General features: G+C 50.4%; 47 protein-coding genes and 1 pseudogene (1 of these 48 running past the window's edge). 15 read left to right on the forward strand and 33 right to left on the reverse strand.

Annotation, left to right across the window (positions count from 1 at the left end):
* Nucleotides 1-341 (forward strand): annotated as a pseudogene (locus G462_RS21765) (IS4 family transposase); the annotation flags it as partial.
* Between the two features lie 72 nt (nt 342-413).
* Here G462_RS21765 and G462_RS0104805 read toward each other — a convergent pair.
* On the reverse strand, nt 414-1,940 hold the full coding sequence (locus G462_RS0104805) for a fumarate hydratase (protein WP_026957980.1): 1,527 nt from the start codon (nt 1,938-1,940) through the stop codon (nt 414-416).
* 203 nt (nt 1,941-2,143) lie between these two features.
* Between G462_RS0104805 and pabB the strand changes: the two genes are divergently transcribed.
* The 3 genes from pabB (at nt 2,144) to G462_RS0104820 (ending at nt 5,586) form a co-directional block, all read left to right on the forward strand.
* The gene (pabB, locus tag G462_RS0104810; protein ID WP_026957981.1) at nt 2,144-3,511 is read left to right on the forward strand and encodes an aminodeoxychorismate synthase component I; all 1,368 of its coding nucleotides are present in this window, start codon (nt 2,144-2,146) and stop codon (nt 3,509-3,511) included.
* A gap of 29 nt (nt 3,512-3,540) precedes the next feature.
* Nucleotides 3,541-4,122 carry a CoA pyrophosphatase gene (locus tag G462_RS0104815; RefSeq protein WP_026957982.1) on the forward strand — a complete coding sequence of 194 codons (582 nt, stop codon included), beginning with the start codon at nt 3,541-3,543 and terminating at the stop codon, nt 4,120-4,122.
* A gap of 105 nt (nt 4,123-4,227) precedes the next feature.
* Entirely contained in the window at nt 4,228-5,586 is a 1,359-nt protein-coding gene (locus G462_RS0104820) for an L-serine ammonia-lyase (protein ID WP_026957983.1), read from the forward strand.
* A gap of 8 nt (nt 5,587-5,594) precedes the next feature.
* Here the strand turns inward: G462_RS0104820 and cysB are convergent, their stop codons facing one another.
* The 3 genes from cysB to G462_RS0104835 all read right to left on the reverse strand — a co-directional run bounded on the left by cysB (nt 5,595) and on the right by G462_RS0104835 (nt 9,876).
* Nucleotides 5,595-6,581, reverse strand: a complete 987-nt coding sequence (gene cysB / locus G462_RS0104825) for an HTH-type transcriptional regulator CysB (protein ID WP_026957984.1) — start codon at nt 6,579-6,581, stop codon at nt 5,595-5,597.
* A 101-nt stretch (nt 6,582-6,682) separates the two neighbouring features.
* Nucleotides 6,683-9,181: an ABC transporter permease gene (locus G462_RS0104830; protein ID WP_026957985.1), complete on the reverse strand. Its 2,499-nt coding sequence runs from the start codon at nt 9,179-9,181 to the stop codon at nt 6,683-6,685.
* Complete coding sequence (locus G462_RS0104835; protein WP_425393724.1) at nt 9,178-9,876, reverse strand: ABC transporter ATP-binding protein; 699 nt, start codon at nt 9,874-9,876, stop codon at nt 9,178-9,180. Before G462_RS0104835 ends, G462_RS0104830 begins: the two co-directional genes overlap by 4 nt.
* A gap of 177 nt (nt 9,877-10,053) precedes the next feature.
* On the opposite strand from G462_RS0104835, the gene G462_RS0104840 reads away from it, so the two are divergent.
* Nucleotides 10,054-10,596, forward strand: coding sequence for an arylesterase (locus G462_RS0104840; RefSeq protein WP_051326534.1), 543 nt, complete (start codon nt 10,054-10,056; stop codon nt 10,594-10,596).
* Nucleotides 10,597-10,624: 28 nt separating this feature from the next.
* Here G462_RS0104840 and G462_RS0104845 read toward each other — a convergent pair whose 3' ends face one another.
* The 8 genes from G462_RS0104845 to G462_RS0104880 form a co-directional block, all read right to left on the reverse strand.
* Nucleotides 10,625-11,170: a cell division protein ZapC domain-containing protein gene (locus tag G462_RS0104845; protein ID WP_026972578.1), complete on the reverse strand. Its 546-nt coding sequence runs from the start codon at nt 11,168-11,170 to the stop codon at nt 10,625-10,627.
* Nucleotides 11,171-11,252: 82 nt separating this feature from the next.
* Nucleotides 11,253-12,263 carry a quinone-dependent dihydroorotate dehydrogenase gene (gene pyrD, locus G462_RS0104850; protein WP_026957989.1) on the reverse strand — a complete coding sequence of 337 codons (1,011 nt, stop codon included), beginning with the start codon at nt 12,261-12,263 and terminating at the stop codon, nt 11,253-11,255.
* Nucleotides 12,264-12,318: 55 nt separating this feature from the next.
* Complete coding sequence (locus tag G462_RS0104855) at nt 12,319-17,151, reverse strand: NAD-glutamate dehydrogenase (RefSeq protein WP_026957990.1); 4,833 nt, start codon at nt 17,149-17,151, stop codon at nt 12,319-12,321.
* A 153-nt stretch (nt 17,152-17,304) separates the two neighbouring features.
* Nucleotides 17,305-17,523: a DUF2835 domain-containing protein gene (locus G462_RS0104860; RefSeq protein ID WP_026957991.1), complete on the reverse strand. Its 219-nt coding sequence runs from the start codon at nt 17,521-17,523 to the stop codon at nt 17,305-17,307.
* A gap of 69 nt (nt 17,524-17,592) precedes the next feature.
* A complete protein-coding gene (pepN, locus tag G462_RS0104865) occupies nt 17,593-20,202 on the reverse strand; it encodes an aminopeptidase N (protein ID WP_026957992.1) in 2,610 nt (869 codons plus the stop codon).
* Between the two features lie 81 nt (nt 20,203-20,283).
* Nucleotides 20,284-21,651: a sodium-dependent transporter gene (locus G462_RS0104870; protein WP_026957993.1), complete on the reverse strand. Its 1,368-nt coding sequence runs from the start codon at nt 21,649-21,651 to the stop codon at nt 20,284-20,286.
* Between the two features lie 156 nt (nt 21,652-21,807).
* On the reverse strand, nt 21,808-23,217 hold the full coding sequence (gene dacB, locus G462_RS0104875; protein WP_026957994.1) for a D-alanyl-D-alanine carboxypeptidase/D-alanyl-D-alanine endopeptidase: 1,410 nt from the start codon (nt 23,215-23,217) through the stop codon (nt 21,808-21,810).
* Between the two features lie 86 nt (nt 23,218-23,303).
* On the reverse strand, nt 23,304-25,025 hold the full coding sequence (locus G462_RS0104880; protein WP_026957995.1) for a DEAD/DEAH box helicase: 1,722 nt from the start codon (nt 25,023-25,025) through the stop codon (nt 23,304-23,306).
* 184 nt (nt 25,026-25,209) lie between these two features.
* Between G462_RS0104880 and G462_RS0104885 the strand changes: the two genes are divergently transcribed.
* The 3 genes from G462_RS0104885 (at nt 25,210) to rrtA (ending at nt 27,041) form a co-directional block, all read left to right on the forward strand.
* Nucleotides 25,210-25,818 (forward strand): CDP-alcohol phosphatidyltransferase family protein, encoded by a 609-nt coding sequence (locus G462_RS0104885; RefSeq protein WP_026957996.1) that lies wholly within the window; start codon nt 25,210-25,212, stop codon nt 25,816-25,818.
* Between the two features lie 120 nt (nt 25,819-25,938).
* Entirely contained in the window at nt 25,939-26,343 is a 405-nt protein-coding gene (locus tag G462_RS0104890) for an H-NS family histone-like protein (RefSeq protein WP_026957997.1), read from the forward strand.
* A 125-nt stretch (nt 26,344-26,468) separates the two neighbouring features.
* Nucleotides 26,469-27,041, forward strand: coding sequence for a rhombosortase (gene rrtA / locus G462_RS0104895; protein WP_026957998.1), 573 nt, complete (start codon nt 26,469-26,471; stop codon nt 27,039-27,041).
* Here the strand turns inward: rrtA and pyrF are convergent.
* The 9 genes from pyrF to G462_RS0104940 form a co-directional block, all read right to left on the reverse strand.
* Nucleotides 27,019-27,714: an orotidine-5'-phosphate decarboxylase gene (pyrF, locus tag G462_RS0104900; RefSeq protein WP_026957999.1), complete on the reverse strand. Its 696-nt coding sequence runs from the start codon at nt 27,712-27,714 to the stop codon at nt 27,019-27,021. The genes rrtA and pyrF overlap by 23 nt on opposite strands.
* A gap of 2 nt (nt 27,715-27,716) precedes the next feature.
* Nucleotides 27,717-28,889, reverse strand: coding sequence for a lipopolysaccharide assembly protein LapB (lapB, locus tag G462_RS0104905; protein WP_026958000.1), 1,173 nt, complete (start codon nt 28,887-28,889; stop codon nt 27,717-27,719).
* A complete protein-coding gene (locus G462_RS21770; RefSeq protein ID WP_169720142.1) occupies nt 28,889-29,179 on the reverse strand; it encodes a LapA family protein in 291 nt (96 codons plus the stop codon). The genes lapB and G462_RS21770 overlap by 1 nt, the downstream gene beginning before the upstream one ends.
* A gap of 85 nt (nt 29,180-29,264) precedes the next feature.
* Nucleotides 29,265-29,546 carry an integration host factor subunit beta gene (locus G462_RS0104915; RefSeq protein WP_026958001.1) on the reverse strand — a complete coding sequence of 94 codons (282 nt, stop codon included), beginning with the start codon at nt 29,544-29,546 and terminating at the stop codon, nt 29,265-29,267.
* Between the two features lie 109 nt (nt 29,547-29,655).
* Complete coding sequence (gene rpsA, locus G462_RS0104920) at nt 29,656-31,329, reverse strand: 30S ribosomal protein S1 (RefSeq protein ID WP_026958002.1); 1,674 nt, start codon at nt 31,327-31,329, stop codon at nt 29,656-29,658.
* Between the two features lie 102 nt (nt 31,330-31,431).
* Nucleotides 31,432-32,112: a (d)CMP kinase gene (gene cmk / locus G462_RS0104925; protein ID WP_026958003.1), complete on the reverse strand. Its 681-nt coding sequence runs from the start codon at nt 32,110-32,112 to the stop codon at nt 31,432-31,434.
* A 126-nt stretch (nt 32,113-32,238) separates the two neighbouring features.
* Entirely contained in the window at nt 32,239-33,597 is a 1,359-nt protein-coding gene (locus tag G462_RS0104930) for a sigma-54-dependent transcriptional regulator (RefSeq protein ID WP_026958004.1), read from the reverse strand.
* On the reverse strand, nt 33,597-34,640 hold the full coding sequence (locus G462_RS0104935) for a sensor histidine kinase (RefSeq protein WP_026958005.1): 1,044 nt from the start codon (nt 34,638-34,640) through the stop codon (nt 33,597-33,599). The genes G462_RS0104930 and G462_RS0104935 overlap by 1 nt, the downstream gene beginning before the upstream one ends.
* Before the next feature lie 249 nt (nt 34,641-34,889).
* Nucleotides 34,890-36,347, reverse strand: a complete 1,458-nt coding sequence (locus G462_RS0104940; RefSeq protein ID WP_026958006.1) for a sigma-54 dependent transcriptional regulator — start codon at nt 36,345-36,347, stop codon at nt 34,890-34,892.
* A 346-nt stretch (nt 36,348-36,693) separates the two neighbouring features.
* Between G462_RS0104940 and pseB the strand changes: the two genes are divergently transcribed.
* From pseB to rfbA, 7 genes are all read left to right on the forward strand, one after another.
* The gene (gene pseB, locus G462_RS0104945) at nt 36,694-37,695 is read left to right on the forward strand and encodes a UDP-N-acetylglucosamine 4,6-dehydratase (inverting) (RefSeq protein WP_026958007.1); all 1,002 of its coding nucleotides are present in this window, start codon (nt 36,694-36,696) and stop codon (nt 37,693-37,695) included.
* Nucleotides 37,692-38,840 carry a UDP-4-amino-4,6-dideoxy-N-acetyl-beta-L-altrosamine transaminase gene (gene pseC / locus G462_RS0104950; protein WP_026958008.1) on the forward strand — a complete coding sequence of 383 codons (1,149 nt, stop codon included), beginning with the start codon at nt 37,692-37,694 and terminating at the stop codon, nt 38,838-38,840. The genes pseB and pseC overlap by 4 nt, the downstream gene beginning before the upstream one ends.
* Nucleotides 38,833-39,534 (forward strand): pseudaminic acid cytidylyltransferase, encoded by a 702-nt coding sequence (pseF, locus tag G462_RS0104955; RefSeq protein ID WP_026958009.1) that lies wholly within the window; start codon nt 38,833-38,835, stop codon nt 39,532-39,534. Before pseC ends, pseF begins: the two co-directional genes overlap by 8 nt.
* Nucleotides 39,531-41,057, forward strand: coding sequence for a UDP-2,4-diacetamido-2,4,6-trideoxy-beta-L-altropyranose hydrolase (gene pseG, locus G462_RS0104960; RefSeq protein ID WP_026958010.1), 1,527 nt, complete (start codon nt 39,531-39,533; stop codon nt 41,055-41,057). The genes pseF and pseG overlap by 4 nt, the downstream gene beginning before the upstream one ends.
* Complete coding sequence (gene pseI, locus G462_RS0104965; RefSeq protein WP_026958011.1) at nt 41,054-42,115, forward strand: pseudaminic acid synthase; 1,062 nt, start codon at nt 41,054-41,056, stop codon at nt 42,113-42,115. Before pseG ends, pseI begins: the two co-directional genes overlap by 4 nt.
* Before the next feature lie 70 nt (nt 42,116-42,185).
* Nucleotides 42,186-42,596, forward strand: a complete 411-nt coding sequence (locus G462_RS23795; protein ID WP_157378558.1) for a hypothetical protein — start codon at nt 42,186-42,188, stop codon at nt 42,594-42,596.
* Between the two features lie 44 nt (nt 42,597-42,640).
* Nucleotides 42,641-43,513, forward strand: coding sequence for a glucose-1-phosphate thymidylyltransferase RfbA (gene rfbA, locus G462_RS0104975; protein WP_035476805.1), 873 nt, complete (start codon nt 42,641-42,643; stop codon nt 43,511-43,513).
* Between the two features lie 77 nt (nt 43,514-43,590).
* On the opposite strand, the gene G462_RS0104980 is transcribed toward rfbA, so the two are convergent.
* From G462_RS0104980 to flgK, 12 genes are all read right to left on the reverse strand, one after another.
* Nucleotides 43,591-44,304, reverse strand: a complete 714-nt coding sequence (locus G462_RS0104980; protein ID WP_026958013.1) for a GNAT family N-acetyltransferase — start codon at nt 44,302-44,304, stop codon at nt 43,591-43,593.
* A 74-nt stretch (nt 44,305-44,378) separates the two neighbouring features.
* Nucleotides 44,379-45,518, reverse strand: a complete 1,140-nt coding sequence (gene rffA / locus G462_RS0104985; protein ID WP_026958014.1) for a dTDP-4-amino-4,6-dideoxygalactose transaminase — start codon at nt 45,516-45,518, stop codon at nt 44,379-44,381.
* A gap of 28 nt (nt 45,519-45,546) precedes the next feature.
* Nucleotides 45,547-47,190, reverse strand: coding sequence for a glycosyltransferase family protein (locus G462_RS0104990; protein ID WP_026958015.1), 1,644 nt, complete (start codon nt 47,188-47,190; stop codon nt 45,547-45,549).
* Between the two features lie 59 nt (nt 47,191-47,249).
* Nucleotides 47,250-50,111: a motility associated factor glycosyltransferase family protein gene (locus G462_RS0104995; RefSeq protein WP_026958016.1), complete on the reverse strand. Its 2,862-nt coding sequence runs from the start codon at nt 50,109-50,111 to the stop codon at nt 47,250-47,252.
* A gap of 1 nt (nt 50,112) precedes the next feature.
* Nucleotides 50,113-50,442: a hypothetical protein gene (locus tag G462_RS0105000; RefSeq protein ID WP_026958017.1), complete on the reverse strand. Its 330-nt coding sequence runs from the start codon at nt 50,440-50,442 to the stop codon at nt 50,113-50,115.
* Between the two features lie 2 nt (nt 50,443-50,444).
* Nucleotides 50,445-50,855: a flagellar export chaperone FliS gene (gene fliS / locus G462_RS0105005; RefSeq protein ID WP_026958018.1), complete on the reverse strand. Its 411-nt coding sequence runs from the start codon at nt 50,853-50,855 to the stop codon at nt 50,445-50,447.
* A 57-nt stretch (nt 50,856-50,912) separates the two neighbouring features.
* Nucleotides 50,913-52,433, reverse strand: a complete 1,521-nt coding sequence (fliD, locus tag G462_RS0105010) for a flagellar filament capping protein FliD (RefSeq protein WP_026958019.1) — start codon at nt 52,431-52,433, stop codon at nt 50,913-50,915.
* 16 nt (nt 52,434-52,449) lie between these two features.
* Complete coding sequence (locus tag G462_RS21780; protein ID WP_084404936.1) at nt 52,450-52,920, reverse strand: flagellar protein FlaG; 471 nt, start codon at nt 52,918-52,920, stop codon at nt 52,450-52,452.
* Between the two features lie 80 nt (nt 52,921-53,000).
* Nucleotides 53,001-53,816, reverse strand: a complete 816-nt coding sequence (locus G462_RS0105020) for a flagellin N-terminal helical domain-containing protein (protein WP_026958020.1) — start codon at nt 53,814-53,816, stop codon at nt 53,001-53,003.
* Nucleotides 53,817-54,392: 576 nt separating this feature from the next.
* Nucleotides 54,393-55,211 (reverse strand): flagellin N-terminal helical domain-containing protein, encoded by an 819-nt coding sequence (locus G462_RS0105025; protein ID WP_026958021.1) that lies wholly within the window; start codon nt 55,209-55,211, stop codon nt 54,393-54,395.
* Between the two features lie 201 nt (nt 55,212-55,412).
* Complete coding sequence (gene flgL / locus G462_RS0105030; RefSeq protein ID WP_169720143.1) at nt 55,413-56,618, reverse strand: flagellar hook-associated protein FlgL; 1,206 nt, start codon at nt 56,616-56,618, stop codon at nt 55,413-55,415.
* Nucleotides 56,619-56,623: 5 nt separating this feature from the next.
* Nucleotides 56,624-57,671, reverse strand: partial view of a flagellar hook-associated protein FlgK gene (gene flgK / locus G462_RS0105035; RefSeq protein WP_084404937.1) — the 3' portion only. The gene runs 926 nt beyond the window's last position; only the last 1,048 of its 1,974 coding nucleotides appear in the window; its start codon lies beyond the right edge, outside the window — the gene reads right to left on this strand; its stop codon occupies nt 56,624-56,626.

Consider the following 57,671-nt stretch of genomic DNA (forward strand, 5'->3'; position numbering starts at 1 on the left):
TGGAGCGCATGAGCGTCATACTCGCCTTTATTGCCACCCGTTTACTGCAGTTACGTTTTATCAAAGAGGTCGAGCCGAACGGCACAACCATGAACTGCGAACACGTGATGAGCACGAAGGCTTGGAAACTGTTGTGGATGAAAACGGTAGGAAAGCCACTACCCACGGGCATTCCGGATATGCACTGGGCTTACGAGAGCCTCGCCAGACTAGGTGGATGGAAAGATACAAAACGAACAGGCCGAGCGTCTGTGAAGGTGTTGTGGGAAGGATGGTTTAAGTTGCAAACCATCCTTGAAGGCTATGAGCTTGCGATGTCTCTTGAGCACGGGGACTTGTGATCAAGAGACAGGCTCACGGGCCGCCTTTTGCTATTCGCCTAGCCTGCTCAACGAGCAAGGCTTAACGGGCTGTTAGCTAGATAGCTTGGCATCAAGCTCTTCAAGCTTAGCCTGCCAAATAGCCGGACCCTCAGCGTGTGCAGAGTTACCGTTGGAATCAACTGCAACCGTCACTGGCATATCTTCAACTTCAAACTCGTAGATCGCTTCCATACCCAGCTCTTCGAAGGCAACCACGCGCGCTTTCTTGATCGCTTTCGATACCAGGTAAGCGGCGCCGCCTACGGCCATCAGGTAAACGCTTTGGTTACGCTTGATAGAGTCAACGGTTGCAGGGCCACGCTCGGCTTTACCGATCATCCCTAGCAGGTTGCACTCTTCCAGCATCATGTCAGAGAACTTGTCCATACGGGTAGAGGTCGTTGGGCCAGCTGGGCCTACCACTTCGTCGCGTACTGCATCTACCGGTCCTACGTAGTAGATAAAGCGGCCATCGAAATCCACGCCTTCTGGCAGGCCTTCACCGGATTCCAGCAGCTCTTTGATGCGCTTGTGAGCCGCATCACGACCGGTCAGGATCTTACCGTTCAGCAGAACAGTCTCACCCATCTTCCACTCGGCGATGTTCTCTTTGGTCAACTCGTCCACGTTAACGCGACGTACGTTGTCACCGACTTCCCAGCTAATCTCCGGCCAGTCTTCCAACTTAGGTTCTTTCAGCTCAGCTGGGCCACTGCCATCAAGGTAGAAGTGCGCGTGACGGGTTGCCGCACAGTTGGGGATCATCACAACTGGCTTAGAGGCTGCGTGAGTCGGGCAAGACTTCACTTTTACATCTAGAACGGTCGTCAGACCGCCCAGACCTTGGGCACCAATACCCAGCTTGTTGACGCGCTCCATCAGCTCCAGACGCAGCTCTTCGTCAGCATTGCTGGCACCACGCGCTTGCAGCTCTTGGATATCGATAGGATCCATCAACGACTCTTTGGCCATCACTGCCGCTTTCTCAGCAGTACCGCCGATACCGATGCCGATCATACCCGGTGGACACCAGCCAGCACCCATGCTTGGCAAGGTCTTAACCACCCAATCAGCTACGCTGTCAGACGGGTTCAGCATCACCATCTTTGATTTGTTTTCGCTACCGCCGCCCTTGGCCGCAACCATGATCTCTACCTTGTCGCCAGCCACCAGCTCGGTGTGCACAACGGCAGGTGAATTGTCGCGGGTGTTTTTGCGCGCGCCGTTAGGGTCGGCAACCACTGAAGCGCGAAGGGTGTTATCGGGGTTGGTGTAAGCACGGCGAACGCCTTCATCCACCATCTCTTGAACAGTCAGGTCTGACTCCCAACGCACATCCATACCCACTTTCACGAAAGCGGTGATAATGCCGGTGTCCTGACAGATTGGACGCTTACCTTGAGCACACATCCGTGAGTTAATAAGGATCTGCGCGATAGCATCTTTGGCTGCTACGCTCTGCTCTTTTTCATAGGCATCGGCCATGGCTTCTACGAAGTCAAGCGGATGGTAGTACGAAATAAATTGCAGCGCATCAGCTACGCTATCGATAAAGTCCTGCTTGCGAATGACAGTCATAGTCTCTCCGTCGTTTTAATTATGAATTCATTTCAACTCTGCCGAGGGGATGCTACTTCTCTGTGTGCGGGCAGAGGTCGTGTTCCATGGTCGCCTATGATAACCTTGCGCCCCGCACTGGGCTAGCGACGCCCATCCGGTTTTGGGCAATTTTGTCGGACGTGCTTGATAAGCAAGCTTTAACTGAACAATCTTTATAAAGAATGGTACGAATTCAACCTCTTTCTCTTACGCTTGACCACATTCTTCCAGCACTTTCGCAACAAGTGTGGAGTTGTTTTTTACAATCGGCCAGCCAAGACCACCCCGATAGCCAGTTCGATATTGTCGTCGCCGACCCCATCGCGACCCTCTGCTACCAAGATGGCCATGGCACGCAGGTTGAAAACGGCGTCGTCACCTCCGTCGATGGCAACCCCTTTACTCAAGCCCAACAGCTACGCCAACGCCTGTTTAGCGAGGCGGAGCATCACGCCCTGCCCTTTATCGGCGGCTGCCTTGGCCTGTGGGGCTACGATTTAGGTCGCAGCCTGGAGCGCTTGCCTGAGATTGCCGAGCAAGATATTGCCACTCCCGATATGGCACTGGGCTACTACGACTGGGCCATCATTCATGATAAAGCCGCCCAGCAGCTGTTGCTCGTAAGCTACTCGCAGGGCCTTACTGAGCAAGCCGCTGATGCCAAGCTAGCCAAACGTCTGGAATGGCTACAGCTACTACAAGCACAAGCGCAGCCGGCGTTTGCGCTAAGCGAGGACTGGCAAAGTAACCTCAGTGAAGCGCAGTACCGCCAGCGCTTTGATCAGGTGCAGGAGTACCTGAAAAGCGGTGATTGCTACGAGATTAACCTGACCCAACGCTTTAGCAGCCGCTACCAAGGTGATGAGTTCGATGCCTACCAACGCTTGTTGGCGGGTAACCAAGCGCCGTTCAGCGCGTTTATGCGTCTGCCACAGAGTTGCATTCTGAGTGTCTCGCCAGAGCGTTTTATCGCTAAACGTGGCAGCACCGTACAAACCAAGCCAATCAAAGGCACCCGTAAACGCGGCGCCACCGCCGAGCATGACCACCAGCAAAAGCAGCAGCTACAGCAATCCGAGAAAGACCAAGCGGAAAACCTGATGATTGTCGACCTACTGCGCAACGACATCGGCCGGGTAGCGACCCCCGGCACGGTGCGAGTACCTAAACTGTTTGAGGTGGAAAGCTTCCCAGCGGTGCACCACTTGGTGAGCACGGTGACTGCAGAGCTGCCTGATAGTGTCAGTGCGGAGCAACTGCTGGCCGCGTGCTTTCCCGGCGGCTCAATCACTGGCGCGCCGAAGATCCGCGCCATGGAGATTATCGAAGAGCTGGAGCCGCATCGACGCAACGCCTACTGTGGTGCTATCGGCTATATCAACCACAATGGTGATATGGACACCAATATCACCATCCGCACCTTGGTGTGCGAGCAGGGGAAAATCCATTGCTGGGCAGGTGGCGCGGTAGTGGTAGACTCTGAAGTAGAACAGGAGTATCAGGAGTGTTTCGACAAACTCAGTCGGATCCTCCCCGCATTGAGCACCTAGCTCGAAGCGATTAATACATAAAAGGCGACATGGACGAGCAACATTACAAACAGCGCTTTGTATTGCAAAGCGCCCTTCCCCATCCCACGGATCCGGCTCGGCAGCCCGCTGCCGTATTACTGGCCATCGATGTTGCCCGCCAACAGTTGCTGCTAACGCGCCGCGCCCGCCATCTGCGCCATCACCCCGGACAGATCAGCCTACCCGGAGGCCGCCACGACCCAGAAGATGCCGACCTGCAAGCCACCGCGCTGCGCGAGGCTTACGAGGAGATTGGCCTTGCCCCACGCTTTGTAAAGGTGTTGGGCGAACTGCCTAAGCGCTCCACCGTTAGTAACTTTACCGTGACCCCCTTTGTCGCCGAGGTGAGTGGCGACTACCAACTTCGACACAACCCAGAAGAAGTAGAGCAGATCTTACAGCTTCCTCTGCAGCCTTTCCTGTACGAGCGCGCCTATCACACCCATGAGATCCAGCGTAACGGCGAGTTGCACAAGGTGCTATTTATCGTGGTAGGTGGCGAGCTGGTGTGGGGCGCAACCGCGCGCATCCTGCATGATTTCGCCCTTCACTGCCAAGCGGGAAGCAAAAATGGCAACAGTGTTTTTTAACGCACATCGTAATCTAGAGCGCATTTTGTAAGAAGGGCCGATTCTATTTCTAGCGGTAGATGCTATGTTTAATGGAATTTGCCACAGATAAGGAAATCGCGTTTTATGGTCAGTGTGTTCGACCTCTTCACCATCGGTATCGGCCCCTCCAGTTCTCACACCGTCGGCCCTATGCGCGCCGCCAAGCGCTTTGTGGACGAGCTTGCTACAACTCACGGCTTGGAGTCCGTCGAGCAGATTAGTGTGGAGCTGTTTGGCTCATTGGGCGCCACCGGTAAAGGCCATGGCACTGGCAAGGCGGTGATTCTAGGCTTAATGGGCGAGCTTCCAGAGAGTATCGACGTCGCCGCGATCCCTGAGCATCTGGCTGCACTTGATCAAAGCGAGCAATTGATGCTGGCAGGCACTCACACCGTGCCTTTCCCTCGCGAAGGGGCCATCCTATTCCACCGTAATAAATCCCTGCCGCAGCACAGCAATGCCCTGACCTTTCACGCACAGTTAAACAGTGGCAGCGCCATCAGCGCCAGTTATTACTCGATTGGTGGCGGCTATATCCTGGAAGAAGGTGAAAGCCCAGCCCGCAAAACTCAGACCTTGCCCCATCCTTTTAGCACCGCCGATGAGCTGCTGGCACTAGCTTCGCGCGAAGGTAAGAGCATCGCCAACTTAATGTTGGATAACGAGCTGACCATGCATAGCGCGCAAGAGATAGACCACTATCTAGAGCAGCTTTGGGCCACCATGCAGGCCTGTGTCAGCGGCGGCATGAACCACGAAGGCATGCTGCCCGGCGGCCTAAAACTGGTACGGCGCGCCCCAGCTATCCACCGTCAACTCAATGCCCAGCGTAGCACTAGCAGCGATCCGTTGAATGTGATGGACTGGGTCAACCTCTATGCCCTAGCGGTAAGCGAAGAGAACGCCGCTGGCGGCCGGGTGGTCACAGCCCCCACCAACGGTGCGGCGGGCATTATTCCCGCGGTACTGCATTACTACGATCACTTCGTCTGCAAACTCGACCCATCGGCTATCCGCCAGTTCTTCTTAACCACCACCGCAATTGGCGCGCTTTACAAACTCAACGCGTCGATTTCCGGTGCAGAAGTCGGCTGTCAGGGCGAAGTGGGCGTGGCCTGCTCCATGGCGGCAGCAGGGCTTACCGCCTTGTTTGGCGGCTCGGCGGCACAGATTGAGAATGCCGCAGAGATTGGCATCGAGCACAATCTGGGGCTGACCTGTGATCCCATTGGCGGCTTGGTACAGGTGCCCTGTATCGAGCGCAACGCAATGGGGGCAATGAAGGCAATCAACGCGGCACGTCTGGCGCTGCGCGGTAGCGGTCAACACAAGGTGTCGCTGGATAAGGCCATCAAGACCATGTGGGAAACCGGCTGCGATATGCAGACCAAATACAAAGAGACCGCCCGTGGCGGCCTCGCAGTGAACATTATCGAGTGTTAAAGGGCGAGCTATTTAATCGGTAGCTCGATATCGGCGAACAAGCGCTCCAGCTCACGTGGGTTCTTCGCCTGCACCGCCAAGTCCACCAAATTGCGGTTCAGGTGCGGAGCGAAGCCTTCGATAAAGTCGTACATATAGGTGCGCAGGAAAGTGCCCTTACGGAAGCAAATCTGTGTGGTGCTTGCCTTGAACAGGTGGCTGCCGTCGATGGCCACCAAGTCGCTGTCCTGCTCTTCGTTAATCGCCATACTGGCCAATACGCCCACACCGATCCCCATGCGCACATAGGTTTTGATAACATCGGCATCGGTGGCAGTGAACACGATCTTCGGCTCTTTACCCGCCTGGTTAAAGGCTTCGTCCAGCTCTGAGCGACCGGTAAATCCGAAGATGTAGGTGACCAACGGGAACTGCGCCAGATGCTCCACGGTAATCTGCTCACCAGAGAGATAACGCTTAGCCAGCTCGTGCTCCTTGGTCACCAGAATACTGCGGTTCCAGTAGTAACATGGCAGCATCACCATATCCGAGAAATAGTGCATCGCCTCGGTGGCAATCGCAAAATCGGCAGTGCCTTTCGAGACCGCTTCATTGATTTGCGCTGGGGTGCCTTGATGCATATTCAGCGACACATTGGGGTAGCGCTTGATAAAGTCTTGGATCACCGAGGGCAGCGCATAGCGCGCTTGGGTGTGGGTGGTAGAGATGTTCAGCGAGCCACGATCGGGATGGGTATGCTGGCTGGCAACCGCCTTAATGCTTTCAACCTTGCCCATGATCTCGTTACTGATGCGGATAATCTCCTTACCCGCGGGCGTCACCTGGCTGAGGTGCTTACCGCTGCGCTTAAATATCTGTACCCCCAACTCGTCCTCAAGCAAGCGGATCTGCTTACTGATCCCCGGTTGTGAGGTGTAGAGACTTTCTGCTGTAGCTGAAACATTTAGGTTGTTGTTAGCTACTTCCACGATATAGCGCAGCTGCTGTAGTTTCATTCCGGCTCCGTCGCCTTTTTTGCCCATGTTAAGGGCTTATTGTTAGTCGTATGGGTATAGATCCATTTGTTATAAGATTAACACGGAACTGGGAAATCGCACTAGCTAATGCGCCTAACTAATTGTGCAGAATTCAGTTTTAGTAATGCAGAGGTGCGCAAGGCGCCAACCAATGCCACCACCAACGCACCACTAATCGGCCCGGCCAACCACAGCGACCAGGCAAGGGTGAGCGGGCTTTCAAACACCCAATACTGAAGGGCATTAAGCAGTAGCTGCGAGCAACACGCCGCCACCACGCCAGCCACCGCACCGAGTAGTACAAACTCCCACACAATACTGGCACGCAGCGTCGCCCTGCCCGCGCCCAAGGTACGCAGCACCACCAACTGGCGCTTACGCTCATCCAATGAGCCTTGGGTTTGTGCCAGCAGCACCAGCGAGCTTGCCACAAGCACAATCGCGAACACCAGCTTGAGCGCCAAGCCGACTTGCTCGACCACGCCCTGCAAGCGGGCGATCAAGGCGGCAACATCAATCACTACTAAAGTTGGAAACTCGCGTAGCAAACCACTTAGCCAGCGGCTGTTGCCCTCCGGCAGATGAAAGGAGCCCATATAGCTATGGCCGAAGTTATCCAGTACGTCGGTGCTCATCAGCACGTAAAAGTTAGGTTGCATGCTATTCCAGTCGACACTGCGCAAGCTGGTCACCGTAACTAAGGCTTCCAGTCCGCCCACCCGGAACAACAGCCGATCGCCCAACTGCAGGCCAAGGCGTTCGGCAAACTCTTGCTCAACCGAGGCTTGCGCCCCTACCTCACTGCCATGCCAACTGCCCGCGACGATCTTATTGTTGTCATCAAGGGTGTCAGCAAAGCTCAGATTCAACTCGCGGCCGGGCCCGGGGCGTCGCTCACTTTGCTTTTCGTCGAACTCATCGCTGCGCTCACGCTGAGACACCGCCTCATCGTTGACGCTGATCAGGCGCCCACGCACCATGGGATAGAGCTGACTCACGCTAAGCTCTGCATCAGCAAACTGCTGTTGGATCTCGGGTAGTTGGTTGGGGGCTATGTTCAACACGAAATGGTTGGGCGCACCTTCGGGTACTTGCTGCTCCCACTGCGCAATCAAATCGCGTTGCACCACCCAAATCAGCAGCGCCAGCATGATGGCAATACTAAAGCCCAGCAGTTGTAACTGGTTACTACTGGCGCGCTGGTAGAGCGAAGAGATCGCAAGGCGCATGCCCAGCGAGCGCGAATGCTCGCGCCAACGGGTCAAGCCTCGCAGCACCAAAGTTTGCAAGCCGACAATCAGCAGTACCGCCAGCATACCGCCGCCCATCAGCAGCAAACTGAGCTGCAACGATGCGCTGTACCAGTACAGCAGCACAAACACCGCAAGCACTATCCATAACGCCACCTGCCAAGGCGCCACCACCGAGGCATCGTGGTCACGCCGAATCACCCTAAGCGGCGCAACACCAAACAGTTGTGCCAGTGTGGGCAAAGTAAACGCCAAGGCGCACAACCAGCCGGTGCCACCGGCAACCAGCAGCGGCCGCCACCACACCATTGGCAGCTCCAAATCCAGGGCCTGACTCGCGACACGACTTAACGGCAGCTGCAATACCGCCCCCAAGGCCAACCCCAACAATACGGCGGTGAGTACAATCAAACACCAATGGGTGAGATAAACCCGCTGGACTTGGCGACGTTGTGCTCCCAACACCTTAAAGATGGCGACCACATCATAGTGGCGGCGGCAGTATAGCCGACTAGCTACAGCAATCGCCGAGGATGCCAGCAGCACACCAATCAAGCCGGCCAGCAACAAGAAGCGTTGCGCGCGTTCCAAGGCCTCACTCAACGGATTCCCAGCAGATTGCACATCCAACAGTCGCTGGTTGTCAGCCAGACGCGGTCGCAGCCACTCATCCAACTGCGTGAGCGACGCCTCGCCACCCGCAAACTGGTAGCGATAGCTTAGGCGGCTGCCCGGTTGGATAACGCCGGTGGCCTCGGCATCTTGGAGGTTGATCAACACCCTTGGCGAGGTCATAAACACACTAAACGGTGCGTCGGGTTCGCGCTCAATCACGCCGCTGACCCGCAGCAGCTTGTCGCCCACTTCGATATCAGCACCGATATCAATGCCTAACTGATAGAACAGCCGCTCTGCCAGCCAGGCCTCGCCCGGCAGCGGCGCTTCGCTGACCTCGCCTTGCGCTAGCAGCGCAGGTCTGATTAACAGCTCGCCACGCAGCGGGTAATTAGCGCTCACCGCCTTTACATTGGCCAACGCCATCTCATCGCCAGCGAACACCATGGTGGGAAACAGCAGCTGCTCTGCATAGTTAAGTTGGCGCTGCGAGGCTTGCTGCTCAAGCGGCAAATCAACTGGATGGGCGCTGCGCACCACCCGATCAGCCGCCAAGAAGTCGCTACTGCGAGATACCAGCGCAGCTTCTACCTGGTAAGTGACCGAGGAGAACAGCCAAACCGAACTCACCGCCAAGATGATGGCCAAACAGACAATAATCAGCTCGCCGCGGCGCAGCTCAGCGATAAACAGGCGCCAGCTTAAACCGTTCATGGCCGCGCCTCAGACAAAGCGCCGCCCGCCATCTGCTGCACCCGGTCACAACGTGCGGCCAAACTTGGGTCGTGAGTCACCAGCACCAAAGTGGTACCCAGTTGTTGGTTTAAGCTGAACAGTAACTCTTCGATGCGATGACCATTATCTGCATCAAGGTTGGCTGAAGGCTCATCAGCAAACAGCACCTCTGGCTGACAAATAAATGCGCGGGCGATGGCCACCCGTTGCTGTTCTCCACCAGAGAGTTGGTTGGGAAAATGACTGGCTCGCTCGCGCAAGCCGACTCGCTCAAGCCACTCGGCAGCTAACGCTTTGGCATCATCCAGACCGCGCAGCTGAGCGGCCAGCATTACATTGTCCAAGGCCGAGAGACTGGGAATTAGCAGAAACTGCTGGAAGATAAAGCCAAGTTTTTCTCGGCGCAGCGTGGCGCGCTGCTCCTCATCCAACTGTTTGAGATTAGCGCCGCATACTGCAATCTCGCCCTCACTGGGCGAGTCCAAGCCGGCCAGCATGCTCAGCAAGGTGGTTTTCCCCGAGCCAGACGCCCCCACAATGGCCACGCTTTCGCCCTGACTAACTTGCAGGTTGATGTCTTTTAACAAGGTGAGTTGTTCGCTGCCAGAGTCGACCCGATGATTGAGTCCTTCGGCATTTATGATTATGTTAGGTGTCTGGTACTGCCCTGTCACAGTGAGATCCTCGGTATGCTTAAGCGGTTGCAGCTGTCTGTCTGCGCAATAAGATTGTCACTAGTTACGCTCGCCGTAGCCCAAAAGACTGCTTTTAAAAATCAGCTAGTTAGAAGTGGGCTTGCTCTTGCCCTCTGTTTTATTTGTATCAGTGTATCGGTTGCTGCGCCAACAAAAATGCTGATTGTAGGCGACAGCCTCAGTGCAGCCTATCGCCTCGATACCCGCCAAGGCTGGGTGGCACTGGCCGAGCAGCAACTGCGGGTTGAGCATCCGGGTTTTGAACTAATTAACGGTAGCGTTAGTGGGGAAACCAGCGCTGGCGGCTTGGCGCGCTTGCCCGCCCTGCTCGATAAGCATGGACCCGATTGGGTATTGATTGAACTCGGTGGCAACGATGGCCTACGCGGCTTTCCCTTGGCGCGTCTGGAGGCCAACCTCAGCGAGATGATCGAATTGGCGCAAGATGCCGGGGCTGACGTGGCGCTGATGCAGATCCGTATTCCTCCCAACTATGGTCGTCGCTACACCGAAGGCTTTGAAAAGCTCTACCCGAGCATCAGCGATAGCTATGACGTGCCACTGCTGCCGTTCTTTATCGAGGAGATAGCCCTGGATAGCGAGCTGATGATGGACGATGGCATCCACCCAAACGCCGAGGCTCAGCCGCTTTTGGCCGACGATATGAAGGATCACATCCTAGAGCTGCTAAAACACTAGCGAGAGAGAAGTTAGCGAGAACAGAAAATTAGGCGCTGCGGGCAAAGCCGAGAGATTGGGCAGTACGCAGCGGCAGCACGCGATCGTGCATCACTTTGATGGTATCAAACTGTTGCAGGTGTTTAATGCCATCTAAGCTCAGTTGCTTGTCGATGTACATCAAGGTGTAGCTCTTTTCGTTGCTCTCCAGCAACACAAACCGACCATTCCCCTCTTGCCCCTGACAGACCACCACTTCGCCCACGGTGAGCTTGGTGAAGTACTGATGAGCAATCGGTTTAAAAAACCAACTCTGCGGCATCATCGGCTTGTGGAACAACACCATCGCAACGGCATTGAGCACCACATGCACTTTAACCGGTGCTGGCCACTCGAATGAATCCAGACCTTCCAAGAAGGCATAATAGAGTTCGGCGTGCTCAGTAGAGAAAGGTTGGTCGCCTTGCGCATAAGGAACGCAACGCTGAGTAGTCAAGGCAGAAACAAACAATAGCTCATCTCCCAACTCCAGTGTCATTGCACTTTTGTCAGGATCAAATAGCCAGTGCCATTGATTGTTTGGGTGAATAAGCATAATGCTCAATAATTGTCCTTGCCTAGTTGCTGTATAAAACTACTACGCAATTTAGGCAAAGACAACGATTATTTGAATAAAATTAGAGCAGTTCAGCAATCTCTTTAATTAACTTTGGCCCTTTATAAATAAAGCCACTATATAGCTGAACTAGCTGAGCACCGGCTTGGATCTTTTCTTTGGCAGCCATGGCCGAATCAATTCCACCCACCCCAACGATTGGGATCTTTTTATTTAAATAATGATCCAATTTGCGGATCACTTCGGTGGACTTCAACTGCACTGGACGACCACTCAGGCCACCCGCCTCTGCCGCATGGGCCATACCGTCGACCATGCTGCGGTCCAGCGTAGTGTTGGTGGCGATAACCCCATCAAGCTGATAGCGAATCAATGAGTCACTAATTTGCTCAATTTCTGACTCATCCAAATCTGGGGCAATTTTAATTAGCAAGGGCACATGCTTATTGAACTTAGCGCTAAGTTGTTGCTTACGCTCAGTTAATGAAGCCAGCAAATCATCCAACGCCTCACCATATTGCAAAGTACGTAGGCCAGGAGTATTTGGGCTAGAGATATTTACGGTAATGTAGTCAGCATGCTCAAACGCCTTATCCATACAGATAAGGTAATCGTCTTTACCATTTTCAACCGAGGTGGTTAAGTTTTTACCAATATTGATCCCTAGCACGCCCTTGTAATTGGATCCTTTTACCTGCTCAACCAAATAATCGATCCCTTTATTGTTAAAGCCCATGCGGTTAATTAAACCTTCGGCTTCAACCAAACGGAAAATACGTGGCTTGGGATTACCATCCTGGGCGCGTGGCGTTACGGTTCCAACCTCAATAAAACCGAAGCCTAAGGCACCAAATGCATCGATACACTCACCGTTTTTATCCAAACCTGCAGCCAGACCAACTGGGTTAGGAAAGGTCAATCCCATGACTTCAACCGGATTATCCTTGATCCGCTGGCGATACATTAGATCCAGTGGGGTACCACCGGTGCGCTTGAACATGTCGATGATCATGTCATGGGCGCGTTCTGGGTTAAGTTGGAAGATGAGTTTACGTGCTAAAGGGTAATACATGCCGGCTCCTAGAATCTCCCCCGAAGGTGCGGGGCTTCGGGGGCGTGATTCTATACTATTTCGCGGCACAATTTAAATTAAGAAGGTTTAATTCTCTCAATAAAACTGGGAATTTAGCGAATTCATGGGTGTTACTGGTTTTAAAATCAGCAAGCATATGATGCCAACGCTCGGTCAAAGCACTATGGCTGGCCAACCAATCCTCCAACGGCGCCTGACTTTGCTGCTGTTTTGCCCAGCGATAAGCACTTTGGCTAAGCTGACGTTGCTGCCAGTCGAGATCCTCACGGAACGAGGCACGCGCCAAGGCTTGCCAGTGATTGTCCACTGCCAGCAAGTTGATCTGCTCTAAGAACCAATGCAGGCCCAATTGGGATCCCAGATTGAAGTACACCGGTGCTAGCTCGCTCACATCGGCCTCGAGCTCTTCGGCGATCTCGGCAAGATCGAGCACCGAATAGGCAGAACTCATTTGCGCTAACTCAGTGGCAATCGCCTCGGGGACTTGCTGCTTCACCAACTGCGCGATGTGCTTGTTGATCTGCTTAACCTCATCATCGGCCAGCACCTTGGAAAGCTGCTGCTGTATCGCCAAGTAACCGGGGCGATAACGCTGCACCTGCTGCGCGATGCTCAAGCTGCGATCACGTAGCGTAAGGAAGCGGCGTGTTGCCCGGCGCAACATGCGGCGGATGCTGTCCATCATCTCCAGCTGCAGCTCTGCACTCACCTGGTTATCCAGCGCCTCGATGGCGGCGAGCAAGTCGCCAAGGCCGAACACCTGCTTGGCAGTGGCGTAGCTGGCGCAGATCTCGGCGGGCATCGCGCCGGTCTCCTCCATCAAGCGGCTAACAAAGTTAAAGCCCACATCATCAACAATTTGGTTGGCTAGACGGGTCGCGACTATCTCATTGCGCAGCGGGTGCTCGTGCATTTGCGCGCTGTAGCGCTTCTGTAGCTGCTCGGGGAAGGAGGCGACCAGTTGTTTGCTTAAGAACGGATCCGCTGTCACCTGCGGATCCAACAACATCTCTTTGAGCGCCATCTTGCCATAGGCCACCAATACCGCCAGCTCTGGACGGGTTAGCCCAACACCAGCCGCTTGGCGTTCAAACAACTCCTCATCACTGGGCAGATACTCCAGGCCACGGTCGAGACGGCCGCTGCGCTCCAGCCAATGCAGGAAGCGCACGATCTCTTTGACCATCGCTGCGCCGGAGCGCTGGCTAATACTGATACTCTGGCTCTGCCGATAGGCATTGGTGAGCACAATACCTGCCACGGTATCGGTCATCTCTTCTAGGGTACGGTTGCGCTGCTTCTCGGTCAGATCGCCATTGCTCACCAGTGCGTTCAACAGGATCTTGATGTTTACTTCGTTGTCTGAGCAGTCCACCCCGCCAACGTTATCGGTGAAATCGGTGTTAATACGGCCACCGTTTAACGCAATCTCGATACGCCCTAGCTGGGTAATACCAAGGTTACCGCCCTCACCGACGATCTTAGCCCCCAACTGACTGCCGTTGATCCGCACCGCGTCATTGGCGCGATCGCCCACATCGATGTTGCTCTCAGTCGAGCCCTTCACATAGGTGCCAATGCCGCCATTCCAGAACAGATCGACCTTAGCTTTTAGCAGCAGTTTGATCAGCTCATTGGGTGTGACGCTCTCTGCGCGGGTGCCCACGAGTTTTTGGATCTCTTTACTCAGGGTGATCGACTTGGCACTGCGCTCAAAGATGCCACCACCCGCGGATATCAGTGATTCGTCATAATCTTTCCAGCTCGAGCGCGGCAGCGCGAACAGCCGTTTGCGCTCGGTATAGCTGGCCTTGGCATTCGGGCTTGGGTCAATGAAGATATGCATATGGTTGAATGCAGCAACCAAGCAGGTGTGCTCTGAGAGCAGCATACCGTTACCGAACACATCGCCAGCCATATCGCCCACCGCGATACAGCTAAAATCGCTGCTCTGACAATCGATGCCCATCTCACGGAAGTGGCGTTTGACCGACTCCCAGGCACCGCGTGCGGTAATGCCCATGCCTTTGTGGTCGTAGCCATTGCTACCGCCCGAGGCAAAGGCGTCGCCCATCCAGAAGTTGTACTCAGCGCTGATTTGGTTGGCGATATCCGAGAAGGTGGCGGTGCCTTTGTCAGCGGCAACCACCAAGTAAGGGTCATCTTCATCGCGCCGAACCACCTGCTCGGGCGCTACAATCTCACCCTGTACGATGTTGTCGCTAATATCGAGTAATCCGCGAATAAAGGTGCGGTAGCAGGCCTTGCCCTCCTCGAGCCATGCCTCTCTATCGCTAGGTGACGGCAGTTGCTTACAGACAAAGCCGCCCTTGGCGCCCACTGGCACGATCACAGTGTTCTTCACCTGCTGGGCTTTCACCAGGCCCAGTACCTCGGTGCGAAAGTCCTCACGGCGGTCTGACCAACGCAGACCGCCCCGGGCAACCTTGCCACCGCGCAGGTGCACACCTTCAACCCGTGGGGAATAAACAAAGATCTCAAACGCCGGCAGTGGCTTGGGCATATCGCTAATCGCCTCTGGCTGGATCTTCATCGAGATATACTCTTTGATCTCTCCTTGGCCATTGCGCTGGTAGAAGTTGGTTCTGAGGGTCGCTTTGATCATTTCCATAAAGCGGCGGATAATCCGGTCGTCATCGAGGTTGCTCACCCCGTCTAGCTGCTCGTTAAGCGAGGCCTCCAGTTTCTTTTCAATCGCTGGTGAGCGCTTGAGCCCAGGGTCAAAACGGCGGCGGAACAGATCGAGCAGCGAAGCCGAAATGCTTGGATACTTAATAAACGCCTGCTCAATATAACGCTGGCTAAAGGTGCTGCCTATTTGGCGCATATACTTGGCGTAGGTTCTCAGCAGAGCCACATCGCGCCCGCTGGCATCGGCGGCCAACACCAGATGGTTAAAGCCATCGTCTTCCAACGAACCGGCCCAGATCTCTGCCAAGGCCTGCTGAAAGCGTTCGCGGCTTTGCTCGATATCCAGCCGCCCTTCCCCGGTGTAAAGCATGGAGAAATCCAACACCCAGTAGTTGCTGCCATCGGCGGTTTTAATCGGATACGGCGCTTCACCAATCACCCGCAGGCCCATGTTCTCGAGCATTGGCAATATGTCACTGAGATGCAGCGGCTCGTTTAAGTGGAACAGTTTAAGGCGCACATGGTTGCTGTCTTCCGGCTCCTCTTGCGGGCGGTAGAACAGCATCCCCAGTTCGGTTTCACTGCCAAGCGCTTCTAGCTGGCAGATATCGGCCACCGCAGAGCCAGGCAGGATATTCTCTTTGTACGAGCGCGGGAAGGCATACTGAAAACGGCTACCCAGCGCATTGGCACGCTCCTCCCCAAAACTGGCAACCAAGGAGTTCAGCAGCCGGTCTTCCCAGGTGCGAGCGGCCTCCATCAGGTTTTGATTGAGCTCGTTCAAGTCATACTCCTGGTGTTGGTTATCGACACGGACAAGATAGTGGGTACGCGCCAGCATGCTCTCGGTAAAATAGGTGGCGAACTCCACTTCGTCGTTGGAGAGAAAATGTTCTTTTAACACGGCCTGACACTGTTGCCGCAAGGCGGTGTTGTAGCGATCCCGGCTCATATAAATCAGGCAAGAATAAAAGCGCCCGTAGATGTCGCGTCGCACAAACAGCTTGATCAAATCACGCTCTTGGATCTGTTCCACGCCGATGCCGGTGGCCAGCAGCTCTTCCTCAGAGGCTTGAATAAGCTCATCGCGCGGGAAGGTCTCCATGATGTTGAGCAGGCTTTTGTAGGCATGGGAGCCGCGTGGCAGCTCCGAGTTAACCATCAAGCGCTCAACCTTTTGGTTGATTAAGGGCACTTCCATCACGCTGCGGTTGTATAGCGACGAGGCATACAGGCCAATGAAGCGGTGCTCGCCCACCACCTTGCCTTTACCATCGAATATCTTGATACCCACATGGTCGATGTAGGCTGGACGATGCACCCGCGACTTATGATTGCTCTTGTTGAGCAGCAGCGGCGTAGTGTTGGTAGCAAGATCGCGCGCCGCCGAGGTATAACTCGACAGAGACACGCTATGGCTTTTGTAGATACTGCGGTAAAGCCCAAGGCTGCTCTCGTCGTTAGGCACTAAGTTCAAGTCGCCCTTGCTTTGCTTAAGCTCGTAGCGACGATAGCCCATCAAGGTAAAGTTGTTGTCAGCCAGCCAATCGAGAAAGGCCACCGCCTGCGCCAGTTGATGGGTATCAGCTTTGCCCTTGGTTTTGGCCAGCTCATCGGAAACCTGCTTGAGCAGGCTGAGCATCCCCTGCCAATCGTTCACCACCACCGCGACTTCATCGAGCACCTTGGACAGCTCCATACTCAACGCTCGTAGCTGGGCGACATCGCTTTGCCGGTCGATCTCAATCATAAACACCGTCTGGTTGCCAAGCTCTTGATGCTCAACATCGTGCACCGCGCTGATATGTTGCTTGTCGTCCCGGTCGAGGCGCATTGGTTGGTGTAGCAGTACGTGGGTTGAGATACCGCTGCGACTGAGCGCCATGCGGATCGAATCCACCAAGAACGGCGAATCCGGCACAATGATTTCGATGATGGTATGGGTCGATTGCCAGCCATGCTTCGCCAGCTCCGGGTTATACACCTTGATATGCCGCTCACAGGTTGAGGTGCGATTGAGCGCCTTCCATAAGCCCACTCCCATACCGTATAGATCGCTATGGTTGCGTTGGGTGAGATCTTCAAGGCTCAAACCAGAGAACAGGCGGCTGAGAAAATTCTCCACCAACGGGGCCGAAGCCGCTGGCATTTTGTCAGCAATAGTTTGATAGACGTTTTGCAATAGAACAGAGCGGGAATGCTGTGAGCGGGTCATTCAACCCTCCTTGTCAAAACGAAAGACAGTGTGGTCTAACGTTAGTTAAGTCACTGCTTAGATTGTAGAAACAATTGCTTAGCTTGGAAGTGATGAGAGCGAGGTTTTTCCCGGCCCTGATACTAAAGTGTGAAGTATATTTGAATCAGGGGCTTAGCGGCGTTTAAGGGAGACAAACTTATTGTTGTCATCAACCGTTAAGGTGAACGAACCGACAATGCCAGTGGGGGCCAAAAATGGCAAAAAACGCAGCGCCGGGATCTGAATACGTTTACCGTAAATATCGGTGACCAATACATTACTGGCAGCACCGGTATAGACCGCTTCAAAATCCTGATACGAGATGCGTATAGAGAAATGAAATTGCTTCATGGAATAATCCAGGGGAGCAACGCTCCCCCTTATTTGCTACTTACTATTCGCTAAGCGTAAACGCCGCGCCTACTCCTGCAACTGAGCTAGTGCCTTATCGACTTTCTCGAACAGGTCTTTACTCAGGTCGGGCAGCGCTAGCAGTTTCTTCAACTGCTTGATAATCAGCGCCTTACGGGCTGCATCGAGCTTCTTGGTTTGAATTAGCGGAGTAATCAAACGCGCTGCTACCTGCGGGTTACTGCTGTTCAAACGGGTCAGGATCTCGCCGAGAAATGCATAGCCCGAACCATCCTTCGCGTGGAAGTACCGCGGGTTGGCCGCGCAGAATGCGCCTACTAGCGAGCGCAAGCGATTGGGGTTATCGAAGCTAAAGCTCGGGTGGCTCATCAGCTCGCGCACCCGCAGCAACACATCGTCGCGATGCTGACAGGCTTGCAGGCTAAACCACTTATCCATCACCAGCCCATCGTGCTGCCACTGCTGCTCGTAATCGCCAAACATGGCATCACGCTCGGCAATCTTCGCCCGGTTCGCCGCGCCCAGCGCCGCCAGTTTATCGGTCATGAGATGGCTATTTTGGTAGACATCGACAATCAGACCCGGTTTGCTAAAGCCCAGATAAGCTAGGCAAACGCCTCGCAGTGCGCGCCAGCCCATATCGGCATGACTCAGGCTTTGCTGATCGTGTTTTTGGCACTCTAGCTCTAGCTGTTCAAACTGGGCATCCAGCGACTCAGACAGGCTCTCAAACAAGAAGTCGCGCGCGGTGGCAATCGCATCAATATCTACCTCATCGAAGCTGTCTGCCAGCTCCGATTCACTCGGTAGCGTGAGGAGCTCCGCTTTAAAGGCAGCGTCCATCGATTGCTGCAGGATACTCTCAACCAAGCTGATAAGCTCAGCGGGAATACGTAGCTGCTCACCGGCTTGCAATACGCCTACCGCCTCTTGCATCCACATCACCACAATGCTCTGCATGGCATCCCAACGCGCGAAGCTGTTGTGGGCGTGTTCCACGATATGCATCAACTCGGCAAAGCTGTAGTTGCTCTCCAAGCGCACTGGCGCGGAGAAATCCTGCAGCGCGACGACCACCGGCTTGCTGCCAACGTTGTCGAACTCCCAGCTTTGACGCTCTTCGGTGAGATGCAGCACCGGCGATACCTCGGCGCCATCCACCGATAGCGTAATGCTCTCGCCATCGGCGCTGAGCAGCTCGATGGATACCGGAATATGCAGCGGCAGTTTATCTTGTTGATCGGCAGTGACTGGCGTGCGCTGACTAAGCTCAAGGGTGTAGCGCTTATTGGCCAGATCGTAGTGACCCGATAGACTCACCACCGGGGTACCGCTTTGGCTGTACCAGCGTTTAAACAATGTGAGGTCCACACCGCTGGCATCTTGCATCGCCGCGACAAAATCATCACAGGTCACCGCCTGCCCATCGTGACGCTTCACATATAGCTGCATGCCCTTTTGGAAGGCCTGCTCGCCGAGCAAGGTGTGCAGCATGCGGATCACTTCCGAGCCCTTCTCATATACGGTCAGGGTGTAAAAGTTATTCATTTCGATAACTTTGTCGGGGCGGATCGGGTGCGCCATTGGCCCCGCGTCTTCGGCAAATTGGTGGCCACGCAAGATCCGAACGTTCTTGATGCGGTTAACCGCGCGTGAGCCCAGATCAGAGCTGAACTCTTGATCGCGAAATACCGTTAAGCCCTCTTTGAGTGACAGCTGGAACCAATCACGGCAAGTAATTCGGTTGCCGGTCCAGTTATGGAAGTACTCGTGGCCGATTACAGCCTCAATACCCAAGAAGTCGCTGTCAGTCGCAGTGGCTTTGTTGGCCAGCACATACTTGGAGTTAAAGACGTTAAGCCCTTTGTTCTCCATGGCGCCCATGTTGAAGAAGTCCACCGCAACGATCATGTAGATGTCGAGGTCGTACTCCAGACCAAAGCGCTGTTCGTCCCAGGCCATGGCATTTTTAAGCGACAACATAGCGTGATCGGCGCGATCCAGGTTGCCGCGATCAACGAACAGTTGCAGCGCTACCTCTCGGCCAGAGCGGGTGGTAAAGCGGTCTTCCAGCAGGTCGAAATCGCCTGCGACCAGCGCAAACAAGTAGCTTGGTTTCGGGAACGGGTCTTCCCAGCGTACCCAGTGATAGCCGTTCTCCCCTTCACCGCTATCTACCTTGTTGCCGTTGGACAGCAATAACGGAAAGCCCGCTTTGGGTGCGTGCACGGTGGTGGTGTACTTGGCCAGCACATCAGGGCGGTCCAGGAAGTAGGTAATCCGGCGAAAGCCCTCGGCTTCACATTGGGTGCAGTAGGCATCGCCAGAGAGATACAGCCCTTCCAGCGCTTTGTTCTCGGCCGGGGCTATCTCGGTGACAATCTCAAGTTCAAACTGCTCGGGCACCGATTTAAGCTCTAGCTGCCCTTGGGCGTTGTGTTCAAACTCGCTGTAATCTTGGCCATCAATTTTCAGGCTTAGCAATTGAAGCTGTTCGCCATCGAGGCACAGCGGACCGTCAGCGATACGACGAACCAAGGAACGTGCTGTAACCCGGGTCGAAGCGGGGTCGAGATAGAAGTCCAGCGCCACGCTATCGATGGTAAACGCGGGGCCCTGATAATCAGCACGATATTTGGCTTTTGGCTGCATGATCATTCCTTTAGAAACACTTAGGCGCTCACTATAACAAAAAAAGCCTGCGCAAAAACGCAGGCTTTTATCGAAATACGGCTTGGTTTAGCGGAAGGCGTTAACAAACACAACGCTAATCGCAACTGGCGCCACGTACTTCAGACAACCGAAGAAGTAATTCCAGTTGTTCTTGCTCATCGCCATGCTCTTCTCTAAGCGATCTTCACACATTACCCAGCCAACAAATACCGCTACAAGCAAGCCGCCCAATGGCAACATCACCGCTTCGGTCAGCTTGTCGATAACACCAAAGAAGTTAGTCTCCCAACCCATTAGGGTAATGCTCACCCACTCTTGCTCGGTGAACGAGGCAACGGTTAGCAGACTCATTACCCAGATTACGGTACCGGCAGTCCAGCTCGCTTTAGCACGCTCAAAGCCACGACGCTCTACCAGATAAGCCGCCGCAGATTCCATCAGCGCCATCGCTGAGGTAAATGCAGCCACTACAATCATGGCGAAGAACAGAGTTGATACCAGGCTACCCAGCGGCATGGTGCCGAAGGCGATTGGCAGTGATACGAACAGCAGACCCGGACCGGCGCCAGGCTCAATGCCATTGGCGAATACGATTGGGTAGATGGCCAGGCCCGCCATCAGCGCCACCAAGGTGTCCATTGCGGCAATTGCGAACGAGGTCTTGGTGATAGAGGTACCTTCTGGCAGGTAGGCGCCGTACATGATCATGATCCCTGAAGACAGGCTCAGCGTGAAGAACGCGTGACCCAAGGCAATCAGCACGCCTTGTACCGTGAGCTTGGAGAAATCAGGGTAGAACATAAAGCGCGCAGCTTCACCGAAAGCACCGGTGGCCGCCGCGTAAACCATCACGATAGCCAACAGGATGAACAGTGCAGGCATTAGCATGGAGATGCTCTTCTCCAGACCTTTGTTTACGCCCTTAGCCAGAATGCCGGCAGTACCGAAGGTCACAATGCTTGACCACAGGATCAGCTGCCAAGGGTCAGCTAGCAGTGCACCGAACAACGCGCCTACAGCATCCGCATCACCTGCTGCAGCGGCAATTTCACCAGTAACCGACTTACCGACATAGGCTACCGCCCAACCGGCGATCACTACGTAGAAGCTGAGGATTAAGAAGCCTGCTAGCACACCCATACCGCCAATCATGCCCCAATGGCGTGAACGACCATGCGCCTCGGCAACTTTTGCCATAGCGTTGGCGGGCGTAGAGCGGCCCTGTTTACCGATGTACACTTCGGCCATCATCACTGGCACGCCAATCAGGGCGATACAGATTAGATAAACCAGAACGAAGGCGCCACCACCGTGCTCGCCCATGATATAAGGGAAACGCCAGATGTTCCCCAAGCCGACTGCGGCACCCGTCGCCGCCAAGATGTAAGCAAAGTTACTCGACCAACGGCCGCTTACAGATGTGTTGTTACTCATTATTTTCTCTTATGTTGTGTTTACAGATTTATCCCTAACTGCAAAGAAAATAATAAGTGATATACGCCACTCGATCTTCAAACCGCAGTGTTAATTGCTACCTTTCGAGCAAAAACCCTGAATTTTTAGTCGAAAAATAAGCGAATTAGCGTTTATTTAATCTAGATTTGATTTATTTGATGAAGCAGCCAGCTCGCTATTGTATGACAATTGTTTTTCAAGCCAACGTCGCTCTTGTTGCAAGATTGGATGAACCACCCGCCGGGCGCGTACATCATCGCGCAGCGCACGACTGAGCGACACGCCATTTGAAAGGTGGGCAAAGGGCAGTAATTGTTCCCCCACTTTGATAAAGCCAGCCAGGTTAATGACCCCATCCACATAGCCACTTTTGGCGTAGATCGCAGATTTAAGCGGCTCGTAACGAACACTACGGCGATACTTCAATGTGCCTGACTCACCGGATACTGGCAGCAGCGCAATCAAGGGCTTTAGCTCAGGGTCGTGTTGCCAGGTCTGCAGCAGCGCAACTAAGAAATCAGCACTGACCAAGTTCTCGCGCGACAGGCCTGAACCATCGCGGATCACCAAGCGCTCCGTCGGAAGGCCCAACTCCGCAAGGGAGGTTTTCATCACATCGGCCGCCGCTGTATAAGTACTCGCCCTGCCTTGCTGATTAGCAAGCTGACGGAACAAGGCATCGGCATATAGATTGTTTGAATCCTGCAGTACCTCTTCTAGTAACACCGGCAGGTGCTCTGAATGATGCGTCACGGTATGGGTAAGCACCGGCAGCGAGTCTACAAACTCCACACTGCCCACACTCATACCTAAGGCGCGCAGCTGACGCTGCAGCTTGGTGACAAAGTATGCCCGTTCATCGTTTATCGAAAAGCGCAATGGCAAGACACCCTTATCAACATTTCGACAGCCGCTGAGGCGATAGCGGTTATCGGGCTCGATATGCAAATTGACCTCGCAATCACGCTGCTCACTGGCCACCGTCATCACCTCCCCCACCAAGTCCACCACGCCTGCATCACCGCTTTTAAGTCGGGCCGGTTGGCCAACCGCTGCCGGTGTCACGCTGCCATCAATACAGTTTCCATCGATGGTCAGGCTCGATACCGGTGAGGCGAAGCACATTCCCATATCGTTCCAAAGCTGACCTCTGGCACGGGTGTGGCCTTGGTAGCGACCGGTCTCGACCAACAAACGCTTGATTTGCTTACCCGAGCTGTCCCGGTATTGGCGAAGCAGACTGCCTAGTGCGTCAGAGCTGAAGCTGGGATCACCAGACATATGCAAATGCACTTGCTGGTTTTGATAGCTCAGCTGGGTGGTAAAACGAAAATCACTGCCAAGCACTTTGGTGGCTGCGGTAGCAGTTAACAGCTTGAGGGTACTGGCTGGCGTCATCAACAACTGACTGTGTTGACTGCCAGAAGGACCGATGTAGGCAATCAGAGCCTGCTCAACGACTGGTTCAGGGACTGGCTCAGCGGCGAACACTGGAGAGAGAATAAACAAGAAGAGTAATAGCCGAGCGCGATTAATAAGGGCCATCAGAGTCTGGGGCTAGGAATGAGTTAATCGCAGTATAAAAAAAGGTGGATCAAGATCCACCTTTTTTCTCTGAGACTTAGCGCTTGTTACGGCTTGTACTTCTCAATGCGCATTGGGCGCGAACGCACATAGCTGCGGCGCAGGTGCTTGAATACACCTTCTGGCATGCCGGTAGGCAGCTCTACGGTTGAGTGCTCATCAAACAGCTGGATATGGCCGATGTACTCACTGCTGATATCCGCTTCGTTGGCGATGGCGCCCACAATATGTTTGATTTGAACACCGTGTGAACGACCTGCATCGATGCGGTAGGTTTCCATATCCATATCAGAGCGACGACGGCTGCGGCGTTCACCGCGTTCGCCACCGCGCTCGCCGCCGCGTTCATTCCGGTCACCGCGTTCGCTGCGCTCGCGGCGTGGTGCACGCTCGTCACGGCGGCCTCGACCTTCACGCGGCTCGCGCTTGTCGCGACGCTGTGGGTCTGGTGGCAGCTTAAACGGACGACCGCTTTGCGCCTTCATCAGTAGCAAGGTCGCCAGCTCAATCTCTGAGATGTTCAAGCTAGCTGCCAAGTTGGTAGCAATTTCTTGGTAGTCAGACAGATCTTGCTGTTGCTCAGCAATGCTAGCCAGTTTGGCTTCAAACGCCTTAATGCGGTGGGTTTCAATCTCTTCGCGTGAAGGCAACTGCATCTCTTCAATGCGGTGGCGAGTAGTACGCTCGATGTTACGCAGCAGGCGCTGTTCGCGGCCACCAACAAACAAAATCGCTTTGCCCGAGCGACCTGCACGGCCGGTACGGCCAATACGGTGTACATAAGCCTCGGCATCGAAGGGAATGTCGTAGTTCACCACCAAGGTAATGCGCTCTACGTCCAAACCACGGGCAGCTACATCGGTCGCTACCACCACATCGATCTGACCGCTTTTTAGGCGCTCTACGGTGCGCTCACGCAAATGCTGGTTCATATCACCATTTAGCGCTGCCGAACGGAATCCACGAGCCTCAAGCTTTTCAGCCAGCTCAGCGGTACCACTTTTGGTGCGAGAGAAGATGATGCTAGCGCCTTCGGTTTGTACTTCAAGGATGCGAGCCAGTGCTTCGAACTTGTTCAGGCCACCCACACGCCAGTAGCGCTGTTCAATATTGCTCACGGTTTGCGTCTTGGCAGCAATCTTAACTTCTACCGGATCGCTCATGTAGCTGCTGGTCAGCTTACGAATAGCTGGCGGCATGGTGGCAGAGAACAGTGCAGTCTGACGATCTTCAGGGGTATCGCGCATAATGCGCTCAACGTCGTCGATAAAGCCCATGCGTAGCATTTCATCGGCTTCATCAAGTACCAGCGCTTTCAAGTTGTTTAGCTTAAGCTTGCCGCGATCCAAGTGATCAATTAGACGACCCGGGGTACCCACGATAACCTGAGGGCCCTTACGCAAGGCGCGCAGCTGTGAACCATAGTCAGAGCCGCCGTATAGCGCTAGGACTTTCAGACCCTTTAAGTACTGGCTAAAGCTTTCGATGGCTTCACACACCTGATTAGCGAGTTCACGGGTAGGCGCTAATACAAGTAGTTGCACATCGTTGCTTTGACAGTCAATATTTGCCAGCAGCGGTAAGGCAAAGGCTGCGGTCTTACCGGTACCAGTCTGTGCCAATCCGAGTACGTCGTTGCCTTCCAACAATAAAGGGATGGTTTTTTCCTGAATGGGAGATGGCGTCTCAAATCCGATTTCAGATATCGCCTTTAGAATGGAGTGCGGCAAAGCAAATTGCTCAAACGTCACACGACTGGTTTCAGACATTTTTTACCCGTTTTTGAAAAAAAGAGGCGAACTATACGCGTTTGATCACAAAAAGTCTCTTACTATTTGTGATTTCTGTCTCAAAACACTTTCCTGTGAGAAAGCAGATACACAGCCACACTCCCCTTAATGAAGTGTGTTATGTTGCGTACTAATAACGCAGCTTAGTTTACAGGGAACAAACGTGCTAGATAGTTACGCCATCAAGGTTATTAAAACTCCACTCAATAACGCCGCAGCGCTTCTACAAAAATCATCGATTACTCCCAATCAATTAACCTTAAGTGGCTTTTTAATCGGACTGACGGTTGTCCCGTTGCTCGCCATGCAGCTATATATAGCTGCACTGTTTGTTATCCTTATTAACAGAATTGTAGATGGTTTAGATGGTGCGCTCGCACGGCGAATCGGCGTGACTGATTATGGTGGCTACCTGGACATTGTCTGTGACTTTATTTTTTACTCAGCGGTAGTAGTGGGATTTGCGTTAGCCGACCCTGAAGCCAACGCCCTTGCTGCTACGGTGCTTATCTGGAGCTTTATGGGAACTGGGTCTAGCTTTCTTGCTTTTGCCATCCTCGCTGCCAAAAAAGATATAAAGAGTGTACGTTATCCGCATAAGTCTCTTTACTACCTCGGAGGTCTAACTGAGGGCCTAGAAACCATCGCATTTTTTGTGCTTTGTTGCCTGTTGCCCGATAAATTCCCTGTTTTTGCATGGGTATTTTCAGCGATGTGTGCATTCACTACCCTGACACGAATATTGTCAGCGCATTCTACTTTTAAAGAATAACAATCTAAATTTATTTAAAATGAACTTCTCGTGTTGTTTGACATCTAGATATAGAGGTTTAGAATTAACTTTGTTTTAGAGATTAATGTTCTCATAACTATAAGGACAAAAAGGTAAATCATGAGTGACTTTTTAAAAGTTTTTACAAACGCACGTAGTTTAAAAGCCGCAACCAAAGATCTGAGCATTGAAGAGCTTGAAGCAAGCTTTGCCAAGCTAGAGGCTATCTTGGACGAGCGTCGCGCCGCTGAAGCTGAGAAAGAAGAAGCCGAGCGTGAGCACCGTGAGAAGCTTGAGAAGTACAAAGAGATGCTAGAGAGCGATGGCATTGACCCTAACGAGCTAATGGCAATGCTGGAAACCGCTAAAACCGGTACTCGCAAGAAACGCGAACCTCTGCCCGCTAAATATCGCTACACCGACAATGGTGTGGAAAAAACCTGGACCGGCCAAGGTCGTACTCCATCGGTGATTAAATCAGCCGTAGACGCTGGCGAGAAGAAACTAGAAGACTTCTTGATTTAAGCGCTTGCGAAAAAGCCCCTGCTTTTAAGGGGCTTTTTTATGCGCGTCACAAATTAGTGACATGAATCATAATATCTCGACTTCCCCGCTGAATAATTCCCTATTCCAGATGGGCATCCAGCCATATGTTTAGCCGCTATATCTATCTCCTCGCTATTATTTTTCTTACCTTGGCATTGCTGCCTTTTGCCCAAGAACTAAGCTGGGATCGCAATGCTATCCATGCAGGTGAGTATTGGCGTTTGTTTTCTGGTCATCTCGTGCATACCAATTTAAACCACTGGTTGATGAACATGATTACCTTCGTGCTGGTGTTTTCTGTGTTTTATATACGCAACCAGCATCCTTTGCATTGGCCGGGCGTAACGGCTGTACTGATCTTAATCGGTGGGATTGCACTATTATTTTCTAGCTATCGTAACTATGTGGGCTTTTCTGGCGTGATACACGGTTTAATCGCCTATTGGGGGCTAAACGATTTAAGGCTTAAGCGTTACCTGACTGGAAGCTTGATCGTAGTGGGGCTGTCGAGCAAATTAATCGCTGAGCAATTATTTGGTGGCTCAGAACAAATTACGCGTCTGATTGCCGCTCCTGTTGCAATCGACGCGCATCTTATATTCGCCATAACAGGCGCAGTGTTATTCTTGGTGCAATGGCTTAATCAAGCTAATGCTAACCAGCAAGACTTTGATTGATTTGCGCCAAAACCGCAGCCGGATCTTCCGCTTGAGTAATCGGACGACCAATAACCAGATAATCAGAGCCAGCTTCAACGGCGGTGACCGGCGTCATCACGCGGCGTTGATCGCCCTTTTCTGAGCCTTCTGGACGAATACCTGGCGTCACTAGCTTAAACTCTGCACCTAGCCCATTTTTGAGCATTGAGGCTTCCTGGGCGGAGCACACCACACCGTCCAAGCCACATTCAGCGGTTAGCGCAGCCAGTCGGCGAACTTGCTGCTCAGGCGTTACGTTCAAGCCAATGCCCTCAAGATCTTGTTGTTCCATGCTGGTAAGCACAGTAACCGCAATCAGCTTCGGCGCCTTCTCATAAGCCTTTAGAGCTTCAGCAGCAGCTTTCATCATCCGCTCGCCACCTGATGCGTGAACGTTGACCATCCATACGCCCAACTCAGCCGCAGCGGCCACAGCTTTTGCTACGGTGTTAGGGATATCGTGAAACTTAAGATCCAAGAATACGTCGAAGCCTTTGGCGTGTAGCTGTTTAACCAACTCTGGGCCGAATAAGGTGAACATCTCTTTGCCCACTTTTAGTCGACAAGAGCCGGGCTCTAGTTGATCGACAAAACTCAGGCAGGGCTCTATCGCAGCATAATCGAGTGCCACAATAACTTTTGGATCTTGCATGGTTATTCTCCGTCTAATCCGCGGATTGGTTTTACACTGCCCCAAGACTTACAGGAAGGACAGTGCCAATAAATAGCATGGCTTGAGAAGCCACAATGCTGACAACGAAATTGAGCGCGTTCTCGAAGTTGTTGGTTAACCAAGTCACTCAGGGCTTGCAAGCTCTGCTTAGCCTGGCGCGATTTAAGTAACTCGCTGTGATACTGCATCAGGCGATGGAAACCGCGCATGGTCGGATGGCGTTTGATCTGCTGATCAACGAACGCTAACGCGGCCTCGATACCGTCTTGCTGCTGTATCTCGCTGGCTAAGGCCAGCATAACGGTGGCGCCGGCATCCAGTGTGCCGCAGCAGTACTCCAAAAAATCCCGGTAGTGTGACTGCTGCCCTAGGCGCTCGCAAATCGCCTGGTAGAGCGGGACAACTTCAAGCAACATCTCAGGATCTTGTTCTGGGACGCGATTTAACACTTTTAGCGCTTGTTTGTCATCTTTTTCTTCGACTAATAGCTGCGCTAAATGCAAGCTGGCACGGGTACAGTCAATATCAACCGACAATGCTTTCTTTAGATGTTTCTTGGCCTGAGGCAAATCCCCTGCCCGCTCCGCCTCTAGCGCCAGCTCGCAGTAAAAGTGCGCAACATCGTTGGTAATCTCAGGCTTGTCTTTAGCACTGATCTTACGCGCTACATCAATGGCCATCCGCCAATCTCGCGTTTGCTGGTAGATGTTGAGCAGCTCAGATAACGCGGTGGCGCGCTGCTCGGGCTCTTCTAAGAGCATGCGGAAGATCTTCTCAGCGCGGTCAAACAAGCCGGCGGCTAGATAGTCTCGAGCAAGCTGGAGTTGAGCTAGGTTGCGCTGCTCAATGGAGATGTTTTGCCGGGAAATGAGATTTTGGTGGATGCGAATGGCTTTATCGACCTCGCCGCGTTGGCGAAAAAGATTGCCAAGTGCTAGATGGGTGTCGATGGCCTCGTCGTCAACTTGCAGCAACTCGATAAAACGATCGAGCGCCTCTTCAGATTGATTTGAGAGAAGGAGGTCGAGGCCTTCGACATATTGCTTGGAAACTTGGGTGGCTTGGTGCTGTTGTCCACGACGAACGCTGCGCTGCCCCATATACCAACCATAAGCCACCGCAACCGGTAAAAGCAGGAACAGCAGACCGAGCATTAGTGTCCCTTGGCTGCGCTACTTTCCAACTTAGCAATATGTTTTTGCTGCTTGGCAAGCTTACGCTTGAGGCCAAGCTGTTGAACTCGGAACTTGGTATAAAATGCGAACATAAAACCCATACACGCCAGAAAGCCGGCGATAAACAAGCCAGCCATCAGCCAAGAAAGGCGTAATTCTGATTCGGCGATTAGATAGTTTACTCGTACAACAGCATCATTTTGTGCGCCAATGGCCAGCGCTAATACAAACAATACAACGAGCAGAAAAAGTGAAACTATTGCTCTCACACTGACTCCGTCGCTAAAAATAAGCCATGGAAATTATGCAGCATGACGCTAAATTAAACCAGCATATCAACGCGAATAATACGCGCTAGAAGTTGTTTACCCTTTCGCGCAACTCTTTGCCGGGTTTGAAATGAGGTACATGTTTACCGTTGAGCTCTACCTTCTCACCGGTTTTAGGGTTGCGGCCAACACGTGGCGCACGATAGTGAAGAGAAAAACTGCCGAAACCGCGGATTTCGATACGGTCTCCAGACTGCAGGGAGGCAGTCATCTGCTCTAAAATTTCCTTTATCGCCAGTTCCACCTCTTTGCTGGTGAACTGGATGTGTTTACTGGCAAGCTTCTCGATCAGATCTGACTTGGTCATCAAAACGCTCCGGATGATTAAAGAAAACTATAATCAGTGTAGATAATGAACTAAGGGGGGACAAGTCCCCCCTATAATTCAATTGCTTAAATCAATTTAGAGAAATTGATTATTCGCCTTTCAAAGCAGATTTGAATGCGTCAGCCATAGCGTTACCCAACTGAGCGTCTTCTTGCTTGTTCAGGCTAGCCATTGCTTCTTTCTCGTCAGCTTCGTCTTTCGCACGGATAGACAGGCTGATTACGCGGTTCTTGCGGTCAACGCCAACGAATTTGGCTTCAACGCTTTCACCAGCAGAAAGAACTTGAGAAGCATCTTCAACGCGGTCACGGCTGATGTCGCCAGCGCGCAGGTAACCTTCAACGCCGTTAGCCAGCTCGATGGTTGCGCCTTTCGCGTCTACTTCAGCAACGGTACCGGTTACGATAGCGCCTTTCTTCAGGTCGTTCAGGAAGTTGTTGAACGGATCTTCAGCCAGTTGCTTAACGCCTAGAGAGATACGCTCACGCTCTGCGTCAACTTGCAGAACAACAGCTTCGATTTCGTCGCCTTTCTTAAAGTCGCGAACCGCTTCTTCACCTTGAACATCCCAAGAGATGTCAGACAGGTGAACCAGACCGTCGATGCCGCCGTCAAGACCGATGAAGATACCAAAGTCAGTGATAGACTTGATCTTACCAGCAACTTTATCGCCTTTCTCGTGGGTGCTAGCGAATAGCTCCCATGGGTTAGCTTTACACTGCTTAAGACCCAGAGAAATACGACGACGCTCTTCGTCGATGTCCAGAACCATAACTTCAACCAGGTCACCCACGTTAACAACTTTAGATGGGTGAATGTTCTTGTTGGTCCAGTCCATTTCAGAAACGTGTACCAGACCTTCAACGCCGTCTTCGATTTCAACGAAGCAGCCGTAGTCAGTCAGGTTAGTTACACGACCTTCCAGACGAGCACCTTCTGGGTAACGGTTAGCGATAGCTACCCATGGATCTTCACCCAGTTGTTTCAGGCCTAGAGATACGCGAGTACGCTCACGGTCGAACTTCAGAACTTTAACGTTGATTTCATCGCCAACATTTACGATTTCGCTTGGGTGCTTAACGCGCTTCCAAGCCATGTCGGTGATGTGCAGCAGGCCGTCTACGCCGCCCAGGTCAACGAACGCACCGTAGTCGGTAAGGTTCTTAACGATACCTTTAACTTCTTGACCTTCTTGCAGGTTCTCAAGAAGTTGATCACGCTCAACGCTGTTTTCGGTTTCGATAACGGCACGGCGAGAAACAACTACGTTGTTACGTTTTTGGTCTAGCTTGATTACTTTGAATTCAAGCTCTTTGCCTTCCAGGTGAGCAGTGTCACGAACTGGACGAACGTCAACCAAAGAACCAGGTAGGAAAGCACGGATGCTGTTAACTTCAACAGTGAAACCGCCTTTAACTTTACCGTTAATTACACCGGTAACAGTCGCTTGCTCTTCGTAAGCACTTTCAAGCTGGATCCAAGCTTCGTGACGCTTAGCTTTCTCACGAGAAAGCTGAGTTTCACCGAAACCATCTTCTACAGCGTCAAGGGCAACATCTACTTCAGCACCTACTTCAATTTCAAGTTCGCCAGCAGCGTTCTTGAATTGTTCTGCAGGGATAGCAGACTCAGACTTAAGGCCTGCGTCTACCAGTACCATGCCATTTTCAATACCTACAACGGTACCTTTAACGATAGAACCTGAACGGAATTCCAGATCCTGTAGTGACTCTTCAAAGAGTTGAGCAAAAGATTCAGTCATGTTTAATATACATAAATAAAAACGTCCACCTGGCTATCCGGCCAGTTGGGGTTATTAATATACACCCACTCATCCTTGTGCAGGTGCTCCAAATCCCGGAGATTACCGGGTTAGTTTGGCGTCGATATGTTCTATCGCCGCCTGCACCACTTCCTCAATAGAAAGCGATGTTGAATCAATAACTAATGCGTCTTCAGCGGGTACCAAAGGGGCAACACTACGGTTGCGATCGCGATGGTCGCGTTCTTTGATCTCGCTCAAAAGGCGCTCAATGCTAACGTCAAAACCCTTACTTTGCAACTGATTATAGCGACGCTGGGCACGCTCTTCGGCACTGGCGTCTAAAAAAATCTTGGCAGGAGCGTCAACAAATACCACCGTTCCCATATCACGGCCATCGGCAATCAGGCCTGGCGCTTCACGAAATGCGCGCTGACGGCGCAGTAAGGCTTCGCGAACGCGGGGGAAGGCAGCGACTTTGGATGCAGCGTTACCGGTGGTCTCGGTGCGTAGTTCCCGGCTGACGTCTTCGCCTTCGAGGAGTACCACGTTTTCATCGCCGTGGATCTCAAAGCGAACATCGAGGTGGGAAGCCAACAAGCTCAGCGCTTCTTCGTTGTCCAGCGCTACATTGTGATGCATCGCTGCGAGTGCCAGTACTCGGTAAATAGCACCGCTGTCTAACAGCGCCCATTGATAGTGTTGCGCCAACTTTTGACACAAGGTGCCCTTGCCTGAGCCACTTGGACCGTCGACGGTGACAACAGGAGCAGAATGGGGCATGGAACCTCCGTAGGAAAAATAAGCGAAATGCGCCCGATAAAATACGAGGCGCATTATACGCGAAACTATAGTTGAGGGATCTTTTTTTTACTAAACAGTAAGTAAGCCCTTATTGTAGACGCCCAGTTAGGCTGGAAGTTCGACGCCTGATTCGCGAATTCGGGCAAGCTTGTAGCGCAAGGTGCGCGGGCTGATGCCTAAACGCTCGGCCACATCCTTACGTTTGCCATTGCAGGCTTTCAAGGTTTGCAAAATGATCTGCTGCTCTTGGAACTTTAACTCGTTCCCTAGCACCTCAGCGCCAGCACTTTGCTCTGCAATAATATCTGCCGGCTCGATGCTCGCGGCTGTCGGAAACTCGTCATCCCCTAGCCCTTCGATAATCAAATCATCTGCCTCAATCAACTCGCCACAGGCCAAAATCAAAGCGCGCTGCATAACGTTATCGAGTTCGCGCACATTGCCCGGCCAGCTGTGGCTGAGTAGCTTCTGTACTGCATCGGGGCTGAAGCTATAGTGTTGCTCCGGTTGGTGGCGGACTAACAAGTGTTCTGCCAGCGGGATAATGTCACCGGGTCGCTGCTTAAGTGCGTTCCAGCGCAGTGGGAACACGTTCAAGCGGTAGTATAAATCTTCACGGAAGTTACCCTCGTCCACATAGCTACGCATATCGCGGTTACTGGTTGCCAGTACCCGAACATCGAGTGGGATTACTGTGCGGCCGCCTAAGCGCTCAACTTCTTTTTCCTGCAGCACCCGCAGCAGCTTGGCTTGCAGGTTAATGTCCATCTCGGTGATCTCATCGAGAAGGATAGTGCCGCCCTGGGCCAACTCAAACTTGCCCGGACAAGCTTTAACCGCGCCAGTGAAGGCGCCTTTCTCGTAACCAAATAAGGTGGCTTCGAGCATGTTATCGGGGATGGCGGCACAGTTAATCGCAATAAACGGGGCGTCTTTACGTGGCGAGTTGTTGTGAATGAAACGCGACAGCACTTCCTTGCCCGTTCCACTGGGGCCACTAATAAGTACCGACGCTTCCGAGCCGGCCACTTTTTCAGCCAACTTCAATAGCTTTTCGGTGCTCGGGTCACCGTAAACCGGCGAGTAGTTCTCAGGCTTGCTTGGCGAAGCGTAACGACTCACTTGGTTAAGCAGCACCTCGGGCGCAAACGGCTTAGCGATATAATCAACCGCGCCATCGCGCATGGCGTTTACCGCATCATCAATCTTGGCATAGGCTGTCATCAGGAGCACTGGTACAGTGGACCAGCGTTTCTTGATGTTCTTCAGTAGGTTTAACCCGTCCATACCCGGCATTTGAATATCACTGATCACCAGATCAACTTCACTTTCGTTAAGCCGGATCAGTGCTTGCTCGGCACAATCGGCTTCCACCACCGAATAACCGGACAACATAAGGGTATCAACGAGGGCTTCGCGCAAGCCCGCGTCATCTTCGACGATGAGAATAGTGGACGCTGTCATTATTGTTCTCCTACTGCAGTTAAACGGGGCGATACTTCTTTAAGAGGAAGTTGAACATCGAAACGCACTCCCTTCCCTGTGTTAGTTGCTGTAACACGCCCGTTATGGGCCTGGGTGACCGTCTTCACCACCGCGAGCCCTAAGCCTGTACCGTTTTGTTTTTTTGTATAGAAAGGTTCGAATATCCGAGGCAGATCGGCCTCGGCGATACCACCCGCCTGATCTTCGATACTCACATTCAGTTGTGAGTCGTTGCAGTGCGCGTGGATTAAAATCTGTTGTTGAGGCTGACTTGCTGCTATCGCGTTATCGACAATGTTGCAAAGTGCGGATACCAAGGAGTGCGGGTTCGCCAATATGGTAGCCTCTTCCTCCGGCATAATGACTTTGAGGTTAACGCGCCGGGTATTAGCCGCCGCTTCCATCGCTCGCTCCAGCCGGACCAGCAGGTCGTCTACCGAAAAATCGGTAAGCTGCAGCTCAGAACCACTACGTGCAAATAGCAGCATGTCGTTAACCTGAGCTTCCAAGTCATTAAGCCGATCCATCAGTTTGCCCTGAAAGCTGCTGCGTGCCGGTTCAGCCAAGGTGCGATTTGCCAAGTTGGAACCATATAAAATGGCAGCCGATAACGGCGTTCGAATCTGATGGGCTAAGGATGCCACCATCTTGCCCAGCGCTGACAAGCGTTGCAGCTTCGCCACATTGTTTTGCAGCGCGCGGGTTTCGGTTAGGTCGGTCAGCACAATAAGTTGGCCGCGGGAGTCTGCCAGTGGGGAGATCTCGAGTTTCACCTTACGCCCATTGGCCAAGCTTAACTCGTGGCCATCATCGGCTTGCGGCGAGAAACGACTGGGAATAAGGTCAATCCAGCGTTGCCCTTCAAGCGGCTCGCCCAATAGCGATTTTGCCACCTTGTTGGCTTTGGTCACGAACCCACGATAATCGAGCAAGATGAGTCCCGAGGGCATTACCTCAAAGATCTGGCTGAGATCGGTGTGTTGCAAATCTGCTGTACTACTATCCTGGCTGCACTGTGGCATCGATGACTCCGCGTCACTATTTTGTTACCAGCCTAATAATACAAATTATGTGCCAAATATATTTTTCTTTATATACAGCAACTTATAACGTCACATGATTGGCATCTGGATGTTTTATAAACACCAGAATTCATAATAACAGCGCGAAACTGAACAGCGAATCACACGATGTCACCTCTGAGCTACCCTCGCGCAGGCACAAAAAAACCAAGGCTTAACCTTGGCTTTTTAGGCGTAACGAAAAGCCGATTAGCCTTTCGACAAGCCGTATTTTTTCATCTTCTCAACCAGCGTGGTACGGCGCATGCCTAACTGCTCTGCTGCCCGCGCCACTACCCCATCCTGCTGGTCAAGCGCTTGGCGGATTAACTCCACTTCCAAGTCGGCCAGCATTTCTTTGAGGTTAACCCCCGACTCAGGCAACTGCTGAGGGAACGCCCCCCAGTCGGCATCTTCGTCTAATGGCAGCGGCTCCTCATCGGGCTCGGTAGGTTCAGGGCTATCATCGAAGATTGCCAACAGTGCTTCACGCTCCGCCAGCTCTTTACTGTAGCTTGGCTCGAAGGTGTCGGCGTCGATCAGCTGATATTTCATTGGCAGGTCTTGCACATCCACAATCTGATTGGGGTGCAAGATCATCAAGCGCTCGACAAGGTTAGAGAGCTCGCGCACATTACCCGGCCAGGTATGCTGCATAAGAGATTCAAGCGCGCGCTGAGTGAAGCGCACCACCGCGTTGTGCTCCTCTTCATGGCGATTTACCAGCTCTTGTAGCAACAGTGGGATATCATCTTGCCTCTCACGCAAAGCGGGCATTTCGATGGGGAACACATTCAGGCGGTAGTATAAGTCTTCGCGGAACTTCTCTTTTTCAATCATCCGCTCAAGACTACGGTGAGTCGCAGCAATAACCCGGACATTGGCCAAAATGGGCTTACTGCCCCCTACCCGTTCAAACTGACGCTCTTGTAGCACCCGAAGCAGCTTGACCTGCATCGGCATCGGCATATCGCCAATCTCATCGAGAAATAGCGTACCACCTTCAGCTAGCTCAAACCGGCCTTTACGGGCCGCAAACGCCCCGGTGAACGCGCCCTTTTCATGACCGAACAACTCGCTTTCCAGCAAGTCAGCCGGAATAGCGCCACAGTTGATCGGCACAAACGGCCCTTCACTGCGTTTGGAGTGGTCGTGGATTGCTTTGGCCACCACCTCTTTACCGGTGCCAGACTCACCCAATATGAGAACATTGGCATCTTTATCGGCGACCTGTTCAATCAGATGGCGGATCTCCTGCATCGCGATGCCTTTACCAATCAAGTTTTGGCGCAAGCGCTCGCTCTTAGGTTGGCTTTGCTTGCCGGGTAAGTGGCTAAGGTAGGTGTCGCAATGATGAAGTAGCTGAGTGAGTTGCTCATAACCGAAAGGTTCTGCCAGACAGCCGATCAAATTCTGCTTGGGTTCGAACTCGCCGTTAATAGCAACAAAGGCAACCTGCGGCAAGGCCTGCAGACTGCTGTCAAAGTTTGGATCACTGGCACACAAGATACAGCTATAGGTGTGCTCAGGTTCAGCGCTCACGATATCAGCCAGTTTGCCCGAGTCACATTCGCGTATGGTTTGGCCGATAAAGCCAAGGATAGTAGTTAGTTGTTTTGAACGTTCTGGGTTACCGTCACACACCAGAACCACATTGGATGCTCGCATCCGTTACCCCTGTTTTATTATTGTTCGCTTGCCTGCGATAGGTTTGGAGATGGGTCATTGTAAACAGGCGTCAATTTTTCGCAACAAAGATAGCGGAGAAACGACAAAAATATGACGGAGCATAGATAATCTCATTCCAAGCTATTGCCGGAGCGGCAAAAACATCCTTTTCGCGAAATCGCTTTTTCTACCCAACAGCTCGATAAACAGGCACTTCGCGCCCTTCATCCCATTTCACGGCCTGAAACTGGTTAAAATCTATAAATGTTTAATACTTAAAGCATTCTGGTTCAATAATTGCTTTATCTAACGAAACCAGCGAATTCACGCGTTTTTGGGAACAAGTATGTTTGATAATAAAACTATATTAATAACCGGCGGTACTGGCTCATTTGGCAAGAAATACACCAAAACCATTTTGGAGAGGTACTCTCCTAAACGCTTGATTATCTATTCGCGAGATGAACTAAAACAATACGAGATGCAGCAAGAGTTTAACGCTCCGTGCATGCGTTATTTTATTGGTGATGTACGCGACCCAGAGCGTATGACACAAGCAATGAATGGCGTTGACTTTGTGATTCACGCTGCGGCCCTAAAGCAGGTGCCAGCGGCTGAATACAACCCGATGGAATGCATCAAAACCAACGTGCACGGTGCAGAAAATGTTATTCGAGCGGCTATCGCGAACAATGTGGAGAAAGTGATCGCTTTGTCCACCGACAAAGCAGCTGCGCCAATCAACCTTTATGGCGCCACCAAGCTGGCTTCAGACAAACTGTTTGTCGCGGCCAATAACATGGTAGGTAAAGGCAAAACCCGTTTTGCCGTTGTTCGCTACGGTAACGTCGTCGGCTCGCGTGGTTCGGTCGTCCCCTTCTTCAAGAAGTTAATCGCCGATGGCACCGACCACATCCCAGTAACGCATGATGAGATGACCCGCTTTTGGATCACTCTGCAGCAAGGTGTCGATTTCGTCCTGAAAAACTTCGCTCGAATGTTCGGTGGTGAGATTTTTATTCCTAAAATTCCGTCGGTACGCATTACCGATCTCGCTAGCGCTTACGCACCTGATCTACCAATCAAAATCATTGGCATTCGCCCGGGCGAGAAGCTCCATGAGATCATGTGCCCTGCAGATGACTCGCACCTGACTCTCGAGTTTGATGACCACTACGTCATTTGCCCAAGCATCAAGTTCCACAACCAGGAACACAACTACTCGCGTAATCTTATTGACGAAATTGGAAAGCCAGTAGCACAAGGGTACGAGTATCACTCAGGCACCAACCCTCACTTCCTCACCGAGGAGGAAATTCTTGACTTTGATCGCTTGGCGGCAGAATGATCCCATACGGAAAGCAGCAAATCAGCCAACAGGACATTGACGCGGTTGTCGATGTCCTTAAATCGGACTTCCTCACTCAGGGGCCGGTCGTCGAGCGTTTTGAGCAAGCACTAGCGGCTAAAGTTGGCGCTCATTATGCGCTGGCTTGTAACTCCGCCACCAGCGCACTGCATATCGCTTGTCTGGCCTTAGATCTAGGACCCGGCGATTGGCTTTGGACCAGCCCAATTACCTTCGTCGCTTCTGCAAACTGCGCGTTGTACTGTGGTGCTCACGTTGACTTTGTCGACATCGACCCTGCAACATTCAACCTTTGCCCCAAGCAGTTGGAGCAAAAGCTAATACTGGCCGAGCAACAACAACGCCTTCCCAAGGTGGTAGTTGCCGTTCACATGAGCGGCCAAAGTTGCGACATGCAAGCGATTCATGCTCTCTCCCTGCGCTTTGGTTTCAAAGTAATAGAAGATGCTAGCCATGCGATTGGCGCGCGCTACAACGGAGAGATGGTCGGGGGCGGGCGTTACAGCGATATCACAGTTTTCAGCTTTCACCCGGTCAAGATCATTACCACCGCCGAAGGGGGTATGACGCTTACCAACGATGCAGAGCTTCAACAAAAGATGCACCTTGCGCGCAGCCATGGTGTGACGCGCGACCAACAACTCATGGAATGTGAGAGCCACGGCCCTTGGTACTATCAGCAAGTCAGTCTCGGTTACAACTACCGAATGACTGAACTTCAGGGCGCGTTAGGCCTTTCACAGTTACCTAAGCTTGGTCAGTGGGTGGAGCAGCGAGATGCCTTGGCCCAGCGCTATGACGAGAAGCTAAAGCACTTGCCACTCATCCTGCCGCATCGTGCTGATAACTGTAAATCAGCTTGGCACTTGTATGTTGTACAGGTTGCCAAAGAGAAGCGTAAGGCGTTGTTTAATGCTCTGCGCGAGAAGGGTGTTGGGGTAAACGTTCACTACATTCCGGTGCACTTGCAGCCTTATTACCAAAAGATGGGATTTGCGGTCGGCAACTACCCCAACGCAGAGCGGTACTATGAAAGTGCGATATCACTACCCTTGCATCCTCAATTGACCGACGCTCAGCAAGATCACGTCATTTCGGTGTTAGAGGAAGCGCTCCATGGCTAACATCGCGATTATACCCGCAAGAGGCGGCAGCAAGCGGATCCCACACAAGAACATTAAACCATTTCTGGGCAAGCCGATCATCGCCTATCCTATCGAAGCGGCCCTACAGAGCGGCTGTTTCGATGCAGTTATTGTGTCTACCGATGACCCAGAGATTGCCGAAGTCGCGCAGCGCCGGGGGGCACAAGTGCCGTTTATGCGCCCAGCAGAGCTCAGCGACGACCACACGCCTACGCTACCGGTTATCCGTCATGCCCTTGAGCACGTTGACCCAGAAGCAAATCGCTACGACTTTGCCTGTTGCATATACTCAGCAGCCCCTTTCGTTACAGCCCGGCAGTTGGCAGAGTCTTTTACAAAGCTAAAGCAAAGCGGGGCAAACTATGTCATGCCAGTCCTTGAGCACAGTGCGCCAATACAACGCGCACTGCAATTAAGTGGCTCGGGCGAGGTATCGATGTTTCACCCTGAGCACCAGAACACCCGCAGTCAGGATTTGGCTAAAGCCTACTTTGATAGTGGGCAGTTCTACTGGGGAACCACACATGCGTTTAGGCATGAGCAAAGCATTTTGAATGGCAACACATCAGCAATAGTGCTGCCCAAAGGTGCCGCTGTTGATATTGATGAACACGAAGACTGGGCGATGGCAGAAGCCTTATATCATTATCGCAACGAGGGGCGTCGGGAATGAGAGTCGCTTTTCGTTGCGACGCATCTGCGGTTATTGGCACTGGCCATGTTATGCGCTGCCTCAACTTAGCCGATAGCATGCGTGCTATCGGATGGCAGGTTAGCTTCTTGTTCTGTGACCATGGCGAAGAGTTGGACCATTTGATCCGCGCTCGCAACTATCCGCTTCATCGCCTTCCCTCACCTTCAGGCGAGGTATCGCCGGAGGACACTCACTCTTGGCTGGGCAGAGCTTCAACCGACGATGCTCAACTATGCAAACAAGCCTTACCATCAACTGTTGATTGGCTGATTGTCGATCATTACGCCATCGATAGTGCCTGGCACAAGGAGATGCGCAGCCACTGCGTTAATCTTGCTGTTATTGACGATCTAGCAAACCGACAGTACGACTGTGATGTGTTAGTTGATCAGGGGCTTTCACGCCAGCCTAGTGAATACCAAGATAAAGTCCCGAATGACTGCCGGTTACTTATTGGTAGCCATTACTGCATACTTGGTGAGAGCTTTCAGCATTTTGCTCGGCAAACTCAGCAACGTCGAAGCGCCCTTACTTCAATCTCTACGCTTCTTATCAACCTTGGCGGTAGCGATAAGCAAAACCTGACATCAGATATCGTCAAGGCACTTGAGTCTAGTAGTTTGAATGACAAGTGCCAGCTAGTCGTGGTGTTGGGTGCGGCAAACCCTAACGTAGCATCAGTGGAACAAAGCTGTAGACGCAGCCGTTTCCAGTACCAGATCCACATCAACACCACCAATATGGCTGAGCTGATGTTCAATGCCGATGCCGCCATTGGCGCTGCCGGCGGTACCGCGTTTGAACGTTGTGCGATGGGCTTACCCAGCATCAACTGCTGTGTTGCAGACAACCAGCAGCAAAATTTAAATAATCTGGCCGAAGCAGGCGCAGCACTCACCCTTGACCTACGTAATGGGCTGCAGGCAAGTGCAGTAGATCGGTTGCTGGTTCAGTTGCTGCAGAAAAGCCAAGACTTGTCCGCGCATGCTAGTAGGCTGTTTGATGCTCGAGGTGCGATACGCATCACCATGGCTTTACCCACCGCGCCAAGCAAACGTCACAAACACGTGTCACTGTGCCTTGCAAGCATCGAAGATGCCGAACTGTTGTATCAATGGCAACTTGACCCTGGTACTCGTCGTTTTGCCATAAATCCACAGCAGCCCAGTTTCCCTGAGCATATCCAATGGCTCAAAGGTGTACTGGCTAACGACAGTCAATACCTATTCATCGCCCATAGTGGCGATGAATCATTAGGGAGTTTGCGGCTAGATAAGCAGCGCAACGGACAGCTAGTCGTATCCATTTACACCTCGCCCCAGCATTACCGGGAAGGTATCGCAACTGCGATATTGAGACTAACTAAGCAGGTGTTTACCCATGTTACTCTCAGTGCAACCATCAAGCCTGAGAACACCGTATCAATCCAACTATTTTCTTCAGCAGGGTTTGTTCAAACAGCACCAACCCAATGGCTATATACTCCAGAGAAAAGACGATGAACCAAACTATAACCATCAATGGTCAGTCAATTGGCAAGAGCCACAAGCCCTACGTAATAGCCGAGCTTTCTGCTAATCATAACGGCAGTCCCGAGAACGCTTTGCGTAGCTTAGAAGTATTTAAAGCCTGCGGTGCCGATGCGGTTAAGATTCAAAGCTATACCGCGGATACTATGACCATTGAAAGTGACCGACCCGAGTTTAAGATTCATGGGGGTCTGTGGGGTGGATACACCCTCTACCAGCTTTATCAAGAAGCCCATACGCCTTTTGAGTGGCATCAAGCTCTGTTTGACAAAGCCGCAGAGCTTGAGCTGACGCTATTCTCCAGTCCCTTTGACGAAAGTGCTGTCGATCTGCTGGAGAGCTTGAACGCACCAGCGTACAAAGTTGCCTCTTTTGAGGCAACCGATCTCCCCCTGATTGCCTATATCGCGAAAACTGGCAAGCCTATGATTATCTCAACAGGGATGGCAAACCTTAAAGAGATCGAAGAAGCCGTTACCTGCGCCCGCGAAAATGGTTGTAATGAACTAGTCCTGCTTCACTGCATTAGCGCCTATCCAGCACCTGTAGAACAAGCAAACTTAGCAACCATTCAAGACTTAGCAACACGTTTCAATTGCGTGGTTGGGCTCTCTGATCACACCCTAGGCACAGCCGTAGCAACCACTTCGGTAGCGCTTGGTGCTGCGGTGATTGAAAAGCATGTAACTCTGGATCGTAACGAGCCAGGCCCCGACTCAGCCTTCTCACTAGAGCCCGCAGAGCTCACAGATTTGTGCGAGCAAACAAGGCAAGCTTGGCTGGCTGTCGGCCAAGTAGACTATACCCGTAAAGAATCAGAAAAAGCTAACCTGCAGTTCCGTCGTTCGGTCTACTTTGTTAAGGCACTCAAAGCCGGCGAACGAATTAGGCAAGAGCATATCCGACGGATCCGCCCAGGCCTTGGACTAGAGCCTAAGTACTTTAATGAGCTGGTTGGCAGAAAGGTTAAGCAAACTATAGAAGCTGGCACGCCATGTGCATGGGAACAGCTAGAACCAATTGAAAAATAAGTAATAAGCGTGCTCATGTCGTGTTGACATGGCGGAGCACTTCAAAGAAATAAACAATTTAGGTACCAAGATGAGTGAATCAATCAACATTACTGAACTGATGAAAGCTACAGCCAAAGATGCCATCGGTTTCGCTGATCAGGAATACAATGTCACCTTAGATTTTTCTGAAGAAAGCGTCTCTTTAGTTCAATCAATAGTGGCAAGCATCGACTCCCTTGCACTAGATGACAACCAGCTATTCACCCTATCATTCATGTTTGGTGCGTATCTAGGTGAAGTTTTTATACAACGTGTAGGCGGAAACTGGCTTTACCTTGAAGAAACAGAAGATGAGCCACCGCAAACCTTCGTCGCTATTGGTGATAGCACTATCGCTTTCCCAGGGAAAGTCTACCAAGCCCTACTGGGTAGCGATGACCAAGCGTTAGATGAGTACTACTGCGAACTGATTCATAGCCACCAAACTGAAGCAAGTTAAGCCAATAAACCAAACTGGCCAAAGAAACCAGTAAGGATGTGACTATGAAGGGCATAATACTAGCTGGCGGTTCCGGTACCCGCTTGTACCCCATTACCCGTGGCGTATCTAAGCAGCTACTTCCGATCTACGACAAGCCAATGATCTATTACCCACTGTCAGTTCTGATGCTTGCGGGGATCCGTGAAATACTTGTCATTACTACCAAAGAAGACTTAATCCACTTCAAACAGGTACTCGGCGATGGTTGTGATTTTGGTATTAACTTGCAATATGCCACACAATCCGAACCAGAAGGTGTAGCTCAAGCTTTTACTATTGGTGAGTCATTTATTGAAGATGACAATGTTGCTCTGATTTTAGGTGACAACTTTTTCTATGGCCAAGGCTTTACCCCTAAACTGACTCGAGCCAGCACACGCAAGGAAGGCGCAACTGTCTTCGGCTACACGGTGAAGGATCCTGAGCGCTTTGGTATCATCAATTTCGATAAAGTAGGCCGAGCCATCTCTATTGAAGAAAAACCAACAAGTCCTCAGTCAAATTGCGCCATCACAGGCCTCTACTTCTATGACAACCGCGTTGTTGAGCTCGCTAAACAAGTAACGCCTTCTGAACGAGGTGAACTAGAAATAAGCTCCATCAATCAAATGTACCTTGAAGCAGGATGTCTTCATGTTGAGCAACTAGGACGCGGCTTTGCTTGGCTTGACACTGGCACCCACGAAAGCATGTTGGAAGCAGCTCAGTTTGTAGAAACAATTGAAAAACGCCAAGGCTACAAAATCGCCTGCCTAGAAGAAATTGCACTTAGAAAGGGCTGGCTGACAAAAGAAAGGATTTCAGAAATCTTAACACCTCTAGAGAAAAGTAGCTATGGACGTTATTTGAACGCGCTCATTGAAAGCGATCTCTAATCTTAGACTTAAAGCCATTGTAGTGGTCAAGTTCAATCGGCCACTACATGAAAAAATATAAACTAGGGGCCCATCTCTTATAACCAAAAGTGATAGAAGTACTCCACAGATTCGACTGAATAGCCAGTTTTCTTGTAAAGATTACACGCAGGTATGTTTGCTCCTTGAGTTACAACCTGGCCGACATTATAACCGTGCGCTATAAACCATTTTAGTGCAGCATTCACTAAGTTAACCCCGAGTTGCTTCCCTCTATATTGAGAGTCTACGGCAAGTAAACCAATGTCTCCTCTGTCACCCTTAGTCCCTAGCGTTACCATTCCAACTACGCACTCTCCTTCACGAATTGCTAACACTTCATCTGCAATCTCTTTACGTAAAGAGCGTATAATCCACTTCTGATATAACTGGTCAAACTTCTCTTGAGGAATGTTTTTATCAACAGAAAAACGAGAGAACTCGCCACTTTGAATCGCTAGAGCTTGAAAATCAATGTTACGCATTGACTGAGAAAATGGTTCCACTATACAGCTAGAAGTAAATTTTCCTTGGTCTACACATGCGAGGTCGATGATAAAGGTAACCTTTTCGGCAGACAGCAGTCCTCCAAACCTACCCAAAAGTTTCGAACCTACTTTCCGGTTAGATGACCAATATACCAAGTCAACATCTTTATCTCTGAGCTTAATTAGGACCTTAGATAATTCCTGGTCAACTAAACCAGGCTCGTTGATACGAGCAACCGATACTCCGAAAAAATCAGTATCCCAATCCAGTTTCTGATATGCCACGAAAGTAGGTACCTCCGACTAATTCTGCATAGAACCTAACTTGCGAAATGTTACTAGATCTAGTGTGCTCAAGGTTAGGAATGCTCTTCGAAAAAAGACATGATCGTACTAACAACTTGACTAACCTCGTCATATGTCATGTTGAAGAAAAGGGGAAGCCTCACAAGAGTTTGACTAGCTTTAGTGGTGAAATTGTCTTGATCGTGAAAAACACCGAACTTCTTGCCTGCAACTGAGCTATGCAGTGGCACATAGTGAAACACCGCTGTTATCCCTTGTTGAAGAAGATGTGCTATGAACCTGTCCCTTAGTTCCTGGTCTCTGAAGCGAAAATGATAGATATGAGCATTATGCTCGCAGTGTGCAGGGATCTCGGGGAGCAAAACTTGCCATTTATCCTTGTACGGCCTAAACGCTTCATCGTAACGGAGCCATATAGCCTTTCTGGTCGCACAGATATAGCTGGCTTCTTGCAATTGCGCCCACAAGTAAGCTGCTTGTAATTCAGATGGTAGGTAACTACTTCCGAGGTCTACCCATGTGTACTTGCCGACCTCTCCTCGAGTAAACTGCGAACGATTAGTCCCTTTTTCCCTTATGATCTCAGCTCGTTCAGCAAGCGATACGTCATTCAATATAAGTAAGCCCCCCTCTCCGCCGCTTGTAATGTTTTTTGTGTCATGAAAGCTATAGCAACCTATATGCCCAAAGGTGCCTAAAGGGCGCTGTATGTAGCGACTTCCTATAGCTTGAGCAGCATCTTCAATAAGGTAAATGCTGTTTCGATCAGCCACCTCCCTAAGCATATCCATTTCACATGAGACTCCAGCATAGTGGACCGCTACAATCGCTTTAGTACGTGAGTTAATGGCGGCTTCTACTTTGCACTCATCTATATTTAGCGTGTCAGGTCGAATGTCAACAAAAACGACTTTAGCTCCTCTCAATACGAACGCATTCGCTGTAGAGACAAATGTAAAGGAGGGCATGATAACCTCGTCACCAGGCTGAAGGTTTATTAACAATGCGGCCATTTCTAGAGCTTGCGTACAGCTCGGCGTTAACAACGCCTTATCGCACCCTAACGAATCTTCAAACCAGCGTTCGCATTTTTTTGAGAATGCACCATCACCCGATAACTTAACGCTTTCTAAAGCCTGTTGGATATACTTAGCTTCTGTGCCGACTTTGGTCGGCTGACAAAATGAAATCAAACTTAACGCCTTGTGAACTTGGTATTACTTAAGTCAACCCAACATCTTTGAGTAGTTTTTCAAACGAGCAGCCGCAGGTAGATACCTGCTGATATTCACTCAAAGCGACTTGTCGTTGCTCTGTATAATACGCTTGGTCACTACTGCACCTTAAAGCAAATCGAATCGCATCATCGAGCGTTTTAAATGAAAACTTATCTTGAACCCACCAGGCAACATCACTGTATCCCCTCGATAATGTTACAATTGGCACACCAGCGCCTAAAGCCATTACAGCGCTCGTTCCACCTCCAGCCCGGTCAGGGTTGAAAAATAAGTCCATCTCTGCGATAACTGAAGACAAATCAGTAACATAAGGTAGATGATGAATCCGCTCCTTGTAATGCAGTCCAAGTGCTTCAAAACGCTCTTTAGGGGGGCCTACAAATACGATGTCAATACTCTCGTCAGATTCAAGCAAAACATAAAGTGCATTCAAACTAGCCTTATCGAGCTCCTCGCATATCCTAGTCCCTACTAATGAGATAAGAAATTTTTCAGCTGGCAAGCCTAACGACTCTCGCCCTAAAGACTTATAGGTAAAAGGCTTAGCGTAACTACGTAATAACTCTATCGAGTCTGGGTGACTAGGTGTTTCCTTTTCAAGGTAAGGGTGAGACATGTTTAGGGGAGTCGAAAATAGAGTTAGAGGAGTACCAGAAGAAGTGGGATACATAACCACGGGGAATGCCCCCCTCGAGTACTTACCAAGTACATCCGCAAACAAATTATTATCGGACACAGATACGACCAACTGGGGATTGTGATTCAATAACAGCTCAATAGCAGAGTAATGCTTGTTTCTATCGGAGACCTGGCTGAATGGGATCTTGTGATGGCGGTAGATGATTTGATTAAACCTAAGTGAGTTAGGAATAAATCTGCATCGAGCTTCATCCATCATATAGTCAATACCTGTATTATCTAACTCAGACAAACTATTGAAGCCACAGCCTCCTACAAATAGAGCATCTTGATTTTCAGGCAAGACAGCCAAATTAACTATAGAAACATCATAACCTAGTTCAATATATTTCATTGCCATGTTAAGACATAAGGATGTAGGCGCATGTTTCAAGCCAATAAACTGATTGGTAACGATGACTATTTTTTGGCTTGTGAGTGTTTGTTTGGCAAAGTCATTTCCAACTAACATGCTAGCCAAGGCACGGCTTGAAGCATGGTGCTGCTCAAACTCCTTAGCGTAACTAGAGAGTGAACTTCGATATGAAGATAAAAGTAACTCATCTCTGTACCTCCGTTCAAACTCATTAGGGTTAACGAAGTATGTCAAACACAACTGCCAATGGATATACCACCGTTGTTCGAAAGGCAATTTAGGATTCTTAGTGTATTCAGCTAAGCTTTCAAATGCTGCTTTCTTGTCGCCGTAAAGCAATAGGATAGATTGAAAGCAAAGATAGAAATCATCATGCTGATGCGCTAACCTTTCGATTTCCGACAACACCATATTGAATAATTTATTAGCATGCTCACTATTAGAGACAGACTGTTCCTCAAGGTGAGAAAAAAAAGCCTGTAAGCGTTTAGCTATGTCCGAGTAACTATGCTGTTCTGTTACGTCAGATAGTACCTCATTGAGTACCTGACTCTGCTTAATCAATCTATACAAAGTTTTTGTCCTGCGGATTTTTTAACAAGTACCGTAAGGCACTGCAGAAATGGATAACACTAAAACGAGGTTCCGGCTAACGGAGCATTTGTTTTATCAAACTCCCCCCAGTGTTCCATGTAAAAGTCCCGAGCATCATCCATATAGTCGCGCCAGACCTTTGCTCCTTGCTCAAATCGCTTCATACACTCCTCCTCATCATCACTGGAGAACGCAAGGCGAGTTAGATAGCTAAGAGTGAACGCGCTCGAACCACGCATTAGATAAAAGTACAATGAATGTTTACCACGTGTTGTCTCCTTTACCTGATGGTTATGCTCATCCATTAGCTCTAATACCGACTCCCACGACTCACAAGGCTCATTCCAAAGCGCGCGAATTGTCTGGTGGTCTGCTTCATAGTCCTCTTTTCGAAAGTGCAAGTCGAATGACTCGGCAACCGATTGAAGGTTGCTGCTATAGGCCTGTTCTTTGAGTCGCTTCTTGAAGCCGTTCTTGTCTATTACACCATTAACCAATAATACACTTTCGAGCTTGAGTGGGTACGTCCCCTCAATAAAGGCACCATTACTGGTGTTGAAACACTCTACGCCGCTTACTTCCGCAAGTGAGCGGCCAATAATTTCGGCGGATAGCTTAAATTCTTGCTTAGTAAAAACTTGATCTTCAAAGTTACCTTTAACCCGAAAACCAACCCCATGGCGTGAATAGTCATAAAGCTCTTCACCACCTTTTTTGTAGTAAGCAGACTGTTGACTATGGTGGAATTTGGGATCGACAAACCCGAGATCGACGCCAAAAAGGTAGACTTGTTTGAAGCCCAGTTTAATAACTGTTGATAATGTACAGTTTGACACCGTAGGAAACGAATAATAAATCCATTGCAGATTAGCGAATTCGGGGGAAATTTGAGAGTAGCAAACGGTGGATGCCTCACCGCTTTTCAAGCCTAGATACGCATCTTTAAATAACGACACCACATTAGGGTGAACGCCACAAACCGACAGCAGAGAAATCTCTTTAAGCCATTGCTTATCAGGCACTTGATTAATCCAAAGCGAGGTCGCATTAGTCTGTTCCACCTCGGCATGGAAATCCGGTTGAATGCCAAACTCATACAAGGCTTTCAGGCTTGTACCACAGGATATGATAATGGCTTTCTCTCTATGCTCGCGTAAGACCTCAATACTTTTGTCTAGCGAAGGGCCATTACCCACAATAAACACCGGTGTTTCTGCAAGCTCTCTTCTTATGGATTCTGGCTTGTCTTCTAACATCAAGCAATGCCCTTGACGCAGCGCTTCCGTTGTGTGGGTAATGTTGAAAAAGCTATGGTCGTAGTATTCGCTAATGTTCAGCAGTATCTTCAGCTGCTCTCTCGTATCATTGATACTGGCGTGCATCTGCTGCGTATGGTAGCTAACAAAAAAATAGGTGTAAGAGAGAATATTAATGCCAGTAGAGAGCAAGCGTCGATGGATATCAGCGTACATATTGCTTCCATCGTCCCCAATGTTTAGGTATAGCCGGCTTTCTTGCTGCTTCGCCTTCTCGAGAACTTGACTCCAATCAGCAACCATTAAGCTGGCACTGAAAAAGTCCCAATTAGGCTCGTATAGGATGAAATTGTCGACACTGTGGTCTAGTAGCAAGCGCTCGACTTGAATACCTATTCCCCCACCATACATAATGAACGAAGGGATTTTTTCCGGCAGGCTTATCGATACTTCGGGAAGCGCAAGTACAAGCTCACGTAGCTTATCAGAGTACTCGTAGTGCAAAAATGGACTTGGCTTCCTGAGCGTGTACCGGGCATCAAGGGTATCCATTCTTGGAGAGCGACTGTAAAACTCAAAATACTGCTCAGTTTCCTGACGCGGGCTATCTTGATAGAGCACCGAACCGGTTTCGACATCAAGAAGATTTAGTTCTCCGCTCACCATTAAAAAAGGTAGCCAACGCTTAGCCTCGTAGTGTTCAAACTCAGACACGATATCTGGAAAGGCTTGCTTCATCGACGCTAAGTTGGCTTTACGACGTGCAAAACACTCTTTCTGAGAACTGTTTAGCTCATCGCTTTGCTCCTCATCAAGCAAATAGCTCCACAGGGGGAGCTCACATTCAAAGCTAAGGTCATCATCGTTTAGCGTTATACGCTGCTGTGCGCACTCTTGCACGCTGATGCCATGAATAACAGTCTGTTGCTCCAGCTGATTAAAAGGAGCGTAATGATAATGGCGGAAAAGATAGGCTGAGGGGGCATTGTCAGCCATCCATCGCTCGATAGCGCGGTTATTAGCTGCGCCCTCAAGCCCTGCAATCAACTCCAATTGGATACCAGATTGCACCAATCGGCGGTGGATTGATGCCCAGTTAGCAACAAAGAGAGAACTATGCATCAGCTCCCAAGAGGGTTCCACTAATAGTATCCGCTTCCAATCCTTCAGCTGCAATAGCTTTTCTATATGTAGGCCTAAACCACATCCTAGCACCACCAATGAATCAGCGTCCTCGGACAACGGCGCTAATTTACTGCTAAGCCCAGGGTATAGGGAATTTATAGTCCCCAATGTCTCTGGCACCAATTCAATAGGTGCTGAGCTAGAGCAGCTGTGCGAGATCATGGGGGCGCGCTGCTGAAAACAGGCAACCTGCTTAGTTACCTGTTTATCCGGGTTTATATGGTATAGCGTACGCCCCCGAGCTATGTTGCTTATATTGATATGCTTAGTTCGCGTAACAATAGGGCTATACTCTGCCAATGTTTGAGCGATAATGTTCTCGGCATAGTCGGGAAACAGCTGCTGAATAATGCGTTGATTTTGATTAAATCTACGCAGCACTACTCTAGACAACGTCGCCTCAGCAGTCTCTTGCTCAGCACTGTCATAAAAGGTTTGGTAATTTAGGTTTTTTAGCATACTAGTTATTCTTATCTTGGTAGCTAAGGTAGATAGATGTCACTTTTCGACCCCGAGCAAGCTCTCCCATTTTCGATGCAACGTCTTCCCGTTGATCTTTGCAGAAGTCGACCAAATCCTGCATCAGCTCAAGGTGTTCTTTGACCAGATTTCGCTCAACAATGGAAAGCACAGGCTTGCCATGCAAGAACTCTTTGAACAATTGGTCATGTTCACTCAGTATATTGTCGATGGCTTCCTGTTCGACCTTGTCTTGAGTAAGCAACTCACGTAAAGACGTGAGCAGGTCGCTTGCGCTGCGGAGCAGCAAAGTCAGTGAAGGGCGAGGCATCGTTAGCCTTGTTTCTCGTTATACGCTTCTTGTTTCGCTGACTCGGGAATTTGCTCCCAAGCGGTTTTGATGGGTAGAAATATTTCTATCGCATCTGATACAGGCTTAGGGTCATTACTAGTAGCCGCTTCAGACAGAAGTTCTAGCACATAGGTGTAAAGGTCATGCAAGTTAGTCGCAATTTCACCGCCTTTTTCATGATCCAAGGTATCACGAAGGTTGGCGATAATTGACGTAGCTTTGGCCAATGGCTTGCCTTTATTAACTAAATCGTTACGCTCGATACATCCTTTAGCAACCGACAGATTCTCCAAGGCCGCTTGCATCAGTAACAAGGTTATCTGGTGAGGATCAGCGGTACTTATTTGATCTTTAATACCCACCTGACGGTACTGGTTAATACCTTTATACATACTCAATTCCTATCGTTTCTTAGTTGCTGGCCATACTATTTGAGCCGGCTTTTATATTTAACCGAGGTTGGCGTAGATCCAACTCATCTGGCTGTTCATTTGTCCCATGGTAACGTCAAAAGCAGTATACTTGGCTCGGAGCGTTCTCTCGTAATCAGCCATTCGATCGTCAAGCGCAATCTGGGCTTTATCGACCCGACGCTGTTCCTGTTTAACGCTGTCTGAGCGTTGCTCCAAGATACCGCCCGTTTGTTCAAACGATTCAACAAACCCGTAAAAGGTATCAACCACTCCCCCTTCACCAGAAAAAACATGCTTGAGAGCTTCTGGATCTTCTTCTAGCCATTTTCTAAGTTCGCGAGTATTTACCTCAAGGCTTTGGTCATTAATGTCTGTGGGGTTATCTTTTTCATCGGTGGGCCATCGTATACCTAGCGCATAAAAAGTTATCACGCGATCAGGCTCTGTTGGGTGCGAGTAACCCACTGTAGCCATGCGCGACAGCGAGTTTTTCATTGAGCGAAACATAGCATCACCACTCAACACCTTACGGTCAGTATTCTCTTCGTCCCTCGCGACTTCTTCTGCACGGCTATATTTGTCAAGTTCAGTAATAACACGGTTATAAGCGTCAACAAATGCTTTAATATTCTCTACCGCAGTACTGTCATCGGCTTTAACCTCCAATTCAGTTGCACTGTCGGTAACGCGATTAACCGTGATATCGATGCCCGAGATCACTTCTCTAAATAGATTGGTATCGCTGGTGGCCTGAATACCGTTCACTTCGATAATGGCATTCGATGCTTCTTTGGTTAACGTCATACTGCCAAGCAAGCCATCAAGCGTAGTATCGCCAGCGCCGGTATTAGATATAGTCAAATTGTTGGCGTTACCTAACTCATCAACACCGGTTTTATCCGAATCAATGACTAACTGTGAACCACCGCCACTGTTGATGATGTTAGCACTCACCCCAAAGTTTCCGGCAGAATTGTTAATCTCTTCTCGTAACTGCCGCAATGTCATACCCGCAGTTACTTCTACGGTAAACGTTTCTTCGTTGTCCCCACTCCCCGCTGAAAATGTAAGTTGGGTATCAACATCACTAACCACAGAAGAGTCACTAGCAAACACCATCGAACTTGACAAGCGCGAGCCTTGAGCGATTTGCTGAACATCAACGTCGTAGGTGCCGTTTGCGGCACGATTGTTCATTGAAACATCATAAGGTCCGTTGTAGCCATTGCTGCTTGATGACGAGCTATCTTGGTTGTCATCATCGTCCTCATCCTCATCCTCATCAGGGATAGCACTGTCAACCCGACTAGCAATTTGTCCATCGACCAATGCCATGCGAGGAAATAGTTTGTCAGCATCCCGAAGCACATCCAACTGCTTACGAAAAGCACTCATAGCTGACTTTACGGCACCAACCGCAGATAAAGTTACATCGAGCGTATCTTTACGCTCGTCCAATCGCGCCTGTTGCGGTACCCGTCTTGCCTCAATCGATACTTCGATTAGGGCTTCTAGATCGAGTCCACTACCAATACCTGCTGCACTGATACCTGACATAGTCTGTTACCTATATTTACACCATTTGATCGACAAACAATCCCGTCGTTTCGCTTATGGCGTCCTGGAAGTTAGCCAGGCGCTGTTGTAGTTCACGAAACTCTTCAGTAGGGATCTCTCGTATTAGTTCATCGGTCGATTTATTAAAAACTGAAGTAAAAAGCTCACCGTTGCGATCATCTACTACAAATTTTACATCGCGTTTTTGCACATCTGGAATCTGATTAAGAGAATCCACAACACTTTTAAGCTGCTCCCGCTGCTCAGCAAGGCTATCTCGCTGCTGCTCTCGAAGTTGTTGTGTCTCTTTTAGTTGCTCTTCGATTTTAGCTTGCGCAGCACCTTCAGCTTGCGGGTTAAGCTGCTCATTCCTCTGCAAATTTTGCGCCGGATTGTCAACTCGGGAACCGCTTTGTGCTGAAGTAGGTGACACCGACCCAGATTGGTAGCTAATAGAACTAGTTAAAGTTGTGACATTACTATCCATTCTAACCCCCCCTAAACGAAAAGAGCCACACCTATCAGTATAAGTGTGGCTGCATACTTAATCTATTTCCCAGCGAACTGTTACACGAGCGCTAGTGCAGCCTGTGGACGTTGATTTGCCTGAGCCAAAATAGAAGTACTGGTTTGTTGTAGGATCTGTGCCTGAGTCAACTTAGCGGTCTCTACTGCAAAGTCAGTATCCTTGATTCGTGAGCGAGCACCGCTAACGTTCTCGGAGATGTTCGACAGGTTACGAATGGTAGATTCAAAACGATTTTGAATCGCACCCAGACCAGCGCGTTCTTCATCTACTAACTTCAGTGCCGCGTCAATATCAGCCATTGCATCGGACGCATCATCAGGCGAAGAAATTGAAATACCGTCTACACCCAAACCACTAGCAGTAATGGTTTGAGTAATAGCAACGTTGATCTTCTCACCCGCGTTTGCCCCTACTAGGAAGTCAGCACTGTATGCTCCATCTAGCAGGTTAGTGCCACCAAAGTTGGTTGTTTCGCCCACACGGGTAATTTCTGCTTTAAGCTGTGATACCTCAGCTTGTAGCGCAATACGGTCATCAGTGTTGTTCACACCGTCTTGTGACTGAACTGCCAGTACCCGCATACGCTGTAGCATGTTGGTCACTTCATCCATTGCACCTTCTGCGGTTTGAGCCACCGAGATACCATCTTGCGCATTCATTACCGCACGGTCCAGACCTTGGATCTGAGATGTCATTCGGTTTGAAATTTGCAAGCCTGCAGCATCATCTTTTGCGCTGTTGATGCGGAAACCAGAGGATAGACGCTGGTAAGCGGTATCGAGGTTGTTGCCAGAGTTAAACAGCTGGCGTTGTGCGTTCAGTGACGACACATTGGTATTGACAACTAATGCCATAATTTGAGCCTCCTAAGATTTACTCACCCTGCTTTGAACCTGTACAGGTTGAGCTAAAAACCATCCTAAGTTGTTGAACCCTTGGCATTGAACCTATGCCAAGACAACTTTTAATGGACCAAAGTTGTAGTAACTTCGTACTCTTTAACGGCATGTGAGTAGAGAGCTTTAGGAAAAATTCGAAAAAAGCGGAAAAAAATTGCCGCTTTTGAGGCTAGGGGGGCAACAACGCTCTGCAGGCAAGGGCTCAGCGAGTATAGCTAACTAGTAATTGGCAGTATGTATTGCCATAATTTAGATGTTTTTCAAGCAGTGAGTTACTTTCACATGTGCCAAAATTCTGTTGTTCATTGTTGGCACACGCTTTGCTTTATATTTAATGCGGCATGAACCACCGCAAAAAAAGGCCAAGTGTGCAACCTACACACTTGACCGAATCGCTCGAAACGATAGGAGATTGAGAGCGAAACTAAAGGCGCAACTTATTTGATTTTGGAATTGAGCCTCCTAAGAGTAAATTGCGCTGATGCAGTCTGAGGACGGTGGATTGAACCCCACCGTCCTTTCTTTTTATTATTAACCTAGTAGAGACAGTGCAGCCTGAGGACGTTGATTTGCTTGAGCCAAAATCGTAGTAGATGTTTGCTGCAGAATCTGGAAGCGAGTCAGCTCTGCGGTCTCTTTTGCAAAATCAGTATCTTTAATACGCGAACGAGCAGCAGTCACATTCTCAGAGATGTTCGACAAGTTGCGAATGGTTGATTCGAAACGGTTTTGAATCGCACCCAAGTTTGCTCGCTCTTCGTCCACGAGCTTCAGCGCGGCGTCAATATCAGCCATCGCATCTGACGCATCATCAGGAGACGAGACAGAGATACCATCTACCGCCAAACCACTCGCGGTAATGGTTTGAGTAATCGCCACATTGATTTTTTCACCAGCATTCGCCCCCACCAAGAAATCGGCGCTGTAGCTACCATCTAATAAATCAATACCACCAAATTTGGTCGTGGTGCCAACACGAGTAATCTCAGCTTTTAACTGTGACACTTCAGCTTGAAGTGCGATTCGGTCATCGGTGTTGTTCACACCATCTTGCGACTGAACCGCCAGTACACGCATACGCTGAAGCATGTTGGTCACTTCGTCCATTGCACCTTCTGCAGTTTGGGCGACCGAAATACCATCTTGCGCATTAAGCACTGCACGATCAAGACCTTGAATTTGAGTGGTCATACGGTTAGAAATTTGCAAACCTGCGGCGTCATCCTTTGCACCGTTAATACGGAAGCCAGAAGATAGACGTTGGAACGCGGTATCCAAGCCGTTGCCTGAGTTGAACAATTGACGCTGTGCGTTGATTGACGACACATTAGTGTTTACATACAAACCCATGATTCTTCTCCTATCGATTTATACCATTAATTGGTTTTATCTAGCTGTCAGTTTTGTATTTTTGTCTGACTTAACTTTATTAACGGCAGCACTTTTGTTTTCTTTAGCACTTTTTATTTACCGTTTAATCTTTTAAAACAAAAAGGGCGCTTCTCAATAGAAGCACCCTTTATAACGGCTCGATATGAAAAATCTTTAGGCTTAAATGTAGTTAAATAACGTTAACTGACTTATTCGACTGTATGACGCGTAAGAGGTGTTTAGCGCTAGCTCAGCCTGCTGTAGTTCTGTCACGGCGGCAGCAAAGTCCACCTCACTGAGTGCTGCTCGAGACTGCTGATTGATCACATCCATAGCTCTCGCCGCATCTCGTACCGAGTCCAGCGAGTTCCCCCTAGCCCCTACACTGCCCTGAGTTAAGTTGAGCTTTTCGAGTGCGTTATCGAGACCAACAATAAAATCATTTTGCGCTTCGGTGTAGTCCTCGCCAAGTACCGAAGGGTCTTCGAGTGCAGCAATAAAGTCACCTAAAGTGTTAAGAATATTCCGTTTTTCTGGAACCGCTAATTCGAACTGCTCTGCCGCGGGAACCCCCGCGGTTACGTCAATAGCCAAGCCAGCAAAAGAAATTGGCTGCCCGACTACAAAATTCCCAGTGTCTAGCACCGTCCCACCACTATCTTGGATAGTGTAAGTATCTGGAGTACCAGCAGTTGTAGTCACTGTAAACGCATTGTTTGCCGCAACAAATGGATCGTAGTTGTTATTATGAAAGCTATCATAAGCAGCCTGATCACTAACGGTTGTGTTTACGCCGGCTGTTAGGTCATTGCTTATCAAACGCTTCTGTACATTATCAAAGACCTCTTGACCAGTGTCATAGCTTTGAATAAACACCGAAGAAGACACTTTAATGTCATTCTTGCCATTATCACCTTGATAGTTGTATTCATTGCCATCGTAAACATATGGCTGCTTGTGGGTCTGAAAACCCGCGAAAATGTATGAGCCATCAGCCGCTTTACTATTCATAAAGTCCAATAGCTGGTCTTGAATTTGCCTCAGTTCCTGCGCCAAAGAAGCTCGTTCAGTATCACCGATAATGCCATCACCAGATTGAATACCGAGCACTCGAGCCCGTTGCGATGCAGTGATCATCCCTTCCAGTACAGACTCCTCAAAGTTAAGAGCACTCTCAAGGACTGTTCCGTTTTTCAAATGCTGCTCGGTCAATGTAATTTCAGTACTCAAGAACATTGTTTTGGTCATGTCTGACGGACCATCAGCGGCAGTGAGTAAGCGTTTATTGGTGACCAAGTGTTGATTGGTCTTTTGCACTCGCTCCTGACCATCGAGTACGCCCGCTAGTGAGCTGAAATAGATATTTGGAGTTGATACGCGCATCATAGTCATTACCTCACTGAGCTAAGTAGCGTATTGAAAGTGTCTTGCGCTACGCTAATTACCTGTGCAGAAGCCGCATAAGCTTGTTGGAATCTGACTAAGTTCGCAGCTTCTTCATCGAGGTTTACCCCAGATATCGACAAGTGACGCTGTTCACTTTGCTCAAACAGAGACTTGGCAGCCGCTTCCGACGTCCTCGCTTCACTGGTTTTACCACCAATGAAGCTCACGATACTGGCATAAGCATCGTTTAAGGTCATTTTGTTGTCGCCGGTGGTCGCCAAGCTTTTCCGTACAAGGTCGTCTTGTTGAAGGTTTACCATTTCTAACGCGTTGAAGTTGTCGTTGAAACCCTCGGTATTGTAACCAACGGTAAACACATCACCCTGCATCGCATCGCCGTCAATATTGATATCAAAACCCGGATCAGGAACTAGACCTGCCGTCGCAAAGATTTGCTGACCGGCGGAAGCAGCCGGTGCTGTACCCATAAGTGCACCAGTACCATCGAATACCTCATAATCGCCAGCGGCGTTGATCCGCACTTCATGCGGACCATTGATATCGTAGCCACCGGGCAAAGTGAAATAACTGGAGGCTGGATCGGTATCGTAGATATCATCGATCGTTACTTCTGCGTTACCTCGGTTATTCAGTTCTCTTTCAACGCGAATGGGGGCTGCAAACGCAAGCTTTTCCGGCTGAGTCATCGAAACCGTCATTTGGACTGCTGCATCTCTAGTGGGCTGCAGGATGAACCGGTCACCCGCCGCAAAACCGCCTGAACTTAAATCAAGGTCCAGTCCATCGATTTGGAAGTTGGTCGGTGGGGTTGTGCCTGCTATTACAGCATCAATTGGCTTATCACCTTCATAGCGCTGAATTTCAAAATTAGTAGGCGAGGTAAAAGTGACTCGATAATCGTAAGGAGTGACTTGGTCACCTTCACCTGGCACAAAGCTTCCTAGTATTTGCCCTGTACCGGTGTTAGAGCTGAGCTCTTTACCGTCAAAGGTAGGCAAGGTGAAAATATCCAAACCAAGGTCACCATTGAGG

The organism is Aliagarivorans taiwanensis DSM 22990 (assembly GCF_000429505.1).
In the GTDB taxonomy this organism is placed as follows: domain Bacteria; phylum Pseudomonadota; class Gammaproteobacteria; order Enterobacterales; family Celerinatantimonadaceae; genus Aliagarivorans; species Aliagarivorans taiwanensis.

Coding starts and splice junctions, on each gene's coding strand:
- G462_RS0104820 (WP_026957983.1), top strand. CDS start 4,228: ATGGTCAGTGTGTTCGACCTCTTCACCATCGGTATCGGCCCCTCCAGT.
- G462_RS0104830 (WP_026957985.1), bottom strand. CDS start 9,181: ATGAACGGTTTAAGCTGGCGCCTGTTTATCGCTGAGCTGCGCCGCGGC.
- rpsA (WP_026958002.1), bottom strand. CDS start 31,329: ATGACTGAATCTTTTGCTCAACTCTTTGAAGAGTCACTACAGGATCTG.
- pyrD (WP_026957989.1), bottom strand. CDS start 12,263: ATGTATTACCCTTTAGCACGTAAACTCATCTTCCAACTTAACCCAGAA.
- G462_RS0104915 (WP_026958001.1), bottom strand. CDS start 29,546: ATGACCAAGTCAGATCTGATCGAGAAGCTTGCCAGTAAACACATCCAG.
- G462_RS0104995 (WP_026958016.1), bottom strand. CDS start 50,111: ATGCTAAAAAACCTAAATTACCAAACCTTTTATGACAGTGCTGAGCAA.
- G462_RS0104815 (WP_026957982.1), top strand. CDS start 3,541: ATGGACGAGCAACATTACAAACAGCGCTTTGTATTGCAAAGCGCCCTT.
- G462_RS0105025 (WP_026958021.1), bottom strand. CDS start 55,211: ATGGGTTTGTATGTAAACACTAATGTGTCGTCAATCAACGCACAGCGT.
- cmk (WP_026958003.1), bottom strand. CDS start 32,112: ATGCCCCATTCTGCTCCTGTTGTCACCGTCGACGGTCCAAGTGGCTCA.
- G462_RS0104935 (WP_026958005.1), bottom strand. CDS start 34,640: ATGCCACAGTGCAGCCAGGATAGTAGTACAGCAGATTTGCAACACACC.
- dacB (WP_026957994.1), bottom strand. CDS start 23,217: ATGGCCCTTATTAATCGCGCTCGGCTATTACTCTTCTTGTTTATTCTC.
- G462_RS23795 (WP_157378558.1), top strand. CDS start 42,186: ATGAGTGAATCAATCAACATTACTGAACTGATGAAAGCTACAGCCAAA.
- G462_RS0105000 (WP_026958017.1), bottom strand. CDS start 50,442: ATGCCTCGCCCTTCACTGACTTTGCTGCTCCGCAGCGCAAGCGACCTG.
- rfbA (WP_035476805.1), top strand. CDS start 42,641: ATGAAGGGCATAATACTAGCTGGCGGTTCCGGTACCCGCTTGTACCCC.
- pepN (WP_026957992.1), bottom strand. CDS start 20,202: ATGATCATGCAGCCAAAAGCCAAATATCGTGCTGATTATCAGGGCCCC.
- flgL (WP_169720143.1), bottom strand. CDS start 56,618: ATGATGCGCGTATCAACTCCAAATATCTATTTCAGCTCACTAGCGGGC.
- rrtA (WP_026957998.1), top strand. CDS start 26,469: ATGTTTAGCCGCTATATCTATCTCCTCGCTATTATTTTTCTTACCTTG.
- G462_RS0104940 (WP_026958006.1), bottom strand. CDS start 36,347: ATGCGAGCATCCAATGTGGTTCTGGTGTGTGACGGTAACCCAGAACGT.
- cysB (WP_026957984.1), bottom strand. CDS start 6,581: ATGAAACTACAGCAGCTGCGCTATATCGTGGAAGTAGCTAACAACAAC.
- pseC (WP_026958008.1), top strand. CDS start 37,692: ATGATCCCATACGGAAAGCAGCAAATCAGCCAACAGGACATTGACGCG.
- fliD (WP_026958019.1), bottom strand. CDS start 52,433: ATGTCAGGTATCAGTGCAGCAGGTATTGGTAGTGGACTCGATCTAGAA.
- G462_RS0104860 (WP_026957991.1), bottom strand. CDS start 17,523: ATGAAGCAATTTCATTTCTCTATACGCATCTCGTATCAGGATTTTGAA.
- pseG (WP_026958010.1), top strand. CDS start 39,531: ATGAGAGTCGCTTTTCGTTGCGACGCATCTGCGGTTATTGGCACTGGC.
- G462_RS0104930 (WP_026958004.1), bottom strand. CDS start 33,597: ATGACAGCGTCCACTATTCTCATCGTCGAAGATGACGCGGGCTTGCGC.
- G462_RS0104805 (WP_026957980.1), bottom strand. CDS start 1,940: ATGACTGTCATTCGCAAGCAGGACTTTATCGATAGCGTAGCTGATGCG.
- G462_RS0104870 (WP_026957993.1), bottom strand. CDS start 21,651: ATGAGTAACAACACATCTGTAAGCGGCCGTTGGTCGAGTAACTTTGCT.
- G462_RS21780 (WP_084404936.1), bottom strand. CDS start 52,920: ATGGATAGTAATGTCACAACTTTAACTAGTTCTATTAGCTACCAATCT.
- pseB (WP_026958007.1), top strand. CDS start 36,694: ATGTTTGATAATAAAACTATATTAATAACCGGCGGTACTGGCTCATTT.
- pseI (WP_026958011.1), top strand. CDS start 41,054: ATGAACCAAACTATAACCATCAATGGTCAGTCAATTGGCAAGAGCCAC.
- G462_RS0104880 (WP_026957995.1), bottom strand. CDS start 25,025: ATGTCTGAAACCAGTCGTGTGACGTTTGAGCAATTTGCTTTGCCGCAC.
- pseF (WP_026958009.1), top strand. CDS start 38,833: ATGGCTAACATCGCGATTATACCCGCAAGAGGCGGCAGCAAGCGGATC.
- pabB (WP_026957981.1), top strand. CDS start 2,144: ATGGTACGAATTCAACCTCTTTCTCTTACGCTTGACCACATTCTTCCA.
- G462_RS0104845 (WP_026972578.1), bottom strand. CDS start 11,170: ATGCTTATTCACCCAAACAATCAATGGCACTGGCTATTTGATCCTGAC.
- lapB (WP_026958000.1), bottom strand. CDS start 28,889: ATGCTCGGTCTGCTGTTCCTGCTTTTACCGGTTGCGGTGGCTTATGGT.
- pyrF (WP_026957999.1), bottom strand. CDS start 27,714: ATGCAAGATCCAAAAGTTATTGTGGCACTCGATTATGCTGCGATAGAG.
- G462_RS0104855 (WP_026957990.1), bottom strand. CDS start 17,151: ATGACCCGCTCACAGCATTCCCGCTCTGTTCTATTGCAAAACGTCTAT.
- G462_RS0104890 (WP_026957997.1), top strand. CDS start 25,939: ATGAGTGACTTTTTAAAAGTTTTTACAAACGCACGTAGTTTAAAAGCC.
- G462_RS0105020 (WP_026958020.1), bottom strand. CDS start 53,816: ATGGCATTAGTTGTCAATACCAATGTGTCGTCACTGAACGCACAACGC.
- G462_RS0104840 (WP_051326534.1), top strand. CDS start 10,054: ATGCTGATTGTAGGCGACAGCCTCAGTGCAGCCTATCGCCTCGATACC.
- fliS (WP_026958018.1), bottom strand. CDS start 50,855: ATGTATAAAGGTATTAACCAGTACCGTCAGGTGGGTATTAAAGATCAA.